Origin of the sequence: Rhodosalinus sp. (assembly GCF_046542825.1) — a bacterium.
Lineage (GTDB): Bacteria > Pseudomonadota > Alphaproteobacteria > Rhodobacterales > Rhodobacteraceae > Rhodosalinus.
The window spans coordinates 1-46,248 of the sequence record NZ_JBKHAQ010000006.1; the positions used below are offsets into that span (position 1 = coordinate 1).

Annotated in this window: 45 protein-coding genes and 1 pseudogene; 14 read left to right on the top strand and 32 right to left on the bottom strand. The window is 69.1% G+C overall.

The window, feature by feature from the left end:
- Window positions 1-152: 152 nt before the first annotated feature.
- The 4 genes from ACLFOB_RS01640 to hpt all read right to left on the bottom strand — a co-directional run bounded on the left by ACLFOB_RS01640 (window position 153) and on the right by hpt (window position 2,353).
- Window positions 153-1,034 carry a c-type cytochrome gene (locus ACLFOB_RS01640; protein WP_410924520.1) on the bottom strand — a complete coding sequence of 294 codons (882 nt, stop codon included), beginning with the start codon at window positions 1,032-1,034 and terminating at the stop codon, window positions 153-155.
- Window positions 1,035-1,043: 9 nt separating this feature from the next.
- A complete protein-coding gene (locus ACLFOB_RS01645; RefSeq protein ID WP_410917198.1) occupies window positions 1,044-1,511 on the bottom strand; it encodes a c-type cytochrome in 468 nt (155 codons plus the stop codon).
- A 117-nt stretch (window positions 1,512-1,628) separates the two neighbouring features.
- A complete protein-coding gene (locus ACLFOB_RS01650; protein ID WP_410924521.1) occupies window positions 1,629-1,808 on the bottom strand; it encodes a hypothetical protein in 180 nt (59 codons plus the stop codon).
- A gap of 8 nt (window positions 1,809-1,816) precedes the next feature.
- The gene (gene hpt, locus ACLFOB_RS01655; protein WP_410924522.1) at window positions 1,817-2,353 is read right to left on the bottom strand and encodes a hypoxanthine phosphoribosyltransferase; all 537 of its coding nucleotides are present in this window, start codon (window positions 2,351-2,353) and stop codon (window positions 1,817-1,819) included.
- Between the two features lie 74 nt (window positions 2,354-2,427).
- On the opposite strand from hpt, the gene ACLFOB_RS01660 reads away from it, so the two are divergent.
- Window positions 2,428-2,925: a type II toxin-antitoxin system RatA family toxin gene (locus tag ACLFOB_RS01660; RefSeq protein WP_410924523.1), complete on the top strand. Its 498-nt coding sequence runs from the start codon at window positions 2,428-2,430 to the stop codon at window positions 2,923-2,925.
- Here ACLFOB_RS01660 and ACLFOB_RS01665 read toward each other — a convergent pair.
- From ACLFOB_RS01665 to ACLFOB_RS01675, 3 genes are read right to left on the bottom strand one after another with little or no spacing between them, the layout of a single operon-like run.
- Entirely contained in the window at window positions 2,877-3,359 is a 483-nt protein-coding gene (locus ACLFOB_RS01665; protein ID WP_410924524.1) for a CinA family protein, read from the bottom strand. The genes ACLFOB_RS01660 and ACLFOB_RS01665 overlap by 49 nt on opposite strands.
- A 12-nt stretch (window positions 3,360-3,371) precedes the next feature.
- Window positions 3,372-3,869, bottom strand: a complete 498-nt coding sequence (locus ACLFOB_RS01670) for a phosphatidylglycerophosphatase A (protein WP_410918522.1) — start codon at window positions 3,867-3,869, stop codon at window positions 3,372-3,374.
- A complete protein-coding gene (locus tag ACLFOB_RS01675) occupies window positions 3,866-4,990 on the bottom strand; it encodes a bifunctional 2-C-methyl-D-erythritol 4-phosphate cytidylyltransferase/2-C-methyl-D-erythritol 2,4-cyclodiphosphate synthase (protein WP_410924525.1) in 1,125 nt (374 codons plus the stop codon). Before ACLFOB_RS01675 ends, ACLFOB_RS01670 begins: the two co-directional genes overlap by 4 nt.
- 175 nt (window positions 4,991-5,165) lie before the next feature.
- On the opposite strand from ACLFOB_RS01675, the gene dusB reads away from it, so the two are divergent.
- From dusB to ACLFOB_RS01700, 5 genes are all read left to right on the top strand, one after another.
- Window positions 5,166-6,146 (top strand): tRNA dihydrouridine synthase DusB, encoded by a 981-nt coding sequence (dusB, locus tag ACLFOB_RS01680; protein ID WP_410924527.1) that lies wholly within the window; start codon window positions 5,166-5,168, stop codon window positions 6,144-6,146.
- Window positions 6,143-7,219 (top strand): two-component system sensor histidine kinase NtrB, encoded by a 1,077-nt coding sequence (locus ACLFOB_RS01685; protein WP_410924529.1) that lies wholly within the window; start codon window positions 6,143-6,145, stop codon window positions 7,217-7,219. The genes dusB and ACLFOB_RS01685 overlap by 4 nt, the downstream gene beginning before the upstream one ends.
- On the top strand, window positions 7,219-8,592 hold the full coding sequence (locus ACLFOB_RS01690) for a response regulator (protein WP_410924531.1): 1,374 nt from the start codon (window positions 7,219-7,221) through the stop codon (window positions 8,590-8,592). The genes ACLFOB_RS01685 and ACLFOB_RS01690 overlap by 1 nt, the downstream gene beginning before the upstream one ends.
- A 72-nt stretch (window positions 8,593-8,664) precedes the next feature.
- A complete protein-coding gene (locus ACLFOB_RS01695; protein ID WP_410924532.1) occupies window positions 8,665-10,974 on the top strand; it encodes an ATP-binding protein in 2,310 nt (769 codons plus the stop codon).
- Window positions 10,971-12,389 (top strand): sigma-54-dependent transcriptional regulator, encoded by a 1,419-nt coding sequence (locus ACLFOB_RS01700; RefSeq protein ID WP_410915527.1) that lies wholly within the window; start codon window positions 10,971-10,973, stop codon window positions 12,387-12,389. The genes ACLFOB_RS01695 and ACLFOB_RS01700 overlap by 4 nt, the downstream gene beginning before the upstream one ends.
- 201 nt (window positions 12,390-12,590) lie before the next feature.
- On the opposite strand, the gene speE is transcribed toward ACLFOB_RS01700, so the two are convergent.
- Both speE and speD read right to left on the bottom strand, forming a co-directional pair.
- Window positions 12,591-13,436 (bottom strand): polyamine aminopropyltransferase, encoded by an 846-nt coding sequence (gene speE / locus ACLFOB_RS01705; protein WP_410924534.1) that lies wholly within the window; start codon window positions 13,434-13,436, stop codon window positions 12,591-12,593.
- On the bottom strand, window positions 13,433-13,957 hold the full coding sequence (gene speD, locus ACLFOB_RS01710; protein WP_410915529.1) for an adenosylmethionine decarboxylase: 525 nt from the start codon (window positions 13,955-13,957) through the stop codon (window positions 13,433-13,435). Before speD ends, speE begins: the two co-directional genes overlap by 4 nt.
- Before the next feature lie 242 nt (window positions 13,958-14,199).
- Between speD and ACLFOB_RS01715 the strand changes: the two genes are divergently transcribed.
- The 3 genes from ACLFOB_RS01715 (at window position 14,200) to rpsI (ending at window position 16,307) form a co-directional block, all read left to right on the top strand.
- The gene (locus ACLFOB_RS01715; RefSeq protein WP_410915530.1) at window positions 14,200-15,177 is read left to right on the top strand and encodes an SLAC1 anion channel family protein; all 978 of its coding nucleotides are present in this window, start codon (window positions 14,200-14,202) and stop codon (window positions 15,175-15,177) included.
- 180 nt (window positions 15,178-15,357) lie between these two features.
- Window positions 15,358-15,822: a 50S ribosomal protein L13 gene (gene rplM, locus ACLFOB_RS01720; RefSeq protein WP_410915531.1), complete on the top strand. Its 465-nt coding sequence runs from the start codon at window positions 15,358-15,360 to the stop codon at window positions 15,820-15,822.
- The gene (rpsI, locus tag ACLFOB_RS01725; RefSeq protein WP_410915532.1) at window positions 15,822-16,307 is read left to right on the top strand and encodes a 30S ribosomal protein S9; all 486 of its coding nucleotides are present in this window, start codon (window positions 15,822-15,824) and stop codon (window positions 16,305-16,307) included. Before rplM ends, rpsI begins: the two co-directional genes overlap by 1 nt.
- A gap of 366 nt (window positions 16,308-16,673) precedes the next feature.
- Here the strand turns inward: rpsI and ACLFOB_RS01730 are convergent, their stop codons facing one another.
- The 10 genes from ACLFOB_RS01730 to ACLFOB_RS01775 all read right to left on the bottom strand — a co-directional run bounded on the left by ACLFOB_RS01730 (window position 16,674) and on the right by ACLFOB_RS01775 (window position 26,197).
- Window positions 16,674-17,291, bottom strand: coding sequence for a TetR/AcrR family transcriptional regulator (locus tag ACLFOB_RS01730; RefSeq protein ID WP_410915533.1), 618 nt, complete (start codon window positions 17,289-17,291; stop codon window positions 16,674-16,676).
- On the bottom strand, window positions 17,284-18,156 hold the full coding sequence (gene ppk2 / locus ACLFOB_RS01735; protein WP_410924536.1) for a polyphosphate kinase 2: 873 nt from the start codon (window positions 18,154-18,156) through the stop codon (window positions 17,284-17,286). Before ppk2 ends, ACLFOB_RS01730 begins: the two co-directional genes overlap by 8 nt.
- Before the next feature lie 40 nt (window positions 18,157-18,196).
- Entirely contained in the window at window positions 18,197-19,138 is a 942-nt protein-coding gene (locus ACLFOB_RS01740) for an alpha/beta fold hydrolase (RefSeq protein ID WP_410924538.1), read from the bottom strand.
- Between the two features lies 1 nt (window position 19,139).
- Window positions 19,140-20,063 (bottom strand): homoserine O-succinyltransferase, encoded by a 924-nt coding sequence (metA, locus tag ACLFOB_RS01745; RefSeq protein WP_410915536.1) that lies wholly within the window; start codon window positions 20,061-20,063, stop codon window positions 19,140-19,142.
- A gap of 40 nt (window positions 20,064-20,103) precedes the next feature.
- The gene (locus ACLFOB_RS01750; protein ID WP_410924556.1) at window positions 20,104-20,967 is read right to left on the bottom strand and encodes an ATPase; all 864 of its coding nucleotides are present in this window, start codon (window positions 20,965-20,967) and stop codon (window positions 20,104-20,106) included.
- A 224-nt stretch (window positions 20,968-21,191) separates the two neighbouring features.
- Window positions 21,192-22,031, bottom strand: a complete 840-nt coding sequence (locus ACLFOB_RS01755) for a sugar phosphate isomerase/epimerase family protein (protein WP_410915537.1) — start codon at window positions 22,029-22,031, stop codon at window positions 21,192-21,194.
- A 12-nt stretch (window positions 22,032-22,043) separates the two neighbouring features.
- Window positions 22,044-22,880: a carbohydrate ABC transporter permease gene (locus tag ACLFOB_RS01760; RefSeq protein ID WP_410924540.1), complete on the bottom strand. Its 837-nt coding sequence runs from the start codon at window positions 22,878-22,880 to the stop codon at window positions 22,044-22,046.
- A complete protein-coding gene (locus tag ACLFOB_RS01765) occupies window positions 22,877-23,749 on the bottom strand; it encodes a carbohydrate ABC transporter permease (protein WP_410915539.1) in 873 nt (290 codons plus the stop codon). Before ACLFOB_RS01765 ends, ACLFOB_RS01760 begins: the two co-directional genes overlap by 4 nt.
- 71 nt (window positions 23,750-23,820) lie before the next feature.
- Window positions 23,821-25,104 carry an ABC transporter substrate-binding protein gene (locus ACLFOB_RS01770; protein WP_410924542.1) on the bottom strand — a complete coding sequence of 428 codons (1,284 nt, stop codon included), beginning with the start codon at window positions 25,102-25,104 and terminating at the stop codon, window positions 23,821-23,823.
- On the bottom strand, window positions 25,088-26,197 hold the full coding sequence (locus ACLFOB_RS01775) for an ABC transporter ATP-binding protein (RefSeq protein WP_410924544.1): 1,110 nt from the start codon (window positions 26,195-26,197) through the stop codon (window positions 25,088-25,090). Before ACLFOB_RS01775 ends, ACLFOB_RS01770 begins: the two co-directional genes overlap by 17 nt.
- 317 nt (window positions 26,198-26,514) lie before the next feature.
- On the opposite strand from ACLFOB_RS01775, the pseudogene ACLFOB_RS01780 reads away from it, so the two are divergent.
- Window positions 26,515-26,670, top strand: a pseudogene (locus ACLFOB_RS01780) (IS110 family transposase); the annotation flags it as partial.
- A 105-nt stretch (window positions 26,671-26,775) separates the two neighbouring features.
- Here the strand turns inward: ACLFOB_RS01780 and ACLFOB_RS01785 are convergent.
- The 6 genes from ACLFOB_RS01785 to ACLFOB_RS01810 all read right to left on the bottom strand — a co-directional run bounded on the left by ACLFOB_RS01785 (window position 26,776) and on the right by ACLFOB_RS01810 (window position 31,529).
- On the bottom strand, window positions 26,776-27,381 hold the full coding sequence (locus tag ACLFOB_RS01785) for a DedA family protein (RefSeq protein ID WP_410915542.1): 606 nt from the start codon (window positions 27,379-27,381) through the stop codon (window positions 26,776-26,778).
- The gene (locus ACLFOB_RS01790) at window positions 27,378-27,725 is read right to left on the bottom strand and encodes a hypothetical protein (protein ID WP_410915543.1); all 348 of its coding nucleotides are present in this window, start codon (window positions 27,723-27,725) and stop codon (window positions 27,378-27,380) included. Before ACLFOB_RS01790 ends, ACLFOB_RS01785 begins: the two co-directional genes overlap by 4 nt.
- Before the next feature lie 28 nt (window positions 27,726-27,753).
- Window positions 27,754-28,938 (bottom strand): vWA domain-containing protein, encoded by a 1,185-nt coding sequence (locus tag ACLFOB_RS01795; RefSeq protein ID WP_410915544.1) that lies wholly within the window; start codon window positions 28,936-28,938, stop codon window positions 27,754-27,756.
- A gap of 4 nt (window positions 28,939-28,942) precedes the next feature.
- Window positions 28,943-29,110, bottom strand: coding sequence for an apolipoprotein acyltransferase (locus ACLFOB_RS01800; protein WP_410915545.1), 168 nt, complete (start codon window positions 29,108-29,110; stop codon window positions 28,943-28,945).
- A 6-nt stretch (window positions 29,111-29,116) separates the two neighbouring features.
- Window positions 29,117-30,508, bottom strand: coding sequence for a DUF2927 domain-containing protein (locus ACLFOB_RS01805; protein ID WP_410924546.1), 1,392 nt, complete (start codon window positions 30,506-30,508; stop codon window positions 29,117-29,119).
- 181 nt (window positions 30,509-30,689) lie between these two features.
- Window positions 30,690-31,529, bottom strand: a complete 840-nt coding sequence (locus ACLFOB_RS01810) for an AAA family ATPase (protein ID WP_410915547.1) — start codon at window positions 31,527-31,529, stop codon at window positions 30,690-30,692.
- 266 nt (window positions 31,530-31,795) lie between these two features.
- On the opposite strand from ACLFOB_RS01810, the gene dksA reads away from it, so the two are divergent.
- Both dksA and ACLFOB_RS01820 read left to right on the top strand, forming a co-directional pair.
- Window positions 31,796-32,218 (top strand): RNA polymerase-binding protein DksA, encoded by a 423-nt coding sequence (gene dksA, locus ACLFOB_RS01815; RefSeq protein WP_410915548.1) that lies wholly within the window; start codon window positions 31,796-31,798, stop codon window positions 32,216-32,218.
- A 73-nt stretch (window positions 32,219-32,291) separates the two neighbouring features.
- Window positions 32,292-33,467, top strand: a complete 1,176-nt coding sequence (locus ACLFOB_RS01820; protein ID WP_410915549.1) for an FAD-dependent monooxygenase — start codon at window positions 32,292-32,294, stop codon at window positions 33,465-33,467.
- A 107-nt stretch (window positions 33,468-33,574) separates the two neighbouring features.
- Here the strand turns inward: ACLFOB_RS01820 and xth are convergent, their stop codons facing one another.
- Window positions 33,575-34,357, bottom strand: coding sequence for an exodeoxyribonuclease III (xth, locus tag ACLFOB_RS01825; protein ID WP_410915551.1), 783 nt, complete (start codon window positions 34,355-34,357; stop codon window positions 33,575-33,577).
- Window positions 34,358-34,366: 9 nt separating this feature from the next.
- Window positions 34,367-36,043 (bottom strand): NAD+ synthase, encoded by a 1,677-nt coding sequence (locus ACLFOB_RS01830; protein WP_410924548.1) that lies wholly within the window; start codon window positions 36,041-36,043, stop codon window positions 34,367-34,369.
- Window positions 36,044-36,195: 152 nt separating this feature from the next.
- Here ACLFOB_RS01830 and ACLFOB_RS01835 point away from each other — a divergent pair, with 152 nt between their 5' ends.
- Window positions 36,196-37,671 carry an MORN repeat-containing protein gene (locus ACLFOB_RS01835; RefSeq protein ID WP_410916194.1) on the top strand — a complete coding sequence of 492 codons (1,476 nt, stop codon included), beginning with the start codon at window positions 36,196-36,198 and terminating at the stop codon, window positions 37,669-37,671.
- Window positions 37,672-37,749: 78 nt separating this feature from the next.
- On the opposite strand, the gene ACLFOB_RS01840 is transcribed toward ACLFOB_RS01835, so the two are convergent.
- Together ACLFOB_RS01840 and ACLFOB_RS01845 are read right to left on the bottom strand one after the other, a co-directional pair.
- Entirely contained in the window at window positions 37,750-39,276 is a 1,527-nt protein-coding gene (locus ACLFOB_RS01840) for a cryptochrome/photolyase family protein (protein ID WP_410924550.1), read from the bottom strand.
- The gene (locus ACLFOB_RS01845; RefSeq protein ID WP_410916192.1) at window positions 39,273-39,938 is read right to left on the bottom strand and encodes an SDR family NAD(P)-dependent oxidoreductase; all 666 of its coding nucleotides are present in this window, start codon (window positions 39,936-39,938) and stop codon (window positions 39,273-39,275) included. Before ACLFOB_RS01845 ends, ACLFOB_RS01840 begins: the two co-directional genes overlap by 4 nt.
- A gap of 279 nt (window positions 39,939-40,217) precedes the next feature.
- On the opposite strand from ACLFOB_RS01845, the gene ACLFOB_RS01850 reads away from it, so the two are divergent.
- A complete protein-coding gene (locus ACLFOB_RS01850) occupies window positions 40,218-41,786 on the top strand; it encodes a 2-isopropylmalate synthase (protein ID WP_410924552.1) in 1,569 nt (522 codons plus the stop codon).
- Window positions 41,787-41,868: 82 nt separating this feature from the next.
- Here the strand turns inward: ACLFOB_RS01850 and ACLFOB_RS01855 are convergent, their stop codons facing one another.
- The 3 genes from ACLFOB_RS01855 to ACLFOB_RS01865 all read right to left on the bottom strand — a co-directional run bounded on the left by ACLFOB_RS01855 (window position 41,869) and on the right by ACLFOB_RS01865 (window position 46,051).
- Window positions 41,869-42,966: a class I SAM-dependent RNA methyltransferase gene (locus ACLFOB_RS01855; RefSeq protein ID WP_410924553.1), complete on the bottom strand. Its 1,098-nt coding sequence runs from the start codon at window positions 42,964-42,966 to the stop codon at window positions 41,869-41,871.
- Between the two features lie 144 nt (window positions 42,967-43,110).
- Window positions 43,111-44,904 (bottom strand): gamma-glutamyltransferase, encoded by a 1,794-nt coding sequence (gene ggt, locus ACLFOB_RS01860; protein WP_410924555.1) that lies wholly within the window; start codon window positions 44,902-44,904, stop codon window positions 43,111-43,113.
- Window positions 44,905-45,064: 160 nt separating this feature from the next.
- Entirely contained in the window at window positions 45,065-46,051 is a 987-nt protein-coding gene (locus ACLFOB_RS01865) for a 2-hydroxyacid dehydrogenase (protein ID WP_410916186.1), read from the bottom strand.
- Window positions 46,052-46,248: the final 197 nt, after the last annotated feature.

The window sequence follows — 46,248 nt, forward strand, 5'->3', positions numbered from 1 at the left end:
GGTCACGGGGCGGGTGCGCCCGCCCCCGACGACGTTCAGGCCGCAGGCAAGAACACTACCGAGCGGTCAATGGAAGAGCCTGAACGGCGAGACTGGGGGGCCATCGGCCCCCCGTTTTTCTTTCCCGGCGTCAGGGGGTTGCCCGCGGCGCCTCAGTCAAGTGCCAGCAGGTAGGCGGCGATCGCCTCCCGGTCGGCGGCGGGCAGTTGCGCCAGGTTGGTGACGACGTCCGCCATCGTCCCGCCGGCCGAATCGTAATCCGGCGTGAAGCCCGATTCGAGGTACCAGGCGATGTCCGACGCGCTCCAGTCCAGTTCGTCAGGCGTGATCGCCGGAATCCGGCCGCGGCCGGAGGGGTTGGGCGCGCCTTCCATCCAGCGCGCCGGGTCGAGCCCGCCGAAGCGGTCGCGCGGCGTGTGGCACTCGGCGCAATGCGCCAGCGCCTCGACAAGGTAGCGCCCGCGCTCCAGCTCATCGGTGCCGGCATGCGACATCACGAACTCCTCTTCGAGATAGAGCCGCTTCCACAGCCCGATCCCGCGCCGCAGGGTATAGGGAAATTCCACCTCCTGCGCCGCGCTCTGCACGTCCGAGGGCGGCAGCGTCTGCAGGAAGGCCCAGAGGTCGGCCACGTCCTGCGTCTGCATCTTCGCGTAGGCCGTGTAGGGGAAGGCGGGGTAATAGTGCTGCCCGTCGGGCGAAACGCCGCGCATCATCGCGTCGGCGAACTGCGCAAGCGTCCAGTCCCCGATCCCGGCCTCGGGGTCGGGCGAGATATTGGGCGCCACGAAGGTGCCGAAATCGGACTCCAGCCGGACCCCGCCGGCCAGCACGCGCCGATCCTCGTCCTCGGCATCCTCCGCCGCGTGGCAGGAGGCGCAGCCGCCGGCGAGAAAGACCGCCTCGCCCCGGTCGGCGTCGCCCTCCAGCCCTTCGGTCGCCGAAGCCGGCAGGCGGGCGGGCGCGCTCAGGAACCAGCCCGCCGCCGCAAGGACGACGGCGAGCCCGATCAGGATGGTGAACAGCCGGCGCATGCTGCCGGATCAGTCTTCCGGGGTGCGGTGCGCATCGTGGCAGGCCTTGCAGGTGCCGCCCACCTGCTGCAGCGCCGGTCCGATCGCCTCGACCCCGCCGCCGGCCGCGGCCTGCATCTCCTGCGCGGCCTCGCCGAAATCCGACCATTTCGCCAACAAGTCTGCATTGTCGTCCCAGATCGAGGGTTCGGCGCGCGTGCCGTCCAGCGTCATCGAATCGCTGCCCTCGGGCCAGTGCAGCGACTGGTCGATGTTCGACACCGCCACCAGCGTATCCGCCGCCGCCTGCGCGCGCTCGGCGTCGTAATCGATCTTGCCCTGCGCCATGCCCCCCAGCACGCCCAGATTGAGCGCCATGATGCGGAACTGGCCCTGCCGCGCCTTGAGCTGGGCCTCGAAATCGTCCTGCGCCATGGCGGCGGGCGCGACCAGCGCGACGGTTGTGGCGAGGCTGATAATCCCGGTCTTGAACGTCATTTTGTCGTCTCCCTTTCAGGACGTACATCGGAGCATGCAGGGTGCCGCAAGATCGTAGCAATTGCACGACACAATGCGAAAGAATCTTGTCCGGAACAGGCAGGCCCCGCGCGCACGTCAGCGCAGGGCGGGGATATGGCGCGGCCGCGGGTTCAGCTCCATCCAGTCGGGGGTGCCAAACAGCGCCTCGAGCCCCGTGATGGCGACCGCGGCCAGAACCACGACGCCCACGGTCCAGCGAAAGGCCTTGGACGGCGGATGCCGCACCCAGCGATACATCCGCAGGAACCAGTGCATCGGCAGCATCAGGTGAATCGAACCTTGCCGATATAGGGCAGGTTCCGGTTCCGCTGGGCGTAGTCGATGCCGTAGCCCACGACGAACTCGTCCGGAATCTCGAAGCCGGTCCAGTCCGCGTGCACCTCGACCTCGCGCCGCGCAGGCTTGTCGAGCAGGGCGATGCATTTGAGCCTTCGGGGCCGCCGCGCCCGCAGCAGCGTCAGAACATGCGCCAGCGTGTGCCCGGTATCGACGATGTCCTCGACGACCAGCACGTCGCGCCCCTCGATCTCGCCGCGCAGATCCTTGAGGATGCGCACCTCGCGCGAGCTTTCCATCGCGTTGCCGTAGGACGACGCCTCAAGGAAATCCACCTCGACCGGCAGGTCGAGCTCGCGCACGAGATCCGCGATGAACACGAAGGACCCGCGCAAGAGGCCCACGACCACCAGCTTGTCGGTGCCCTGAAACTCCGCCTCGATCTCGTGCGCCAGCGCCTCGATGCGCGCCGCGATCGACTTGGCCGAGATCATCTCGTCGATGACATAAGGACGCTGCCCCATCCCGCCCCCCTTGAATTCGCGGGCGGAGCATACGACATCGGGCGCCACTGTCACGGAGGAACTGACCCCAGCCGATGCCCGCCCATTCCGAAACCCGGACGCTGCCCTACACGCCGCAGCAGATGTACGATCTGGTCGCGGACGTGGACCGCTATCCGGAGTTCCTGCCATGGACGGCGGCCGCGCGCGTGCGCTCGCGCACGCCGGTGACCGGGCCGGGCGGCGAGCATGGCGAGGTGATGGAGGCCGACCTCGTGATCTCGTTCAAGGTGTTCCGCGAACGCTTCGGCAGCCGGGTCGAGCTTTGGCCCGGCGAGTGGGTGATCAATACCGAATACCTCGAAGGGCCGTTCAGGCACATGCAGTCGCGCTGGCGATTCGAAGAGGCCGATGGCGGCTGCCGGGTGCATTTCTCGGTGGATTTCGAGTTCAGGAACCGGCTGCTTCAAAGCGCCGCGGGCCTCTTCTTCTACGAGGCGATGCAGCGGATCGTGCGGGCCTTCGAAGCGCGCGCGAAGGCGCTTTACGGAGAGGGCTCGCCTACCGCCGCGTCGAGCAGCGACATGGCGTGATCCACGGCCGCGCGGCGCACGTTCTTGCGCCCCAGCGGCCCGAACTCCTGCGTTTCGGTCCGAGTGTCGCCCTCGCGGAGGGCGATTGCGAAACAGACGCGGCCTTCGGGCTTCGCGTCGCTGCCGCCGGGGCCCGCGATCCCGGTGATCGCGGCGGCGACATCCGCTTCCGACCGCGCGAGCATCCCCTCGGCCATCTCGCGCGCGACGGGTTCGGACACCGCGCCATGCGCGTCCAGCGTCTCTGCCGCCACGCCCAGCAGGTCCTGTTTCGAGCGGTTGGTGTAGGTCACGACCCCGCGGTCGAAGATCGTCGACGATCCCGCCACCTCGGTGATCCGCGCTGCGAGCAGACCGGCGGTGCAGCTTTCGGCGGTGGCGATCCGCAGCCCGGCGTCGCGGTAGCGAACGAGCAGCATGTCCGGCGTGGTCATCGCAAACGTCCCTCAGGCCATGAGCCACAGGTGGAACAGGGCGGCGAGCGCGACGGTTCCGGCTGCCGCCATCAGTCCCGCGATCAGGTCGTCCAGCATGACGCCCGTTGCGCCCGGGCGCCGGTCGGCCCAGCCCACCGGACCGGGCTTGAGGATGTCGAAAAGCCGGAACAGCACGAAGCCCGCGACCCAGCCGGGCCAGAGCGCGAGCACCGGCGCCCCGGACACCGCCGCGCCCGCCGAAACGGGCCAGAGCGCCAGCCACTGGCCGGCCAGTTCGTCGATCACGATCTCGGAGGGGTCCTTGTCGTCGGCCTCCGCGGTCGCGCGGGCGACGGCCCACCAGCCGATCGCCGTCACCGCAAGGGTGGCAAGGAAGACCGCCGCAAAGCCGCCCAGGACATGCAGCGCCCATAGCAGGGGCAGTGCGGCGGCGGAGGCCCAGGTGCCGGGGCCGGGCCGCAGATAGCCCAGGCCGAAGAGCGTGGCGACGGCGCGTGTGAAGGTCATGGCGCGAGCAGGGTGACGGTGGCGAGCGCGGCGATGCCTTCCTCGCGCCCGGTGAAGCCCAGCCGTTCGCTGGTGGTGGCCTTGACGCTCATGCGGGACGTCTCGATCTGCAGTTCCCGCGCGAGTTCCGCCTGCATTTCAGTGGCATGCGGCCCGATCTTTGGGCGTTCGCAGATCAGCGTGACGTCGGCGTTGGCGACGGCGAAGCCGCGGGTGCGCACGAGTTCTCCGGCATGGCGCAGGAACACGCGGCTATCCGCGCCCTTCCATTGCGGGTCGGATGGCGGGAAGTGCCGGCCGATGTCGCCCTCTGCCAGCGCGCCGTAGAGCGCGTCGGTCAAGGCATGCATGCCCACGTCGGCATCCGAATGCCCCTCGAGGCCCCGCTCGTGCGGGATGCGCACACCGCAGAGGATCACATGATCGCCCGACCCGAAGGCGTGCACGTCGAAGCCATTGCCGGTCCTTACATCCATTTCGCCTCGCAAGTGTCTTTCCGCACGTTCGAAATCCTCCGGAATGGTGATCTTCAGATTGGCCTCGTCGCCGGCCACGATCGCCACCTCGATCCCCGCGGCGCGACCCACCTCCACGTCGTCGGCCGCACCGCCCGGATGCGCGCGATGGGCCGCAAGAATGGCGTCGAGCCGGAAACCCTGTGGCGTCTGTGCGCGGTAGAGGCCGTCGCGCGCCTGCGTCCCTGTCACCATGCCGCCGGTTCCGCGCCACAGGGCGTCCGTCACGGGCAGGGCGGGCGCCGCGCCGTCGTGCCTGCGGAGGGCCGCCACCACCGAGTCGATCACCGCGCGCGACACACAGGGGCGCGCAACGTCATGGATCAGGACATGCGTCGCGCCGCCGCTTGCCAGGGCTTCCAGTCCTGCGCGCACCGAGGCGTCGCGCGTCTCGCCACCGGGGACCCAGCGCAGTCCCTCGGGCACCTCGGTCGCGTCGTCGGGATGGATGACCAGGACCACCTCGGCGATTGCCGGATGCGTGGCGAAGGCCGCCAGCGTCCAGTCCGCGACCCGCCGCCCGGCCAGCGCGCGCCATTGCTTGGGCCGACCGCCGCCTGCGCGGCGACCGCGGCCCGCGGCAACGATGAGAGCGGCTGTATGCATCGCGATCCCGTTCAGGTCCGCTTCTGTCTACCCTGCCCGAGGCAGGAGGCAAAGCCCGCGCGCACACGCCCAAGAATTGTGCAGCACTCGCGTCTCCGGGTGGCTTTTCGGCCCGCGAACTTGCCGCAAGCGCCGGCATAGCCTAGCTCTGAGCGCGTGCACAAGGATTAGGCAGGTGACGATCACGCTCGGCAACAGACGACTCGACCCCCCCGTGGTCCTGGCCCCGATGGCGGGAATCACCGACCGTCCCTTCCGCGACCTCGTGGCGGGGTTCGGTGCCGGCCTCGTGGTGTCCGAGATGGTGGCGAGTCAGGAAATGGTGCAGGCCAAGCCCGGCGTGCGCGAGCGGGCTGAACTGGGCCTGGGGCGTGCCGACACGGCGGTGCAACTGGCCGGCCGCGACCCGCACTGGATGGCCGAGGCCGCACGCATGGCGGAAGCGAACGGCGCCCCGATCATCGACATCAACATGGGGTGCCCGGCGAAGAAGGTGGTGGGCGGCCTTTCGGGCTCGGCGCTGATGCGCGAACCGGACCATGCCCTGCGGCTGATCGAGGCGGTGGTGGGCGCGGTGTCGGTCCCCGTCACGCTGAAGACACGTCTGGGCTGGGACGAGGACGCGCTCAACGCGCCCGAGATCGCGCGCAAGGCCGAGGCCGCGGGCGTGCGGATGATCACCATTCACGGGCGCACCCGCTGCCAGTTCTACAAGGGGCGGGCCGATTGGCGCGCGATCCGGCGGGTGGTCGATGCGGTCTCGATCCCGGTGATCGCCAATGGCGACATCACCACGCCGGAAGAGGCGCGCACGGCGCTCGCGGCCTCGGGCGCGGCGGGCGTGATGGTGGGCCGCGGCGCGCAGGGCGCGCCCTGGCGGGTGGCCGAGATTGCCGCCGCGCTGGCCGGTGGTCCGGCCCCCGCCGTTCCTGTGGGACGCGCGTTTTCCGACATGATAGCAGGGCATTACGAGGCGGCGCTCACCTTTTACGGAAGTGCGCTGGGCGCGCGGGTCGTGCGCAAGCATCTGGGCTGGTACATGGATCGTGCGGGCACGCCAGCCGATCTGCGCCGCCGCGTGCTGACGGCCGATCCGGGCGAGGTGCTGCGCCTGATACCGCAGGCCTGCGCCGCGCGCCTGACCGCCGCCGCATGATCGACGAGGCGGCGATCTGGGGCGCCCTGCCGGTGCCGGGCCTGGTGCTCGATGCGGAGGATCGCATCGCCAGCGCCAACCCGGCCGCCGAGAATTTCTTCAACGCCTCCGAGCGCGCGCTGCTCGGCGCCCCGGTCTGGGACCGGCTGATGGTTGACGCGCCGATGGAGGAGAGCTTTCGCCGCGCGCGCGAGAACGGCACGCCCCTTTTCGTCAACGACGTGGATGTGGGCACCGGCGACCGCCCGCCGATGCAGTGCAACCTGCAGATCGCGCCGCTGGGCGGACCGGCGGGCGCGATGATCCTTGTCATCTCGCCGCGCGAACTGGCCGGGCGGCTGACCAAGAGTCATTCGGTGAAATCCGCCGCCAAGTCCGCGATCGGCATGGCGGAGATGCTGGCGCACGAGATCAAGAACCCGCTCGCCGGCATCACCGGCGCGGCGCAGCTGTTGTCGATGAACCTGTCGAAGGACGATCTGGAACTGACCGACCTCATCGTGGCCGAGACCCGGCGCATCCTGAAGCTGCTCGAACAGGTCGAGCAGTTCGGCAACACGAGGCCGCCGACGATGCAGCCCGTCAACGTGCACGACGTTCTCGACCGTGCGCGGCGCTCCGCGCTGCTGGGCTTCGGCGCGCACATGAAGATCGTCGAGGATTACGACCCCTCGCTGCCGCTCGCGCAGGGCGATCCGGACCAGCTGTTGCAGGTGATCCTGAACCTCTTGAAGAACGCCTCGGAAGCCTCTGATCCCGCTGGTGGAACCGTTCGGCTGCACACCTACTACGAGCACAGTTTCCGGCTGCGGCGGGCCGACGGCGACGGGCAGTCGCTGCCGCTGCAGATCGAAGTGATCGACGACGGCCCGGGCCTGCCCGCGGATCTCGAGGGCGACATCTTCGATCCCTTCGTCTCGGGGCGCGAGAACGGCACCGGCCTTGGCCTCGCGCTGGTGTCCAAGATCGTGTCGGACCACGGCGGCTGGATCTCCGTGTCCTCCGCGCCGGGCCGCACCGTGTTCCGCATTTCCCTGCCGCGCGCGCCGCGCGAACCGAAGGAGACCCGCTGATGGACGGCACCGTTCTCGTCGCCGACGACGACCGCACGATCCGCACCGTGCTGACCCAGGCGCTCACGCGCGCCGGCTGCAAGGTGCACGCGACCTCGTCGCTGACCACGCTGATGCGCTGGGTGGCCGAGGGCAAGGGCGACGTGGTGATCTCGGACGTGATGATGCCGGACGGCAACGGGCTGGAGATGCTGCCCAAGATCGCGCAGGACCGGCCCGGCCTGCCGGTCATCGTGATCAGCGCGCAGAACACCATCATGACCGCGATCCAGGCGGCCGAGGCAGAGGCCTACGACTACCTGCCCAAGCCCTTCGACCTGCCGGACCTGATGAAGCGCACGGCCAGGGCGCTGGAGAACAGGCGGCGCGCGCCCTCCGTCCCGGTGGACGAGCCCGCGGCCGAGGACGGAGAGTTGCCGCTGGTGGGCCGCACGCCGGCGATGCAGGCGCTCTACCGGCTGATCGCCAAGGTGATGAACGCGGATCTTCCGGTGCTGATCACCGGCGAATCGGGCACCGGCAAGTCGCTGATCGCGCGGGCCATCCACGATTTTTCCGACCGCCGCACGCTGCCCTTCGTGACGGTGACGGGGGCCGATCTGCGCGAGCTGGAGGCGCCGCAGCGCGTGCTGGCGCGGGTGAAGGGGGGCACGCTGCTGATCGACGAGATCGGCGACGTGGAGGACGAGGTGCAGGCCCGCATCGTGCGGATGATCGACTCGCCGGGTGAACATGTGCCGCGATTCATGGCCACCAGCCAGGGCGACCTGTCGCGCGCGATGGAAGAGGGGCGGGTGCGGCGCGACCTCTACTACCGGCTCACCGGGGCCACGCTCCATGTGCCCAGCCTGCGCGAACGGGTCGAGGACATCGCGCTCTTGACCGAGCATTTCCTGGCGCGGGCCGAGCGCGACGGGCTCTCGCGCCGGCGGCTGTCGAAGGACGCCGAGGAGCTTTTCCGCGTCTACAGCTGGCCGGGCAACGTGCGGCAGCTGGAGAATGCCGTGCGGCGGCTGGTGCTGACCTCACGGGCCGACGAGATCACACGCCCGGAAGTCGAGCAGGTGCTGGGCGACCAGCCAGAGACCGAGCCGGTGCTGCGCGGCCGCGGTACCGAGAGCGAAAAGCTCTCCGCCTCCGTGGCGCGGCACCTGCGGCGCTACTTCGACCTGCATGGCGCGACGTTGCCGCCGCCGGGCCTGTATCAGCGCATCCTGCGCGAGGTGGAGGCGCCGCTGATCGAGATCGCGCTCGAGGCCACCGGCGGAAATCAGGCGAAATGTGCCGATCTGCTCGGGATAAACCGCAATACATTGCGCAAGAAGATCACCGACCTCGAGATTAACGTGACACGTCGCCGCAAATTGATGTAAAAGGGCAACAGGCCCGTGGCGAGCGTGCGGTGAACAGGCCGCCGTGCATGAGACAGCCACAACATCTGGCGGATGGGCGCAGGCTGCGCCCAATGGAGGCGAGGGCAGGACGTGGCCTTGGGGGCACAACGTCTTTCGTGGGAACGGCTGAGCCGGCTGCGGCGTCAGCGCCGCATTCAGAATGCGGCGACGCTGGGCCTGGTGCTGCTTGGGCCGGTACTGGCGCTGGCAACCTTTCTCGTGCTGGGGCCGCTGGACCAGGGCGCCGGCGCGCTGACCCTGCGGCTCGTTCTTCTGGCGGACCTCGTCTACGTCCTGGCGGTCGCGGCGCTGGTGTTCCAGCGCATCGCGCGGATGATCGCGGCGCGGCGCGCCCATTCGGCGGGGTCGCGGCTGCATCTGCGGCTTACCTTCGTCTTCGCGGTGATGGCGCTGATCCCCGCCGTGACGGTCGCCGTCTTTGCCGGTCTCACGGTCAACATCGGGCTCGAGGGCTGGTTTTCCGACCGGGTGCGCAGCGTGGTGGGCTCCAGCCTCGCTGCCGCTGAGGCCTACGAGCAAGAGCATCGCGAGGATCTGGCCACCGATGCGGACGCGCTGGCGGACTATCTGGACGCCGGGGCGCGCAACAGTTTCCTGATGAGTGACGGTGAGTTGCGGGTGTTGCTGGGGCAGGGACAGGGACAGATCCAGCGCGGTCTGCGCGAGGCCTACGTGATCGACGGGGCGGGCGAGATCCGCGCGCGCGGCGAACGGTCCTATCTCTTCGATTACGAGCGGCCACCGGCAGAGGCCTTTCCCCGCGCCCGCGAAGAGGGTGTGGCCATCGTCGAGGACTGGGACAACAACGAGTTCCGCGCCCTGGTCCCGCTCGACGCTTTCGCCGACCGCTGGCTCTATGTCAGCCGCGAGGTGGACGGAGACCTGCTCAGCCTGCTGGACGAGACGCAGGAGACCGTGCGCCTCTATCAGCAACTCGAGAACGAGCGCGGGCGCGTGCTCTTCGAGTTCGGGCTGCTCTACCTTGGTTTCGCCGCCATCCTGATCCTTGCCGCCGTCTGGCTGGGGCTGTGGTTCGCCGAGCGGCTGTCGCGACCGGTGGGCCGGCTGACGGCCGCGGCGCAGCGCGTGGGCACCGGCGATCTGGACGTGCAGGTGCCAGAGGAAGAGGGCGACGACGAGATCTCGATGCTGGGCCGCTACTTCAATCAGATGACGCGGCAGCTGAACGCCCAGCGCGAGACGCTGCTGGAGAACACCCGCCAGATCGAGCGCCGGCGCCGGCTCTTCGATTCGGTTCTGTCCTCGGTGACCTCCGGGGTGGTGGGCCTCGATTCCTCGGGGCGCGTGACCTTCGTGAACCGATCCGCCGAGCGTCTGCTGGGCTGGGAGGAAAGCCGCCGCTCGCTGCCCATCGGGCTGGCCGTGCCGGAGTTCGGCCCGCTTTTCGAGCGCGTGCGTTCGGGGCGCGTGGCGGTGGCGCAGGACGAGGTCAAGGTGATCCGCGAAGGACGGATGGAGAACCTGCTGGTGCGGATCGCGCCCCGGCGGCGCGACGACGGCGGCACGGAGGGTTACGTCGTGGCCTTCGAGGACGTCACGGACCTGGTCGCGGCGCAGCGCATGGCCGCCTGGGGCGACGTGGCCCGCCGGATCGCGCATGAGATCAAGAACCCGCTCACGCCGATCCAGCTTTCGGCCGAGCGCATCCGCCGCAAGTTCGGCGGCAGGCTGGACGAGGCCGAGTCCGAGCAGCTTGCGGACATGACCGAGCGCATCGTGCGCCAGACCGGCGACCTGCGCCGCATCGTCGACGAATTCTCGCGCTTCGCACGCATGCCCGAGCCCGTGCGCAAGGCGGAGGATCTGGCGCGGCTGCTGTCGGATGCCGTCGCGATGCAGGAGGCGGGCCAGCCCGACGTCCGCTTCGAGACGGAAATCCCGGAGGGGCCGGTGATGGCCGAGCTCGACGCCACGATGATCGGGCAGGCGCTGACCAACCTGATGAAGAACGCGGGCGAGGCGATCGAGACCCTGCAGGAGCGCGGCGCGCCCGAGGATCATGCGGCCGTGATCCGGGTCACGATGCAGACGGACCCCCGCGAGGCGGTGATCCGCATCGCGGATTCGGGGATCGGCCTGCCGGAGGACCGCGCGCGGCTCTTCGAGCCCTACGTCACGACGCGCGAGAAGGGCACCGGGCTGGGCCTGCCCATCGTGAAGAAGATCGTCGAGGAGCATGGCGGCACCCTCTCGCTTCAGGATGCGCCGGTCTTCGAAGGGCAGAGCCGCGCGGGCGCGATGGCGGTGATCCGCCTGCCGCTGCCCGCGCGGGAGACGACGCAGGATATTGAACAGAAAGAGATAGCGGGGGGCGCATGAGCGACATTCTCATCGTGGACGACGAACGGGACATCCGGGAACTGATCGGCGACATTCTGGAGGACGAGGGGTATTCGGTGCGCCTTGCCGGCACCTCCGACGAGGCGATGGCGGCGATCAACGCCGAGCCGCCTGGCCTCTTGATCCTCGACATCTGGCTCAAGGACAGCCGGATGGACGGCATCGACATCCTCAAGACCACCAAGCGCGACAACCCGGACGTGCCCGTCGTCATCATCTCGGGGCACGGCAACATCGAGATCGCGGTCGCCGCGATCAAGCAGGGCGCCTACGACTTCATCGAGAAGCCCTTCAACATCGACCAGCTTCTGGTGGTGATCCGCCGCGCGATGGAAACCTCGCGGCTGCGGCGCGAGAATCAGGCGCTGAAGCGGCGCGAGACGCGCGCGGCCACCATGATCGGCGAAAGCGCGGCGTTCCGCGCGCTCGTCTCGCAACTCGACAAGGTCACGAAGTCGAACGGGCGCGTCATGCTGACCGGCCCGGCCGGCGCGGGCAAGGAGGTGGCCGCGCGCTACGTCCATGCGCGGTCGAACCGGGCGGGCGCGCCCTTCGTCACCGTGAACTGCGCGGCCATCGCGCCCGAGCGGATGGAAGAGGTGCTCTTCGGCCGCGAGACCTCCGAGCGCGGGATCGAGCCCGGCCTCCTGGAGGAAGCGCATGGTGGCGTGGTCTATTTCGACGAGGTGGCGGACATGCCTCCCGGCACGCAGTCGAAGATCCTGCGCGTGCTGGTCGACCAGACCTTTCAGCGCGTGGGCGGCACGGACAAGGTGCGCGTGGACCTGCGCGTGATCTCGTCGACGAACCGGGATCTGGCGTCCGAGATCGCCGCCGGCCGCTTCCGTCAGGAGTTGTTCCACAGGCTCAACGTGGTGCCGATCCGCGTCCCCTCGCTGGAGGAGCGGCGGGACGACATTCCCGTGCTTGCCCGCCACTTCATCCAGGAGGCCAACGGCGCGCAGGGCCTTCCCCTGCGCGAACTCACCGACGAGGCGGTGGCGCTGATGCAGACGATGCTCTGGCCCGGCAACGTGCGCCAGCTGCGCAACCTCGTCGAACGGGTGCTGATCCTCGGCGACGGGACCGGGCCCATCGAGGCGCGCGAACTGCCGCAGGATCCGCAGCCGCAGCCCGGCGAGGGCCGCGTGGTGCTGTCCGGCGACGTGGCGACGCTGCCGCTGCGCGAGGCGCGCGAGGCCTTCGAGCGCGAATATCTGCTCACGCAGATCAACCGCTTCGGCGGCAACATCTCGCGCACCGCGAACTTCGTCGGCATGGAGCGCAGCGCGCTGCACCGCAAGCTGAAGTCGCTGGGTGTGGTCACGGGAAAGACCGGCCGGAATGGCGCCGACGAGGACGCCCCGACCGCGGCCGTCAGCCGGGCAGGGTAGGGGCGACCGTCGTTTCCGACCATGGGGACCGTTCCGGGAGCGGCCCGGCGTCTGCAGGTCCGGCGGAAACGCCGGGTGCGGGGTCTTCCCGAAACCGCATCGCAGCGTGCGGGAGAACACTTTGCTTGAGATCCGCAGCTTGCCGCACTTGCCGCGCAGGGCATCCGCCTGGCCGGAAGGCCCCGTCGTTCCCCCGCTGTCTCACAGCAGCAGTTTCTGCACATAGCCGGGCAGGGCGAAGGCGCCCGCATGCACCTCTGGCGTGTAGTAGGCGGTCTCGATCCCAGAGGCCTCGAACCGGCCCCGCAGCACCTCCGCGGGCGTCTCGCGCGCCGGGCCGTCGGTGCCCCAGCCGAAGGCCATCGGCCCGCCGGCGTAGCTGGGAACCGTCGCGAGGTAGCAGGAGGCGTCGGCAAAGAGCGTGCGGAAGGCGCGCATCGTGTTCGCCAGTTCCTCGCCCTGCAGGAAGGGAACGCCGTTCTGCGTGACGAGGATGCCGTCGGGCGCCAGCCGGCGCTTCGCCTGTCCATAGAAGGTGTCGGTGAAGAGCACCTCGCCCGGTCCCACGGGGTCGGTGGAGTCCACGATGATGACGTCGTAGGCCGCACCCTCGCGGCGAATGAACTCGGCCCCGTCTGCAATCACCAGCTCGAGGCGCGGGTCGTCGAAGGCGCCGGCCGAGATGGCGGGAAGATATTCTTTCGAGAATTCCACCACGCCGGCGTCGATCTCGACCATGGTGACGCGCTCGACGCTCGCGTGACGCAGCGCCTCGCGCGCCATGCCGCCGTCGCCACCGCCCACGATCAGGACGCGCCGCGCCGCGCCATGCGCCAGGATCGGCACATGGGTCAGCATCTCGTGATAGATGAAGTTGTCGGCTTCCGTCACCTGCACCACGTCATCGAGCGTCATGACACGCCCGAAGGTGGCGTTCTCGAACACCTTCAGGCGCTGATGGTCCGTCTCGCTGTCGTAGAGCATGCGATCGACGCGCAGCGACTGCGCGTAGTCGCGGTGGAGCCGCTCCTGCACCCAGTCTGTCATGCCGCGATGCCCGCTTCAGCCACCACGTCTTCGCCGCGGCGCAACTCCTTGACGCGCACGTCGGCGGTGCCGAAGGCATGCCGCAGCACGTCGACCGCGCGCCAGGGCTGCGCGTCGCCGCACATGAAGACGTCGAAGGCGCCATAGCCGATCTCCGGCCAGGTGTGCACGCTGATGTGACTTTCGGCCAGCACGGCCACGCCGCTCACACCCTGCGGGCTGAACTTGTGCGTGTGGATGTGCAGAAGCGTCGCGCCGCAGCGGTCCACGCAGTCGCGGAACGCCTGCTGGATGCGCGCCTCGTCGTCAAGGCCGTGCCCGTCCACCACCTCGATGATGAGGTGCGTGCCGGCAAAGACGGCCCCGTCGCGGCGGATGAAATGATCGTCGCGCGTCTCGTCGAACACGTCGAGCGGTGCGGAAACGGTGGTGCGCGGCACATCAGTGCCGCGGTCGGTGTCTTCCATTTGGGCGCCTGTCTCCAGACCGATCCCCAGTTGGAAGAGGTTGGCGTCCTTCATGGCGCTCCCCTTCTAGCCAGCAGATTGAATCCGGCCGGTACCTTAGCGCCCCCCCGGAAGACATCCGAAGTTGGGATCGGCCCCGATTTCCGTAACGCGCACTTATGAGGGCGGACCGAGTCGCACAAGGGGCGACGTCGCGCATGAGCCAGGAACTTTCGCATGGGCGGTATTGATTTGCGTCAAGGCAACACCCGGCGCCGCGCGCGAGGGAGGGCACGAGGATCCGAGGAGCGAGCACAATGCAGGACACGGCTGCGGACACCGGAGAGACCGACCGGCTGGAGAACTTCCCCATAAGCTTCTTTGCCATGGTGATGGGTCTGATGGGACTGAGCCTGGCGCTGCACGCGGGCAGCGTGCCGTGGCCTGCGCTCGCGAACGCGTCCGAGGCGGTGCTGTGGATCGCCTTGGCGGCCTTTGCGGGGATCGCCGCGCTCTATGCGCTCAAAGCCCTGCGTCATCCCGGTGCCGTGGCCTGGGAATGGAACCACCCCGTGCGGCTGGCCTTCTTTCCGGCGATCTCGATCTCGCTGCTGCTGATCGCGACGGGGCTCATGGCGTCACAGCCTGCGGCGGCACATGCTGTCTGGTGGGTGGGCGTGATCGGTCAGGCCGTGCTGACAATTGCCGTGGTCTCCGGCTGGATCGGGCACCGCAGCTTTGAGGTGGGGCATCTGACGCCGGCCTGGTTCATCCCGGCGGTGGGCAACGTGATCGTGCCTGTCGCCGGCGTGCCGCTGGGCCACCCGGAGGTGTCGTGGCTGTTCTTCTCCGCCGGTCTCGTCTTCTGGATCATCCTGCTGACGCTGGTGTTCAACCGTCTGGTCTTTCACGATCCGGTGCCCGCGCGGCTCTTTCCCACGCTGGTGATCCTGATCGCGCCGCCGGCGGTGGCCTATCTGGCCTGGGTGCAGCTGGTGGGCGGGCTCGATCCCTTCGCGCGGGTGATGCTGAACGCGGCCTATGTCTTCACCGCGCTGGTCGCGGTGCAGGTGCCGCAGCTTTTCAGGCTGCCCTTCGCGCTGTCCTTCTGGGCGTTGTCCTTCCCGGTGGCGGCGCTGTCGATCGCGTCGTTCCGGCACGGGGAGCTGGCGGGCTCGGCAGCCCATGTCTGGATCGGGACGGCGGCGCTGGCGGTGCTCGGCGCGGTGGTGGTCGGGCTGCTGTGGCGGACGGCCCGCGCAGCCCTGAGCGGCGAGATCTGCCGGCCGGAATGAGGGGGCCCAAATCAGGGCATTTTGGGGTATTCTGATACCTAGATTACAAGTTACTGATTTCAAGCGCATATTGCGGCCCAGCCGCCCTTGACTGTGCGCGTCGCATCCGTATAACCGCGCAATCCCGACGGCAGGGGCCGCACCCCTGCGCGCGCGAGCTACGATGAAGGACACCCCCGGATGAAGACCTATTCAGCGACCCCGGCGGACATCGAGAAGAAGTGGATCGTGATCGACGCCGAAGGCGTCGTGCTCGGCCGCCTCGCCTCGATCGTCGCCACCCGGCTGCGCGGCAAGCACAAGCCGGGCTTCACCCCGCACATGGACTGCGGCGACAACGTGATCGTCGTCAACGCGGACAAGGTGCAGCTGACCGGCCGCAAGCGCGCCGAGAAGCACTACTGGCACACCGGCTATCCCGGCGGGATCAAGTCCCGCACGAAGGAGCAGATCCTGACCGGCGCACACCCCGAGCGCGTGGTCATGCAGGCCGTCAAGCGGATGCTGCCCGGCAACCGGCTGGCGCGCCAGCAGATGACCAACCTGCGCGTCTATGCCGGCGCCGAGCACCCGCACGAGGCGCAGCAGCCCGAAGTGCTGGACGTCAAGGCGATGAACCCCAAGAACACCCGGATGGCGAGCTGATGGCGGAAGAAATCAAATCCCTCGAAGGCCTCGAAGCGGTGGCGGGCACGCCCCCCGTCGAAGAGATTGCCGTGTCCCGCGAGCCGGTGCGCGACGAGCTTGGCCGCGCTTACGCGACCGGCCGGCGCAAGGACGCCACGGCCCGCGTCTGGATCAAGCCGGGCTCCGGCAAGGTGCAGGTGAACGGCAAGCCGATCAAGGAATACTTCGCGCGCCCCGTGCTGCAGATGATCCTGCGCCAGCCCTTCCAGGTGGCCGGCGTCGAGGATCAGTTCGACGTGATGTGCACGGTCAAGGGCGGCGGCCTGTCCGGTCAGGCCGGCGCGGTCAAGCACGGCATCAGCCGCGCGCTGCAGTATTACGACCCGGCCCTGCGCCCGGCGCTCAAGGCCGCGGGCTTCCTCACCCGCGACAGCCGCGTGGTCGAGCGCAAGAAATACGGCAAGCGCAAGGCGCGCCGCAGCTTCCAGTTCTCGAAGCGCTGAGGCGTTCATCCCGGCATCGGCAAGGCCACCCTGCGGGGTGGCCTTTTGCATTTTTGCGCAAGTCAGGGGTGCTGGCCGGTCCGGCGACTGAAAAGCTGCCCCATGCGGGCCTCTGCCGCTCCCTTCAGAGCCCGGGGGGCCGGGAGTGCGCGGGCATGGACGGCGGTGCCATCGCGCTCCGGACCGGCGGCTTCGAGAGGGTCGGGACCGTCTGCGCGCTCGTCCCCCGGTGACCCTGCGCGGCATGCAGGCAACGTGCCAGGACGCCGGCTGTGCCGCCGAGGGCACCCGTGACCCCGGAGCGCGTGGTTCCGATGCGGGCAGGGTGGCATCCGGGCGAAGGCTGGGGCGTGCGGCGACTGACCCTCACTCGTCCGGCGGGATCAGGCCCAGGCCCCGCAGATAGACGCCGATGCCGCTTTCCAGCAGGTCATCCGGCGGAAAGGGCGACTGCGTGCCGGGCGAGTTGCGCGCGAATAGCTCCACCACCCCGTGGCTCATCGCCCAGATATGGGCCGAGAACATCGCCGGCGGGGGGCGTTTGGCGGGCGGGATGTGCTGCGACAGGTCCTCTGCCGCGCGCTGCAACACGCCCCAGGCCCGCGCGGCCGCGGCGGCCAGTTCCGGCGTGCGGTTGATCGAGATGCCGCTTTCGAACATCGCGATGTAGTGGCCGGGATACCTGCGTGCGAAAGCCAGATAGGCGCGCCCCGACGCCTCGAAGGCGGCCAGCGCCGAGGGCTGCCCGGTGTCGTAGGCGTATTGCATCACGTCTGCGAAGATCTCGTAGCCCTGCCGCGCGGCCTCGGCGATCAGATCCTCGCGGCCCTCGAAGTGGCGATAGACGGCGGCCGGTGTCACGCCGGCCTGCTTGGCCGCCTCCGACAGGGTGAAGCCCTGCGGGCCCTGCGCCTCGATCAGCCGCAGCGCCGCCTCGACCAGTTCCTGCCGCAGGTTGCCGTGGTGATAGCCGCGCTTAGCCATCCCGCCAAAGCTCCGGCCCGCCCGCGATGGCCGGGTCGCTCGCGCCGATGGCGCGGTCATCCTTCGGCGCGTAGTCGATCCGCGCCAGAACCGCGCGGATCGCCTCCAGCCGGGCGCGGCGCTTGTCGTCGGACCGGATTACGGTCCAGGGCGCGTGAAGGCTGTGGGTGCGGTTCAGCGTCTCGCGGATTGCGTCGGTATAGGCATCCCAGCGCTTCAGCCCCTCGACGTCGATCCACGACACCTTCCACTGCTTGAGCGGATCGCGCTCGCGCGCGAGGAAGCGGCGCATCTGTTCGGCGCGGTCGACGTTGAACCAGAGCTTGACCAGCACGATGCCCGCGTCGGTCAGCATCCTCTCGAAGTCCGGCGCCTGCCGGAAGAACCGCTCGCGCTGCGCGGGCGTGCAGAAGTCGAAGACATGCTCGACCACGCCGCGGTTGTACCACGACCGGTCGAACATCACGATTTCGCCCGCGGCGGGCAGTTGCTCGACGTAGCGCTGGAAATACCACTCCGTCGCTTCGCGGTCAGAGGGCTTGGGCAGCGCCACCAGCCGGGCCACACGCGGGTTCATGTTGGCGCGGAACCGCTTGATCGTGCCGCCCTTGCCGGCCGCGTCGCGGCCCTCGAACACGACGGCGACGCGTGCGCCCGCATCCGTCGCCCAGCGCTGCAACTTGGCGAGTTCGATCTGCAGCGCCTCCAGGCGGGCCTTGTAGGCCTTCTTTCCCAGCCGTTCGGTATAGGGGAAATGCGCGCCGATCAGGTCGTTCTTCCCGGCACCCTCGATCGCGGCGCGGATCTCCTGCGGCGTTTCGTTCAGGAAATGGGTGGTGATCGCGCCATCGAAGGGCAGGGGCATCGCTGCATCCTTTTCGGCCGATAATGGGGGCCTGTCGTGTTCAGCGCAATCCGGCGCGCGCCGCCGCCCGGTCCACGGCCGCGACGACCGCGCCTTCGCGCGCGTGGTGCGGCATGTGCCCGATCCCCTCCAGCACGGTCAGCCGTGCACCCTCGATCTGCCGCGAGAGCGGCTCGGAATGGATCGAGAGGCCCACCGTGGTGTCGGCGTCGCCGTGCAGGATCTCGGTGGGCACGTCGATCTCGCCGTATCGGCTGTGCAGCGTGCGGATCTCGGCGTTGATCGAGGCGCGCTGCAGCGCGTTCTCCCGCAGCGTCGCGCGCCGCAGGGTCAGGCCCGGGCCGAAGTGGGCGCCGTAGCCGTCCGGCACCGGCTGGGGGGCGAAGACCTCTGCCACCGCGCGCTCGACGACGCGGTCGGGCACCCAGGCGGCGATCAGCGCCACGGCGACAGGCCCGAGCCAGGGATGCGAGGTGAGCCTGTAGTAAAGCGACAGCGGGCTGTCCCAGGGGTTCGAGGCCGCCGCCACCGGCACCAGCGCCGAAAGGCTCTCCGGGTGGTGCACGGCCCAGGCCAGCGCCACCGCGCCGCCGTAGCTGTGGCCCAGCACGATGGGCCGCTCCGCCCCAAGCTGTTCGGCGGCCTGTTGCAACAGCGTGGCCTGCTCCACGATCGAGGCGCCGCCGTTGCCCAGCCGCGGCGTGTAGCCAAGGCCGGGGCGGTCCAGCGCGATCACCCGGTAGTCGCGCGCCAGCCGGCCCATGAGCGAAAAGGTGAAATCGCGCAGGTTGCCGCTTGCGCCGTGGATCAGCACCACGGGCGGTCCCTCTCCGGCCTCGCGCACATGCACCGGGTGCCCCTCGACCGTGACGATCCGGCCCGAGGGCGGCCAGCGCTCCTCGACCCGCGCCTCGTGCGCGCGCGCGCGCCAGAGCGTCACGGCCGCCAGCACGGCGAGCGCAGCGAGCGTCCAGAAGATCACCTTAAGCGCCAATCGCCTGCAGGTCGTAGGGGGTGGACTGATAGATCTCGTTGATCCAGTTGCCGTAGAGCAGATGGGCGTGGCTGCGCCAGCGGTTCGCCGGCTTCTGCGCGGGATCGTCCCCGGGATAGTAGTTGACCGGCACGGCGACCGGCGTGCCCGCCGCCACGTCGCGGTCGTATTCCTGCTTCAGCGTGTCGCTGTCGTATTCGAGGTGGTTGAAGATGTAGAGCGCGCGGTGGTTCGCGTCCTCGACCAGGCAGGGGCCCACTTCGTCCGAACCCAGCAGCGTGACGAGCCCCGGCGCCGCGTCGATCTCTGCCTGACGCATCTCGGTCCAGCGGCTGACCGGGATCAGCAGATCGTCCGAGAAGCCACGCAGGTAGGGCGAGGCCGGCGCCAGGTTGCGATGCCGGAAGCAGCCGAAGGCCTTTTGCGACAGCATGTGCTTCGCGACGCCGTGGAAGTGATGGATCATCGCCATGCCGCCCCAGCAGACCCCGAAGGTCGAATGCACATGGCTCTGCGTCCAGTCGAAGACGCGGCAGATCTCGTCCCAGTAGGTGACGTCCTCGAAGGGCAGATGCTCGATCGGGGCGCCGGTGATGATGAGCCCGTCGAGCTTTTCGCCGGAGGCCTCCACCTCGGCGAAGGGGCGATAGAAGCTTTCCATGTGCTCGGCCGCGGTGTTGCGCGTGCGGTGCTCGGTCATGCGGATCAGCACAAGCTCGATCTGCAGCGGCGTGGCCCCGATCAGGCGGGCGAACTGGTTCTCCGTCTGGATCTTCTTCGGCATCAGGTTCAGCAGACCGATGCGCAGCGGGCGGATGTCCTGCCGCGACGCCGCGTCCTCGGACATCACCATGACCCCTTCGCGCGTGAGCACGTCGAAGGCGGGCAGGTCGGAGGGCAGCTTGATGGGCATGGGGCGGGCAGGGGCTCCGTGAGAGTGGGTGGAGATAGACCTATTGACCCTTCGCCTCAAGGGCGCGGGCGACGAGCGCCTCGAAGCCGGCGGCATCCTCGACCTGCGCGACCTCGTCGGCCTGCACGGTGACGCCGCGGCGCGCCATTTCCGCATAGCGCGGCTGGCGGTGCGCGAGGGCGCGGGCATAGGTCCAGCGCACGAAGGCGTCGGGGTCCACCTGGTCCTCCGCGAGACCGGTTTCTTGCAGATACTCGTTCCAGCGCGTGCGCAGGAAGTCGGGTTGGTAATACATGGGCTTCGGCGCCCGGTCGAAGCGGCGCACCAGCTCCTCGGTATGCGCGTCGCTGCCCTCGATCCAGATCAGCAGGACCGAGTCCTCGAGCAGGCGCAGCAGCGGATCTGCGGGGTCCCAGGGATCGACCACCTCGCAGATCGAGCCCCCGGAATCGCAGACGAAATTGGCATAGCCGTAGATTTCCTCGGCCCGCGCGATGAACTGGGGGGTGTCGGCCAGCGCGGCGATCTCGGCCGCGCGGTGCTGTTCCTGCCGGCGCATGTATTCGTCGAAGGGCAGGCCGCCCTTCGCCGGGTCGCCGGGCTTGCCGAGATAGGTGGAGAGCGGCGCGAGGTTGTGGAAGCGGATCTTCGACTCGATCGAGATCGAATCCGTCATCAGCAGATCGCGCAGGAAGGGGACCTTCATCGCCTCGCGCTTGAAGTGATCGGCGATGTGCTCGCCCATGTAGCGGGTGCCGATGCGGTAATCGATCGAGTAATGGAACCAGTCGCCCTGGTCGCGCAGAAGGCTGGCGAGCCGCGTCTTGCCCAGGCCCGACATGCCGAAGAGCAGTACGCGCTTGCGCGCGGCTGCCTGCCAGTCCGCTGCCGACTTGTAGAGCATCGCCGCCTCCCGCCCTGCCATCGCGCCCTTCCTATCCGCCCGCGTGCCGCCCGGCCAGAGGGCTTGCAAGGGCCTTGGAAGGCCCTTGCAAGCGGTTTCCAAACCGCTTGCAAGGCGCTTTTTTCAAGCGCCTTGGGCCGGGCGCGCTCAGGGCAGCGCGCGCCGCACCCGTGTCTCGGCCCGGACGTCGAGGCCGTTGGCGGCAAGGATCACTCCCCTTGCATTCAGGGGTCATCGGTCAGGCACGGGGCCTGGCGGGCCAGTCGCGCAAGGCGGTCCGCCGTCTCCGGCAGCCGGTGCAGGTTCGCGCGCACCTCGAGGATCAGCCGGGCCGGATGCTCCGGCGCCGCCAGATGCTCCATCACCGGGCGCCAGTTGATGCGCCCGTCGCCGGGGTGCCAGTGCCGATCGGCGTGGCCGTCCACGTCCTGCAGGTGCACATGCGCAAGCGCCGACCCCGCCGCGGCCAGCACGTCGATGACCGGCGGCGCGCCGTAATTGGCATGGGCGAGGTCGGCATGGCCGGTATCGACCGACAGCTTCAGATTTGCGTGACCGATCCGCGCCACGAGGTCGCCGCGATCCGCCGGGTCGGTGTCGTCGATGTTTTCCAGCACCAGCGTGACCCCCTCGGTGGCCGCGCGGTCGAGTACGGGGGCAAGGCAATCGGCGCAGGCCTCCATCAGTCCGGTGCGCAGGAAGCTGTAATTGGTGTAATTCAGCCTGTGCCAGAAGTTGAACGGCGAATGCACCACCATCAGGTCGGCGCCAAGCCGTGCCGCGATCTCGACCCCCTTGCTCAGGCGCGCGCCGATGATGGCGCGGATCTCGCGATCCGGGTTCGAAAGGTCCAGCCCGAAGAAGGGCCCGTGGATGCCGCGCGGGCCGCGGTGCCCCTCGAGCCGCGCGCGCCATGCCGCGACAAGCTCCGAGACATCGCCGGCGATCACATCGGCGCCGACGAAATCCTGTATCTCGATGGGGCGGTCGGCCGCGACGATCCAGTCTTGCAGACCGTCGAAGTCGCCCAACCGGACGGCGGCACCGATCGTGGGAAGGGGCATGGGGGATCCTTGCTACTTGATGCCGGCGCGCATGAAGCTTTGCACGAACTGGCGTTGAAACAGCAGAAAGCCGATCAGCAGCGGGGCGGAGGTGATCAGCGTGGCTGCGGTGATGATCGACCAGTCTATGCCGCTGTCGGTGGTGGCGAAGATCGACAGCCCCACGGTCAGCGGCCGCGTCTCGACCGAGGAGGTGATGATCAGCGGCCAGATGAAGTTGTTCCAGTGGTGGCTGACCGAGACCAGCGCGAAGGCCAGCATCGTGGGCCTGGCCAGGGGCACGTAGACCCGCCACAGCAGTCCGAGCCAGGAACAGCCCTCGACCCGCGCCGCCTCGTCGAGTTCGCGCGGCACCGTCTTGAAGGTCTGGCGCAGGAGGAAGATGGCGAAGCCGCTGGCGAAATAGGGCAGGCCGATGGCAAGGATCGTGTCGATCAGCCCGAGGCTGCCCATGGTGGTGTAATTGCGCACCAGCAGGATGTCGGGCATCACCATCAGTTGCACCAGCACCAGCGCGAAAAGCGTGTTCTTGCCGGGGAAGTCGAACCGCGCGAAGGCGAAGGCGGCCAGCGAGCACAGGATCAACTGCGCGGTCAGGATCATCGTGACCAGAAGGATGGTGTTGACGAAATAGCGCGCGAAAGGCGCCGCGTTCCACGCGCGCACGAAGTTCTCCAGCGTCAGCGGCGCCAGGGGGGCGAATTGCGTCTCGTAGGCGGCGGGGTGGATCGCGGTCCAGACCGCATAGGCCAGCGGCAGCAGCCAGACGAGGGCCAGTGCCCAGGCCCCGGTCACGACCAGCACCCGGTCCAGATCGGCGCGGGCCGCGGGAATTGCCGGGGCGCTCATCGGTAATGCACCTTGCGGTCGAGAAAGAAGAACTGCCCGATGCCGACGATCGCGAGGATGACGACCATCACCACGGTCAGCGCCGAGGCATAGGATGTGTCCCAGAAGCGGAAGCCCTGCTCGTAGATGTAGTAGAGCAGCAGCATGGAGGCATTGTTCGGCCCGCCCTGCGTCATGACGAAGATGTGGTCGACCGTGCGGAAGGCGTTGATCGTGGCGTTGACCGAGATGAACAGCGTCGTCGGCATGATCAGCGGCCATGTCACGCGGCGAAAGAAGGTCCACCGCGAACAGCCCTCGATCGCGGCAGCCTCGCGCAGCGTGGGCGGGATGGTCTGCAGAGCGGCGAGGTAGAAGATCATGAAGAACCCGGCCTGCGACCAGACGGTGACCGCGGTGACGGCGTAAAGCGCGGTGTCGGGGTTGCCGATCCAGTTGCGCGGCGACAGCCCGGCCAGCCCGCGCAGCTGTTCGAACAGGCCGAAGCCCGGCAGGTAGAAGAACAGCCAGATGTTGGCCACCGCGATCAGCGGCAGCACCGTGGGCGTGAAGAAGGCCATGCGCAGGAAGCCGCGCCCGAGGATGCGCCCCTGCACGAAGAGCGCCATGGCCAGCGCCAGCGCGACCGAGGCCGGGATCGTGATCGCGCCGTAGATCGCGTTGTTGATCATCGCGCGCAGAAAGATGGGATCGGCCAGCATCCGCTCGTAATTGGCCAGACCGATGAAGACCGCCGGCCGCCGCCCCCGGGCGGTGGACCAGAAACTGTCGATCACCGTCTGGATCGCGGGGTAATGCGTGAAGGCGAACAGCAGAACCAGCGCCGGGCCGAGGAAGGCGAGCGCGATCAGCCAGTCTCTTCGAAACATGGTGACGGGCCTTGAACGGGGGCACAGCGCCCCCTGGGGGGGCGCTGCGCGGTGTCGCTTCGGTGACGCGGTCAGCGATAGACTGCCAGGATCGCGTCGGCGGCCTCTTGCGCATCGGCCAGGGCCTCGGCCGGGGTCTTGTCCCCGACGATGGCGGCGGCGATGGCATCGTTGATGATCTGCGTCACCCGGGGACCTTCGAAGGTCGAAAGCTCCGGCACCGCGTATTCCAGTTGCTCGCGCGCGACGAGGGCGCCGGGCACCTCCTCTGCATAGGCCTGCATGCGCTCGGTTTCCCATGTGTCGGGACGTGGCGCGACATAGCCCGTGGCGATCGACCAGTCGGCGGCCTGATCGGGCGCGGTGGCCCATTTCACGAAATCGACGGCGGCTTGCAGCTGCTCGTCGCTGGAGCCCTTGAAGAGGTAGAAGTTGCCGCCGCCGGTGGGTGCGCCGCGGCGCTCGTTCTCGGGCAGCATGCCGACGCCGAAGTCGAAGGGCGCGTTGCTGCGGATGTTGGTCAGGTTGCCGGTGGTGGTCCAGACCATGGCGGCGTTGCCATCCATGAAGGCGCGCGGGGTGGCCCCCCAGTCAAGGATGCCCGGCTCCATGACTTCATGCTCGTTGGCCAGCGAGACCAGGTATTCCAGCGCCTCGACCACCTCGGGCGCATCGAAATAGACCTCGGTTCCGGCATCGTTGGCCAGCCCGTCCAGACCGGCCGAGGCGACCAGCCCGGTGAAAAGCCACGACGGGAAGCCGGAGGACGGGATGCGCACGCCCCATTGCGTGACGTTGCCGCTGTCGTCGCGCAGGGTCAGCGCCTCGCCGAATTCCACCATCTCCTCCCAGGTCGCGGGGGGCGTTTCGGGATCGAGACCGGCCTCGGCGAAGGCTTCCTTGTTCCAGTAGAGCACCGGGGTCGAGCGCTGGAACGGGATGCCCCATGTCTGGCCGCCGGTCTGGCTGTTGCGCATGAAGGCCGGGTAGAAGCCGCCGATCCACTCCTCCATCTCCTCCTCGGACAGGAAGTCGTCCCACGGCAGGACGATGTCCTCGTCGATCATGGTGAACATGTCGACCGACAGCAGGATCGCCAGTTGCGGCGGGTTGCCCCCGCGCGAGGCGGTGATGGCGCGGGTGGTGGTGTCGGCATAGCTGCCTGTATAGATCGCCTCGATGTTCACATCGGGGTTCTCGTCCATGTAGGCGTCGGTCAGGCCCTCGATGGTCTCGGCGGCGCTGCCGCCCACGGCGACCGGGAAGTAGAATTCCAGATCGACGGCCCATGCCGCCTGCGACATCGCGGCAACCGCGGCCGTCGAGGCGAGAAAGCCCTTAAGCGAGTGCTTCATGTGGTAGCTCCTGTTGAGGTCTGTGGTAACGATCGGAGGGCGAGGGCAATCGCCGCCCGGCATGGTCGAAGAAGTGCAGCGCGGGCTCCGGCACCCTCAGCGAAAGCGCATCGCCCGGCGGCAGCGCCTGCCCCGACTGGCGAAGAACCAGCCGCGCGCCGCCGACCTCCAGCGTCACGATCTGGTCGGCGCCAAGGTATTCGACGCCGCGCAGGTGGGCGCTGACCGGGTGGCCGGTGCCGGCCTGCACGACCTCCTCGGGCCGGATGCCGATGGTTGCCGCTTCCGTCGGCGCGGGAAGATCCGGCAGCGCCGCACGCGGCAGAAGGTTCATGGGCGGCGTGCCGATGAACCCGGCGACAAAGACGCTCGCGGGATGGGCGTAAAGGTCGCGCGGCGTCGCCACCTGCTCGATGCGGCCCGCGTTCATCACCACGATACGGTCGGCCATGGTCATGGCCTCGACCTGATCGTGGGTGACGTAGACCATGGTCAGGCCCAGACGCTGTTGAAGCGCCCGGATCTCGCTGCGCATTTCGGCGCGCAGCTTGGCGTCGAGGTTGGACAGCGGCTCGTCCATCAGGCAGACGGGCCGTTCGGAGATCACCGCGCGGGCAAGCGCGACGCGCTGCTGCTGACCGCCCGAAAGCTCGCCCGGCTTGCGCGCCAGCAACTCCGACAGCCCCATCATCGCGGCGACACGATTGAGCCGCTCCTGCCGCTCCGGCCTGGGCACCCCGCGCACCGAGAGGCCGAACAGGATGTTCTCGGCCACGTCGAGATGCGGGAAGAGGGCGTAGGACTGGAACACCATCGCGATGTTGCGCCCCTTGGGCGGCAGGTGGTCGATCCGGTCGCGGCCAAGCGCGATCGCGCCCCTGGTCGGGTGATCGAGCCCGGCGATCAGCCGCAGCAGGGTAGACTTTCCGCAGCCCGACGGCCCCAGAAGGACAGAGAATTTGCCGGCGGGCAGCGTCACGTCGATGTCGTGCAGGGCCGTCGCCGTCGCGAAGGCCTTGGTCACGCCGGTAAGGGACAGATCGGGGCGCGCGGCCGCGTCGGCTGGGAATGGATCGGCGGTCGTGTCGGTCATGTCGCCGGGCCTAGAGCGCGCATGCAACAATTAGGTGACGGTTCCCAGGGCGGTCGCGAACCGGTCCTGCCGCTGTCAAGCCCTGGATCATGAGGGCGAGGCGCCGGAGGACCGGGATCGGAAGGTCTCCGGCCTAAGTGTCCCGTTCCGGTTGATCGCGCCATTGAAATGACCGAAGCGCTTGAGCTCCAGCGCAACGAGGGGGGGGGTAGGCGGGTTCGCCGAGCGCGCTCGTCGCGATCCCGACCATCTCGCCCTGCGCCGACAGCCGGTCTCAACAGTGGTTTTGCTGAACCACACTGCTGAGGAGACCGGCCATGACCGCCCCCCATTCTGTCGCGCCGACCTTGCTGGTCGCCATCGACATTTCCAAGCATCGCCATGAGGTGCTGATCGGCATCCCGTGCAAGACGCGCCGCCGGCGCTTGACGATCCTGAACACGCTGGAGGACTTCCAGCGGGTGGTCCTGGCAGGCTTTGACACCCGCCATGATACGCCGTCTTCTCAGGCTCCATCACCTGTTTTCGAGCATAGCTTGCTGGCTGGTGACGGACCGCCGTTGCGGCCGACCTGCGGCTCACTTTCGCCGCCGCTGCTCCCGGCGGAGCGCCGCGCGCAACCAGAGCCCGAGGCCGAGCGCCACGACCGTGCCGGCGAGGATGCCGCTCACGTCCGCCGCGATCTCGGCCACCGCGTCGAGGGATTCGGCGAAGGCCCGGCCAAGCCCGACGTAGACCGCCACCCAGATGATTTCGCCGGCCACCGCCCAGAGGGTGAAGCGCCCGCGGTGCATCTCTGCGGCTCCGGCGGCCAGGTTGACCCAGGGTCCCAGCGGGCTGACGAGCCAGCGGCTGAAGAACACGCCTGCGCCGCCGCGCTCATCGATGATCCCGCGTGCACGGGCGAGGGCTGCGGCACGGCGCGGTTTGGCGGCGATGCGCGGAGCAAGCGCAGTCCCCGCCCGCCAGCCCAGCGAATAGCCCGCCTGATCGCCCAGCACGGCACCGGCCAGCGCGCCCGCCGCCACGGTCCAGAGCGCCAGATCGCCCGTCGCCGTGAAGGCACCGCCGGTCAGCATCACCAGCGAGGCCGGCACCGGCAGGGCAAGGCAACTCAGGAAGGTGGTCAGCGCGATCACCGCCACCCCCCAGTCCGCGACCAGCCCCGGCAGCCAGTCGGTCATCGCGCAGCGCCCTGCGCCGCGATCAGCGCGCGCGCCTCTTCCAGCACGATCTCGACCGGAACGCCGCGCTGACGGGCGATTTCCTTCAGCGTCGGGCGCCTGTCCGGGCGCGCCGTCACGCCCAGCGCCTCCATGACATCCTCGGGCGGGATGTCCCAGGCGTGGGCGATGTAGCGCGGGGTCATCCACGGCGCCACCGGCTGCTGCCGATGGGCCGGATCGGCCCAGTAGATCGAGAAGGCGACGAAACGCACGGTGAAGAAGGCGATCATCGCCAGGGCGATCACGAAGCCCGCGGTGGCGAAGGGGTGGCGCTTCCAGAGATGGCGAAGCTTGGCGCGCATGTCCGGGCTCCCTGTCGTGGACGGGCGACTAGCGCGCGAGCTCCCGCACGCCGCGCTCGATGCCTTCGAGCGTCATGGGCACCATCCGGTCGGCAAAGATCTCTCGGATCATCTGGATCGACTGGGTGTAGTGCCAGTGCTTTTCCGGCACGGGATTGATCCACAGGGTGTGCGGCCACTGTTCGCGCGCCCGTTCCAGCCAGACCTGTCCTGCCTCGGCGTTCCAGTGCTCGTTGGCGCCGCCGGGAAAGGCGATCTCGTAGGGCGACATGCTGGCGTCGCCCACGAAGATGCACTTGTAGTCCGACCCGTAGGTGTGCAGCACCTCCCAGGTGGGCGTGACCTGATCCCACCGCCTGCGGTTGTCGCGCCAGACGCCTTCATACAGGCAGTTGTGGAAATAGTAGTATTCGAGGTGCTTGAACTCGGCCCGCGCGGCGGAAAACAGCTCTTCCACCACCTTCACATGCGGGTCCATGCTGCCGCCCACGTCGAGAAAGAGCAGGATCTTCACCGCGTTGCGCCGCTCCGGCCGGGTCTTGACGTCGAGATAGCCGTGCTCTGCGGTCGAGCGGATCGTGCCGTCGAGGTCCAGCTCCTCGTGCGCGCCGTCGCGCGCCCATTGCCGCAGCCGCTTGAGCGCGACCTTGATGTTGCGCGTGCCGAGTTCCACGCTGTCGTCGAGATTGCGGAACTCGCGCCTGTCCCAGACCTTGACCGCCCGCCGGTGGCGGCTTTCGTCCTGCCCGATGCGCACGCCCTCGGGGTTGTAGCCGTAGGCGCCGAAGGGCGAGGTGCCGGCGGTGCCGATCCACTTCGAGCCGCCCTGGTGGCGCTTTTCCTGTTCGCGCAGGCGCTGCTTGAGCGTCTCCATCAGTTTCTCGAAGCCGCCCAGCGCCTCGATCTCGGCCTTTTCGGCGTCGCTCAGCGTCTTTTCGGCCATCTTCTGCAGCCACTCACGCGGCAGATCGACCCGCTCCAGCATGTCGGCGACAGAGATATCCTCGAGCCCTTCGAAGGCTTTCGCAAAGGCGCGGTCGAACTTGTCGAGGTTGCGCTCGTCCTTCACCATCGCGGCACGGGCGAGATAGTAGAAGCCGTCGATGTCGTAGGTCACGAGATCGGCGCGCATCGCCTCGAGAAAGCCCAGGTACTCGCGCAGCGAGACCGGAACGCCTGCCTGCCTCAGCGCGTCGAAGAACGGCAGGAACATCCGCTCACACCGCCGCCGCGTCGATCACTAGGGTCGCGATCAGACCCAGGAGCGCAAAGGCGATGCCGTAGACCGCCCCGTAATGAAGGACATCCGTGCTGGTCCCCTTGCGACGGCGCGCGGTCAGCACGCCAAGAGTGATGCCCAGCAGGGCGCCGGCAAGGACGATCATGCGCGCTCAGCCTCTCGGGTCCGTCGGGTTCAGGGCGGCGATCTCCTGCAGCTTGGCCAGCACCGCCCATTCGGAGCCGAATCCGTAACGTGCCCACCCGAGGCTGTCCACCCGCACCGCACGGGCATCCGTGCGTTGCCCCTGCATCTCGAGCGCTTCCGCCCGCAGCATCATCAGCGTGGCCATCAGCATCGCGTTCTCGTGGCGGGCGGCCACCGGCAGATGCATCTCGGTCAGCATGCGCACGCGCGCGGCGTCCCCCTCCGCCAGCGCGTAGGCGGCAAGTTGCGCGGCGGCGAAGGCGCGATGCACGTCGCCCTCGGGCACTGCGGCATAGATCCGGTCTGCCCGCTCGAAGGCGCGGCGCGCGCCCGCGGGGTCTTCATGCTGCCAGACCCGGCCGAAGGCGAAATGCGAAAAGGCGAGGCGATGGTCGCGCCAGCCCTGCGCCTGTGCGATGCGCAGCGCCTCGACCGCGGCGGCCTGCTGCCGCGCTGGCGGCGCGCCCGGCCCGAGCGCGGTCTGGATCGCCTTGATCCAGGCACGCGGCGTTGCGGGCAGGGGCCGCGGCGCCACGCGCTCGCCGGCCGGGTTGAGCCGCGCAAGGATCGCCGGCAGCCGCGCCGCCACCTGGTCGCGGGACATGCCGTTCTGCAGAGCCGGGTCGTAATAGGCGCGCAGGATCAGCATGTCGAAGCCGGTCAGAACGGTATGCATGTTGTCGTCGTTGAACACGCTGTCGGGCAGGCGGTAGAGGTCGTTCAAGGGCCCCAGAGCCTGCGCCAGTTCCTCGTGCAGGCAGTCGCGCGCCTCCTGCGGGCTCACGTCCATCGGCAGGAAGATCGCCACCCGGTCGCGCCGGGTGAGTTCCGTCCAGCTGGCAAGTCCGCCGCGCCGCGCGGCGAGATAGTCTGCAAGGCTGGACACCTCGGGCACGACGAAGCAGGCCGCCTGCGGCAGCACGCGGCGGATGCGCGCGCGCGGCACGGCCTCGACCGTGATCGCGGCGGGAGCGGATCTTGCGCGCCGGATGTCGATGCCGGCCTCGGCGCGCAGCCGTGCGAGCAGCCGGTCGAGATCGGCCTCGAGCCCGGGCGAGGGGCGGCCCGACAGCCGGACCGTAACCGGTTCCTCGAAGCGGGTGAAGACCGGCAGGGACCGGCCGCTTTCGAGCCGGAAGGCGAGGTCGAGGAAGTCGCGCGCCATGTCCGAGTTGGCGCGCGAGGGCTGTGAGGCACCACGCCCCGCAAAGCTCCGCACCGGCGGCAGCGACGGGACTTCCACCGCCAGCCGCTGGGCGGGGCCGGGCCAGTCGGCGACAGGCGCGCAGGCGGCGAACACGCCGCACAGCACCGCCACCGCCAGCCAACGGACGCAGCGCCCCAGGGCCTTCGTCACCCCTCTGTCCATTCCAGAGCCTCGTCTTCCTCGCCGTCGCCGCACCCCGTGCTGCGCGATTGTGACCCGGGCTCGACGCCGGAGCAAAGCGTCCGGTCCCCAGGCCACGAAGATTTTTCGATCGAAAAATCTTCGGACACGGTGCGGGGGGTGGCGATTTTTCGATCGAAAAATCGCCGCGCTACCGTTGCCGGCGCGCCATGAAGGCGAGCCGCTCGAAGAGATGCACGTCCTGCTCGTTCTTCAGCAGCGCGCCATGCAGCTTGGGCAGCGCGTTCGCGCCCTCGCGTTTCAGGTCTTCGGGTGTGAGATCCTCGGCCAGCAGCAGCTTGAGCCAGTCCAGCACCTCCGAGGTCGAGGGCTTCTTCTTCAGCCCGGACTGTTCGCGAAGTTCGTAGAACTGGTTCAGCGCGGTTGCGAGCAGGTCCTGCTTGATGCCGGGGAAATGCACCTCGACGATCCGCTTCATCGTCTCGGGATCGGGGAAGCGGATGTAGTGGAAGAAGCAGCGCCGCAGGAAGGCGTCGGGCAACTCCTTCTCGTTGTTCGAGGTGATGATGACGATCGGGCGCTGGCGCGCCCGCACCGTCTCTCCGGTCTCGTAGACGAAGAATTCCATCCGGTCGAGTTCCTGCAGCAGGTCGTTGGGGAACTCGATGTCGGCCTTGTCGATCTCGTCGATCAGCAGGACGGTCCTGGTCTCGGCCTCGAAGGCCTGCCAGAGCTTGCCCTTGCGGATGTAGTTGCGCACGTCGTTGACGCGCTCGTCGCCCAGCTGGCTGTCGCGCAGGCGGCTGACGGCGTCGTATTCGTAAAGCCCCTGCTGCGCGCGGGTCGTGGACTTGATCGTCCACTCGATGATCGGCAGGCCGAGAGCCCCGGCCACCTGGCGGGCGAGTTCCGTCTTGCCCGTGCCCGGCTCGCCCTTCACCAGCAGCGGCCGCTCGAGCGCCACGGCGGCATTCACGGCCACCGTCAGGTCCTCCGTCGCGACATAGCTTTCCGTGCCGGTGAATCGCATCCCTCTGCCTCGTCTTCCGCTCGCTTGACGACGCGCACCCTAGCATCGCCAACGGGGGCGGCAACGGCTTTCGCCCGGCGCGCGCGGCCGGTGGCGCCGGCGAATCGACGCGGTGCGGGAAAACGCGGCGCCGAGCGGCAGGCAAGCGAATTCGTGACGTGACATCAATCCTGTGTTCGGCTAAGCGAACGCACGGGGGTGGCCGGACGGGCACGATGCACGAAAACCAGATCAAGCTCGCACCCGGCCCCGAAAAGGGGAAACAGATGAAAGCCGAGACCTTTCTGCCGGAACACTACCGTCCCGCCGAAGACGAGCCTTTCATGAACGAGCGCCAGCTCGAGTACTTCCGCCGCAAGCTGCTCGCCTGGAAGGCCGAATTGCTCGCGGAAAGCAAGGAAACCATCGAGGGTCTGCAGCACAGCAGCCGCAACATCCCCGACGTGGCCGACCGCGCGAGCGAAGAGACGGACCGCGCGCTGGAACTTCGCACGCGCGACCGGCAGCGCAAGCTGGTGGCCAAGATCGACGCGGCGCTGCGCCGGATCGAAGAGGGCGAATACGGCTACTGCGAAGTCACGGGCGAGCCGATCAGCCTCAAGCGGCTCGATGCGCGCCCGATCGCCACCATGAGCCTCGAGGCGCAGGAGCGACACGAGCGCCGCGAACGCGTTCACCGCGACGACTGAGGCGGCGTCACGAACGGATCGGACGAACGAGCGCCGGTCTTCCGGCGCTCGTCGCGTTTTCGACGGAGGCGCAATGCGGATCGACGGGCTTGAAGTGATCGTTGTGGGAGGTGGCGTGGGCGGGCTTGCCGCCGCGCTGGCGCTGCGCGCTCGGGGCGCCGCGGTCACGGTGCTCGAACAGGCGCCCGAGATCGCGGAGGTGGGCGCCGGCCTCCAGATCAGCCCCAACGGCTTTGCGGTCCTCGACGCGCTGGGACTGGGGGCAGAGGCGCGGGCGCGGGGCCTCGCGGCCGAAGCCGTCAGCCTGCGCCGGCACCAGGACGGCCGCGAGGTCATGCGCATGGACCTTCTGCGGCACGCCCCTGGGCGGCGCTATCTCTTCGTGCACAGGGCCGACCTGATCGACCTTCTGGCCGTGGCGGCGCGCGACAGCGGGGTCCGCATCCGGCTTTTGCAGAGGGTGGCGCGGATCGAGGATGGCCCCCGCCCGGCGGCCGTCACCGCGCAGGACGCGCGTTTCGAGGCGGACCTCGTCGTGGGGGCCGACGGGCTGCGCTCCGCCCTGCGGCCGCTGCTCAACGGATCGCCGCCGCCGCGCTTCACCGGGCAGGTGGCTTGGCGCGCGCTGGTGCCCGGACCGGCGGGGCATCCCACCGAGGCGCGCGTCTTCATGGGACCGGGACGGCATCTCGTCACCTATCCGCTGCGCGGGGGCGCGATGGTCAACCTCGTCGCCGTAGAGGAACGCAGCGCCTGGACCGACGAGGGCTGGCACCACCGCGACGACCCCGAGGCGCTGCGTGCGGCCTTCGCGGGCTTCGGCGGCCCGGTGCCCGCGCTGATCGGCGCGGTGGAAGAGGTGCACCTCTGGGGCCTCTTCCGGCATCCCGTCGCGCGGCGCTGGCACGGCATGGCGACGGCGCTGCTGGGCGATGCGGCCCATCCCACGCTGCCCTTTCTCGCCCAGGGCGCCAATCTCGCGCTCGAGGACGCCTGGGTGCTGGGCGATGCGGTTGCCCGCTCCGGCGCGCTTGCCGACGGGCTGGCGGACTATCAGCGCCGGCGGCGCGACCGGGCGCAGCGGGTGATCGCGGCGGCGGGTCGCAACGCGTGGAAATACCATTTTCGACCCGGCCCTTTGCGGGCGCTGGGGCACGGTGCGCTGGGCCTCGCCGGCAGGCTCGCGCCCGGCGCGGTGGTTTCGAGCTTCGACTGGCTCTATGGCCATGACGTGACGGCCGCGGGCTGAGGGCAGCATCTGCGGGCAACGACCAGGGCGGGGTGGCGCATGGCGGTGCTCGACCGGCGAGTCGCGCCCGAGCCGGCACGGTGCCGCCGCGCTGCAGCGGCACCCGTTCAGGCGTCGAGGTCGATCCAGACCGGCACGTGGTCGGAGGGCTTCTCGCGCCCGCGCAGGGTCTTCTCGATCCCTGCGCCGGTCATCAGGTCCGCAGCCTCTGGCGAGAGCAGCAGGTGGTCGATGCGGATGCCGTTGTTCCGCCCCCAGGCGTTGCCCTGGTAGTCCCAGAAGGAATAGTGCCCGCCACCCTGGACCCGCGCGCGGAACGCCTCCGTATAGCCCAGGTGCAGGATGCGGCGGAAGGCGGCCCGCGTCTCGGGCAGGGCGAGCGCGTCCTTCGTCCAGGCCTCGGGCTTCGCCGCGTCCTCGTCCTGCGGGATCACGTTGTAGTCGCCGCCCAGGACCACGGGCTCTTCAAGCTCCAGAAGCTCGGCCGCGCGCGCCTTCATCCGCTCCATCCAGGCAAGCTTGTAGTCGTATTTCGGCCCCGGCGCGGGATTGCCGTTGGGCAGGTAGAGGCCCGCCACCCGCACCGCCGTGCGCGCGCCGATCACCGTGGCCTCGATCCAGCGCGCCTGATCGTCGCCGTCGTCGCCCGGCAGCCCGCGTGAGACATCTTCGAGCGGCAGGCGCGACAGGATCGCCACGCCGTTGAAGCTCTTCTGCCCGTGCGTCTCGACCCGGTAGCCGCGCTCCTCGAAAAGCTCGCGCGGGAAATTCGCGTCGAGCGACTTGATCTCCTGCAGGAGCACGACCTCGGGCGCCGCCTCGTCCAGCCAGTCGCAGAGCGCCTGATGCCGCGCCTTGATCCCGTTGATGTTGAAGGTGGCGATGCGCATGGGCTGTCCTCAGGGCGTGCCGCGGTTCGTGGCGCCCTCGCGCCAGCGGTTGACGATGGGATAGCGGCGGTCGAGCCAGAAGGCGCGCTTCGACAGCCGGGTGCCGGGTGCGGACTGGAACCGCTTGTATTCGCTGATGTAGATCAGGTGCTCGATGCGGGCGGCCTCGGCCCGGTCGAAGCCGGCCGCGGCGCAGTCCTCGACCGATCCGTCGCGATCCACCAGGATCTCCAGCATCGCGTCGAGCCGGTCGTAATCGGGCAGCGAGTCGGAATCGCGCTGGTCGGCGCGCAACTCGGCGGAGGGCGGCTTGGAGATCACACGCGAGGGGATCACCTCGCCCGCCGGTCCCTTCATCCAGTCGCGGTGGTTGGCGTTGCGCCAGCGCGCGGCGGCGAAGACGCGGGTCTTGTAGAGATCCTTCAGCGGGTTGTAGCCGCCCGACATGTCGCCGTAGATCGTGGCGTAGCCCACGGCGACCTCGGACTTGTTGCCGGTGGTCAGCAGCATCTCGCCGAACTTGTTCGACAGCGCCATCAGAAGCAGGCCGCGCAGGCGCGACTGCACGTTCTCCTCGGTGATGTCGGGCGGCAGATCGCCGAAGATCGGCGCGAGCGCCTCGGTCACCGCTGCGCGCGGGCCCGAGATCGGCAGCTCGTCAAGCCGGGTGCCGAGCCGTTCCGCCACGCCGGCCGCGTCCTCGAGCGAGGCGGGCGCGGTATATTCCGAGGGCAGCATCACGCAGCGCAGGTTTTCTGGCCCGAGCGCGTCCGCGGCCACCGCCGCCACCAGCGCGCTGTCGATGCCCCCCGACAGGCCCAGCAGCGCCCGCTCGAAGCCCGACTTGCGCATGTAGTCGCGCAGGGACAGGACCATCGCGTGGTAATCCTGTTCCAGCGCGTCGGGCACATGCGCGCGCGGACCCGGCACCGCGCGCCAGCCGTCGGCGCCGCGCTCGAAATCGACGTGTTCCAGCGCCTCTTCCATCACCGGCAACTGCACCACCAGCCTGGCGCCGGGGTTCAGCACGAAGCTGCCGCCGTCGAAGACCTGATCGTCCTGCCCGCCCACCATGTTGAGATAGACCAGCGGCAGCCCCGTCTCGACCACCCGCGCGACCATGTGGTTGAAGCGCACCTCGAGCTTCTCGCGGTAGTAGGGCGAGCCGTTGGGCACCAGGAGCACCTCCGCCCCCGTCTCCGCCAGCGTCTCCGCCACGTCCGGATACCAGGCATCCTCGCAGACCGGGCTGCCGAGGCGCATGGGGCCCACCGCGTAAGGCCCCGAGATCGGGCCGGAGGCGAAGGTGCGCAGCTCGTCGAAGACAAGGTAGTTGGGCAGATGGTGCTTGAGCATGGTGGCCGCGATGCGCCCGTCCTTCAGCACGAACCAGGCGTTGTGCAGCTGCGTCCCTTCCAGCCACAATCCGCCCACACCCAGCGCCGGGCCGTCCGCGCAGTCGCGCGCCAGCGTCTCGATCTCGCGCAGGCAGGCGGCCTGGAAGGCCGGGCGCAGGACAAGGTCCTGGGGGTTGTAGCCGGTCAGGAACATCTCCGGCAGCGCGACCATGTCCGCACCCGCGGCCCTGCCCCGCGCCCAGGCCTCGCGCGTGCGTGCCGCGTTCCCGGCAAGATCGCCCATCACGGGGTTGAGTTGCGCGAGCGTCAGGCGGAAACGGTCGGTCATCGCTTGGTGGGAGCTCCTCTGGACGCGGCTCCATCTAGCAGATCGTGGGCCAAGGGAAAGCGCCTTGCGGCAATAGGCGTTGTCTCGCACGGGGCAGTGCATTACGATCCCGGACACAGGGCAGAACCATGCGCGCAGGGCGGAATCCGATCATGACCGAGACGAGCAGGCGCCTGATGGCGCTGGTGGCTGGAACGTTCCTGATGGCCGGGGCGGCTGGTGTCGCCGCGCAGGATGAAACCGACGCGCCCCCCGAGGCCGAGGGCGACGTCCGCACCAAGCAGTACGACGATGGTGGTGTTTACGAAGGCACCTTCCGCGACGGGCTGCAGCACGGGCGCGGCACCTACCGGCTGCCCAACGGCTACGAATACACCGGCGAATGGGTGGACGGCGAGATCCAGGGCGAAGGCGTCGCGCGCTTTCCCAACGGCTCGGTCTACGAGGGCAGCTTCGCCAAGGGCAAGCCCGACGGCGTTGGCAAGATCACCTTCGCCGACGGCTCGACCTACGAGGGCACCTGGGTCGAGGGCAAGATCACCGGACAGGGTGTCGCGGCCTACGCCAACGGCAGCCGCTACGAAGGCGGCTTCCGCAACGCCATGCACCACGGGCGCGGCACGATGACCGCGCAGGACGACTACGTCTACGAAGGCGACTGGGTGAACGGCGTGAAGGAGGGGCAGGGCACCATCACCTATCCCGACGGCGCGGTCTACGAAGGCGCTGTGGTCCGCGGCGCGCGCGAGGGCAAGGGCACGCTCACCATGCCCGACGGGCTGATCTACGACGGACTCTGGAAGGACGGCCAGATCCACGGCGAGGGCAAGCTTACCCAGCCCAACGGCGACGTCTACGAGGGACAGTTCGCCAACGGCCGACGGCAGGGGCAGGGCAGGATCACCTATGCCAACGGCGACGTCTACGAGGGCGAGTTCCAGAACGACCGGCGCGAGGGGCAGGGCACCTTCGTGGGCACCGACGGCTACCGCTACGAGGGCGCCTGGGTCGCCGGCCAGATCGAGGGCGAGGGCGAGGTGACCTATCCCGATGGCTCCGTCTATGCGGGCGAACTGCGCGAGGGGCTCGCCAACGGCCAGGGTCGCATCACCTATCCCGACGATTCCGCCTACGAAGGTGAATGGGTCGATGGCGTGATCCAGGGCGAAGGGCGCGCCACCTATCCCGACGGCCTGGTCTACGAGGGCGAATTCGAGAACGCGCGAAACCACGGGCAGGGCGTGATGACCTACCCCGACGGCTACCGCTACGAGGGCGAATGGCAGGACGGACAGCGCCACGGGCAGGGGACCGCCACCTATCCCGACGGCGCGGTCTATGTCGGCCAGTTCGTGGACGGCCAGCGCCACGGCGAGGGCCGGATCGAGATGCCAGACGGTTTCACCTACGAGGGGGAATGGGCCGAGGGCCGGATCGCGGGGCAGGGCATCGCACGCTATCCGCGCAGCAACGACGCGGGCGAGGTCACCGGCTACGACGTCTACGAGGGCCAGTTCGTGGACGGCCGCCGCCAGGGCGAGGGCACGATGCGCTACGCCACCGGCGAGGAGGAAAGCGGCGACTGGGTGAACGGCGCGCTCACCCGCGAGGAGGCGGCGGCCGAGTAGAAAAATCTTCGACCGAAGATTTTTCGGTGCGGCGGGTGCAGTCCCGGCGAATTTTCGATCGAAAATTCGCCGCTTCCGTCACACGGTTTCTCCCGCGTCCATCCGGTCGAGGAAATCCTGCGCCTCTTTCAGAACCGTGCTGCGCCGATCCTCGTCCATGCGGTCCCAGGTGCGATACGTCTGCGCCATGCGAGGGTTGCGCTCGAACCGCGGCCGGTGGCGGTCGAGGAAGTGCCAGTAGAGCAGGTTGAAGGGGCAGGCGCCGTTGCCGGTCTTCTTCGTCACGGAATAGGCGCAGGCGCGGCAGTGGTCCGACATGCGGCTGATGTAGGCGCCCGAGGAGACGTAGGGTTTCGAGGCGATGATGCCGCCGTCGGCGAACTGGCTCATGCCGATGACGTTGGGCGCCTCGACCCATTCGTAGGCGTCGGCGTAGACGGCGAGATACCATTCATGCACCTCGTGCGGATCGACGCCCGCCAGAAGCGCGAAGTTCCCCGTCACCATCAGCCGCTGGATGTGGTGGGCATAGGCCTCGTCCCGCGTCTGCTCCACCGCTTTCGCCACACAGCGCATCCGCGTCTCCGCCCCCCAGTAAAGGGCGGGCAGGTCGCGGTCCTGCCCGAGCGCGTTGCGCTGCACGTAGTCCGGCCCCTCGCGGAAGTAGATGCCGCGCACATACTCCCGCCAGCCGAGGATCTGGCGGATGAAGCCCTCCACCGCGTTGATCGGCGCGTGGCCCGCGCGCCAGGCGTCCTCCGCCGCCTCGCAGACCTCCCGCGGGGCGAGGAGCCCCGCGTTCAGGTAGAGCGAGATCACCGCGTGATAGAGGAAGCGGTCCCCGTCGAGCATCGCGTCCTGATAGTCGCCGAAGCGGGGCAGGGCCTCTGCCACGAAATGCTCGAGCGCCGCGCGCGCCTGATCCCGGTCGGTGGCGAACCAGAAGGGGCGAAGCTGCCCGAAGTTCGACGGAAACTCACGTGCCACCAGATCGAGCACCGCCTCGACGGTGGCGTCCGGCGCGAAGCGCAGCGGGCCGTCTGTCGTCACCTCCTCCGGCGCGGGCTTGCGGTTCTCGTGGTCGAAGTTCCACTTGCCGCCCGCCGGGTCGCGCCCCTCCATCAGGAGGCCCGTCTCGCGGCGCATCTCGCGGTAGAAATATTCCATCCGCAGCGCGCGGCGCCCCTCGGCCCAGCGGTCGAAGCGGGCGTGGCTGGCGAGGAAGCGGTCGTCTTCCAGCAGATGCACCTTGAGCGGGCAGTGCCGCAGCGCCTCTATCAGCCGCCACTCGCCCGGCTCGGTGGCGACGACCTCCGCCGCGCCCGTCTCCTCTGCGTGGCGGAGAAGCTCGCCGCAAATGCTGCCGGCGTTCTCGGGGTCGTCGAGCGCGGTGTAGCGCACCTCCCAGCCGGCCGCGCGCAGGCGGTCGGCGAACTTGCGCATGGCGGCGAAGACGAAGGCGATCTTCTTGGGGTGGTGGCGGACGTAGGTCGCCTCGTCCCGCACCTCGGCCATGACCACAACGTCGCGGGCCGGATCTCCTTCCTTCAGCGCCGCCACGTTCTCGGAGAGCTGGTCCCCGAGAACGAGGATCAGCCGGCTCACCAGGGAATCTCCCGCCCCGCGTAGTCGGAAAAGCCGCCCGATTGTTCAGGGGTCAGCCGCTCCATGACATCGCAGAGCTTGCGCGCGGTCTCTTCGGGCGCATCCTTGCCGTGCGGCGGGTCGTAGCCTTCGGTGAAGGGCGTGTCCACCGTGCCGGGATGCAGCGCGGCCACGATCGCGTCGCGGTGCGAGCGGCCGAGTTCCACCGCCGCGCCGTGCACGATCTGGTTCAGCGCGGCCTTGGAGGCGCGGTAGGAATACCAGCCCCCCATCCGGTTGTCGCCTATGGAGCCCACGCGCGCCGTCAGCACCCCGGTAACCGAGCGCCCGCGCTTCGGCAGGAGCCGCGGCAGATAGGACAGCACATGCGCGACGCCGATCGTGTTGACGGCGAAGACGCGATGCATCGCCTCGGGGTCGATGGCGGAGAGCTGCTTTTCCGGCGCGGCGCCCTCCGGCGCGAGGATGCCGACCGAGACGAAGACCGTCTGAAACGGCCCTTCGAGCGCGCCCATGACGCGGCGCACAGCCTCCGGATCGGTCACGTCTAGCCCGTCTTCCGCGCGTGACAGCGGCGTGACATTGCCGCCCCGCGCCTTCATTTCCCCAACCACGGCGCGGCCGATGCCGCCCGAGGCCCCGATCACCAGTGCATCGATCATGCAGGGCGAGCTAAGCCGCCGCCTCGCCCGGTCAACGCGACCTCCGCATCACGCCGGGGGTTTTCCCCGGCGTGCGGAACGGGTAAACAGGGACCATGCGTAACGAAGGCCATATCGGGACTCCCGCACGCGCGCCCCTCGCGCCGGCGCTCGGTCTTCTGGCGCTCGGCCTTCTGCTGCTCCTTAGCCGCCTCTGAGCGTGCCCTTCGGCGCGACCGCTCAGAGGACGCAGGATCGCGCCGGACGGAGCCAGGGACCACCACAAGCGAGACCAGAGCAATGACCGACATCACCGGACAGGACCGCGTCCTGATCTTCGACACGACGCTGCGCGACGGCGAACAGAGCCCGGGCGCCACCATGAGCCACGCGGAAAAGCTCGAGATCGCCGAACTGCTCGACGACATGGGCGTGGATATCATCGAGGCGGGCTTTCCCATCGCCTCCGAGGGCGATTTCCGCGCGGTAAAGGAGATCGCCGAACGCTCCAGGGACGCGGTGATCTGCGGCCTGGCGCGCGCCAACCCAACCGACATCGACCGCTGCTGGGAGGCGGTGCGCCACGCCGCGCGGCCGCGCATCCATACCTTCATCGGCACCTCGCCGCTCCATCGCGCCATCCCCAACCTCACGCAGGACGAGATGGCCGAGCGCATCCACGAGACGGTGAGCCACGCCCGCAACCTCTGCGACAACGTGCAGTGGTCGCCGATGGACGCGACGCGGACCGAGTGGGAGTACCTGAAGCGCGTGGTCGAGATCGCGATCAAGGCTGGCGCCACCACGATCAACATCCCCGACACGGTGGGCTACACCGCGCCGGTCGAATCGGCCGACCTGATCCGCCGGCTGATCGCCGAGGTGCCCGGTGCCGACGAGATCGTCTTCGCCACCCACTGCCACAACGACCTCGGCATGGCGACGGCGAACGCACTGGCGGCCGTCGCGGGCGGCGCGCGGCAGATCGAGTGCACCATCAACGGCCTGGGCGAGCGGGCGGGCAACACCGCGCTCGAGGAGGTCGTGATGGCGCTGAAGGTGCGCAACGACATCATGCCCTGGACCACGGGCGTGGACACCACCAAGATCATGAACGTCTCGCGCCGGGTGGCGACGGTTTCGGGCTTTCCGGTGCAGTTCAACAAGGCGATCGTCGGCAAGAACGCCTTCGCGCATGAATCGGGCATCCACCAGGACGGGATGCTCAAGAACGCCGAGACCTTCGAGATCATGCGCCCCGAGGACATCGGCCTCGCCTCCACCAGCCTCGTGCTGGGCAAGCACTCGGGTCGGGCCGCGCTGCGCGCCAAGCTGCAGGATCTGGGCTACAAGCTGGGCGAGAACCAGCTCAAGGACGTCTTCGTGCGGTTCAAGGAGCTCGCCGATCGCAAGAAGGAGGTCTACGACGAGGACATCATCGCGCTGATGCGCGCAGGCGAGGACGCGGCCAACGACCACCTCGTGATCCAGTCCCTGCGGGTGGTCTGTGGCACCGGCGGCCCGGCCGAGGCGGAGCTTGCGATGACCGTCGGCGGCGCCGAAAAGCAGGCGACCGCGCGCGGCGACGGCCCGGTGGACGCGACCTTCCGGGCGGTGCGCGAGATCTGGCCCAACGAGGCGCACCTCGAACTCTACCAGGTGCATGCCGTGACCGAGGGCACCGACGCGCAGGCCACCGTGAGCGTGCGGTTGGAGGAGGAGGGCAACATCGCCACCGGTCAGTCGGCGGATACCGACACGGTGGTCGCCTCCGCCAGGGCCTACGTCAACGCGCTGAACCGGCTGATCGTCCGGCGCGGACGGCTGGGAGAGGACCAGAAGGAAATCAGCTACAAGGACGCGGGTTGAGCGAAGGGGCAAGCGGCTTGGAAAGCCGCTTGCAAGCCGCTTCCAAGCGGCTTGCCCAAGGGCCTTCCAAGGCCCGTGGGACTCAGAGCACTCCGGTGCGATAGAGCCTGACCTTCAGGCCGCCGTGCGGCACCGGCGGTCCCTCGTGGAGCGCAAGCCCGGTTGCGCGCGCGAGCGCGGGCTCCGATGTCACGATCCCCGCACGCCAGCCAGCGAAGCGTTCGCGCAGCACCGCGCCGAAAGCACCGTAAAGCGCATAGAGCGCGCGCGTGTCGCCCACCCGCCCGCCGTAGGGCGGGTTCGCAATCAGCAGCCCCGGTGGCCCGTCCGGTGGTATCAGGTCGCTGATCGTCTGTCTCTTGAAGCCGCAGATCTCGGCCACCCCCGCCCGTGTGGCATTTTCCGTCGCCAGCCGCACGGCGCCCGCATCCCGGTCGAAGCCGTGAAACCGGAGGTCGGTGGCGCATGGTCGGCGCGCCGCCGTCATTGCCGCCCAGGCCTCCGCGTCGAAACTGGCCAGCCGCTCGAAGGCGAAAGACCGCGAACGCCCGGGTGCAAGGCCCATCGCAATCTCTGCCGCCTCGATCACGAAGGTGCCGGAACCGCACATCGGGTCCACCACCGGCTCGGTCCCCGTGTAGCCGGAGGAGCGCAGGAAGAGCGCCGCCATCGTCTCGCGCAGCGGTGCCTTGCCCACGGCCTGCTTGTGCCCGCGCTGGTGCAGCGGCGCGCCCGAGGTGTCCACGCTGAGCGTGCAGTAGTTGTCCTCGATCCGCGCCGAAAGGCGCAGCCCGCCTTCGCCCAGGGGCACGCCCGCCGCCCCCAGCGCCCCCGCGATTCGTTCGGCCGCCGCGCGGTCGTGCCAGACCTTCGAGCGGCGGCAGGTGGCCTCGACCTTTACCGGCACGTCGGCGCGGAACACGGCGCGCCAGTCGATCTTGCGCGCGCGCTTGTCGAGTTGCGCGATGTGGAAGACGGGAAAGCCGCCGATGCGAGCCAGCACCCGGCTGGCGCCGCGCAGGTCGAGATTTGCGCGCCAGACCTCGGGCCAGCCGCCGCGGATGGTCACGCCGCCCGGCTGCACCTCCGGCAGCGGGAAGCCGGTCTCGCGCGCCTCTGCGGCAAGCTCCGCCTCCAGGCCGGGGAGCGTGGCGAGGAATATCTCGAAATCGCCTTGCATCGCCCGTCTCTAGACGGAACAGGGCGCCGATGCGAGGACGGCGGCGCGCGATTCATCGCCTCGCACGGCAGTGCCCCGGGGGCCGCTCATCCCGCCCTTGCGGGCGCTTTTCGCAAGACGGGACCGAAGAGCCCGCGCGCCGCCTCACTCGCCCAGAGCGATCCCCTCGCGGCGCGGGTCGGCGCCGCCGCGCAGACCGTCCCCACCCGCGGAGATCGCGTGCAGGCCGGAATTCAGATCGCGGGTGTCGACCTCGTAGCCCAGCGCCTCCAGTTCGCCTGCCAGACCGTCGAGTCCCGCATCCGCCTCCAGGACATAGGTCCCGAAGCTGTTGACCAGATGGGGCAGGGCAACGGCCTGCTGCACATCGAGGCCCCAGTCGAGATGCGCGATCACGGTCTTTGCGACATAGCCGATGATCGCGATGCCGCCCGGGCTGCCCACCACCAGCACCGGCGCGCCGTCGCGCAGGACGATTGTAGGGGCCATGGACGAGCGCGGCCGCTTGCCCGGCGCCACGGCATTGGCGATGGGCCGCCCCTCGGCCTGGCTGCGAAAGGAGAAGTCCGTGAGTTCGTTGTTGAGCAGGAAGCCGCGCACCATGAGCCGGGAGCCGAAGGCGTTCTCGATCGTCGTGGTCATCGAGAGCGCGTTGCCGTAGCGGTCGATGATCGAGACATGCGAGGTCGAGGGCCGCTCGGGCGACCAGCCCTCGCCCCAGTCGAGCGCGTGGTCGTATTCCGGGTCGCCCGGCGCCACGCGGTCGTCCGGCAGCGCCGGCGGCGTGTCGAAGAGCTGCGCCCGCGCGCGCAGGTAGTCGGGGTCGAGCAGCCCCTCGACCGGGACGGGAACGAAATCGCTGTCGGCCATGTAGCGGCCGCGGTCCGCGAAGGCGAGGCGCGAGGCATCGCCGATCAGCCGCCAGGCCTCGGCGCTTTCCGGTCCCATGTCCGCAAGGTCGAAGCCCTCGAGCATCCCCAGGATCTGGCCCACCGTCAGCCCGCCGGACGACGGCGGGCCCATCCCGCAGACCTCGTGTCCGCGGTAGGGCACGCAGACGGCGGGCCGTTCGCGCACCTCGTAGAGCGCCAGATCGGTCTCGGACAGCAGGCCGGGATTGCCCGGCGCGGTCTGCACCGTCTCCGCGATGTCGGCCGCGACGGGGCCGGTATAGATCGCGTCGGCACCCTCGGCCTGCATCCGGCGCAGCGTGTCGGCGTAGGCGGGATTGCGCAGGATATCGCCTTCGGCGAGCGGCGTGTCGTCGGGCAGGAAATACTCGCGTGTGGGCGCGAAGCGGCCCAGCCGCTCGGCATCCTTCGCGACCAGTTCGGCCATCCGCGCAGAGACGGCGAATCCATCGTCGGCCAGCCGGATCGCCGGGTCGAGGAGCGGCGCCCAGGCCAGCCGCCCCCAGCGCCGGTGCGCGGCCTCCATCAGCGCGGGCGTGCCCGGCGTGCCCACGGACCGGCCGCCCACCACCGCATCGAAGAAGCCCAGCGGGTCGCCCGCTTCGTCCAGGAACAGGGTGGGCGTGGCGTCGAGCGGCGCGGTCTCGCGCCCGTCGAGCGTGGTGACCTCGCCCGTCGCGCCGTCGTGCCAGACAAGGAAGGCGCCGCCGCCCAGGCCCGAACTTTGCGGCTCGACGAGCCCCAGGACCGCCTGCACCGCCACCATCGCATCGGCCGCCGTGCCGCCCATGCGGAGCACTTCGGCGCCCGCCGAGACGGCCAGCGGATTGGCGGCCGCCACCATCCAGTCGGTGGCCTCGACCGGGCGGCCGGCCTCCTTGGCGGCCAGCGCGGCGGAGACCTCCGGCGACAGGGCGGCAAAGCCCGTGTCGGTCGCTGCTTCCGGCGCGACGGCATCGGCGGCTTGCTGCGCGGGCGCGGCGGCTGCCCAGAGTGCGAGCAAGGCCGCGGTCAGTATGCGTGTCATGACATCCTCCTCGATGCTTTGCCGGAAGCCTAGCAGCCTCGCCCGCCGCTGTCGCCCGCCGCGCCGCCGGTCGGGGATGCGCGTCACGGTCCCCGGTCGAGGTGCGTGCGGAGCACGCACCCTACGGCCCGGACGACAGGTGACGGGTCGGGTCGACCGGTCACAGCATCGCCGGCACCACCTGATCGGGCGGGCGGTGGCCGTCGGCGAAGGTCTTGACGTTGAGGATCACCTTCTCGCCCATCTCGATCCGCCCCTCGCGGGTGGCCGAGCCCATGTGCGGCAGCAGCACCACGTTCTTCAGCTCGCGCAGGCGCGGGTTCACGCCGGTGCCGTGCTCGTAGACGTCGAGGCCCGCGCCCGCGATCTCGCCCGCGCGCAGCATCCGGGTCAGCGCGTTCTCGTCGATCACCTCGCCGCGCGAGGTGTTCACGATCACCGCGTCGGACTTCATCAGCTTCAGCCGCCGCGCGTTCATCAGGTGGAAGGTCGAGGGCGTGTGCGGGCAGTTGATCGACAGGATGTCGACCCGCGCCACCATCTGGTCGAGGCTTTCCCAGTAGCGCGCGCCCAGCTCCTGTTCGATCTCGGGCCGCAGCTGCCGGCGGTTGTGATAATGCAGCTGGCAGCCGAAGGCGCGCGCGCGGCGCGCCACCGCCTGCCCGATGCGTCCCATGCCCAGGATGCCCAGGCGCCGCCCCGCGAGCCGCCCGCCAAGAAAGGCGGTGGGCGCCCAGCCCTGCCAGTCGCCCGACTGCATCGCCGCCAGCCCCTCGGGGATGCGGCGCGTGACGGCGAGGATCAGCGCCATCGCCATGTCGGCGGTGTCGTCGGTGATCACGCCGGGGGTGTTGGACACGAGAATCCCCCGCTGGCGCGCTGTCTCGACGTCGATGTGATCGACCCCGGCGCCGTAATTCGCGATCAGCCGCAGCCGCGGGCCGGCCTGGGCGATCAGGCCGGCGTCGATCCGGTCGGTGATCGTGGGCACCAGCACGTCCGCCTCGCGCATCGCCTTTGCCAGCGCCTCGCGGGGCAGGGGCGTGTCATCGTCACGCAGCCGCACATCGAAGAGCTCGCCCATGCGGGCCTCCACCTGCGCGGGCAGGCGTCGCGTCACGACCACAGTGGGGCGCTCCGGTGCCATCTCGTCCCTCCTCCTGCTTCCCTCTTCGCGGGGCCGATGGCACAGTGCCCCGCAAGAGGCCGGGGCACAAGAACCCCGCCGCGTGAAAGGCGACCCGAGGCTGACGAGACAGTGACTTCCATGCGCCGCATCCTGTGCCGGGCCGGGCTTGTGCTTGGCCTTCTGCTCGCTCTTCCCGCCGCGGCGGAAGAACGCGG

Excerpts from the sequence above, each read along its gene's own strand:
- ACLFOB_RS01640 (WP_410924520.1), bottom strand. The coding sequence starts at position 1,034 with ATGCGCCGGCTGTTCACCATCCTGATCGGGCTCGCCGTCGTCCTTGCG.
- ACLFOB_RS01645 (WP_410917198.1), bottom strand. The coding sequence starts at position 1,511 with ATGACGTTCAAGACCGGGATTATCAGCCTCGCCACAACCGTCGCGCTG.
- ACLFOB_RS01650 (WP_410924521.1), bottom strand. The coding sequence starts at position 1,808 with ATGCACTGGTTCCTGCGGATGTATCGCTGGGTGCGGCATCCGCCGTCC.
- hpt (WP_410924522.1), bottom strand. The coding sequence starts at position 2,353 with ATGGGGCAGCGTCCTTATGTCATCGACGAGATGATCTCGGCCAAGTCG.
- ACLFOB_RS01660 (WP_410924523.1), top strand. The coding sequence starts at position 2,428 with ATGCCCGCCCATTCCGAAACCCGGACGCTGCCCTACACGCCGCAGCAG.
- ACLFOB_RS01665 (WP_410924524.1), bottom strand. The coding sequence starts at position 3,359 with ATGACCACGCCGGACATGCTGCTCGTTCGCTACCGCGACGCCGGGCTG.
- ACLFOB_RS01670 (WP_410918522.1), bottom strand. The coding sequence starts at position 3,869 with ATGACCTTCACACGCGCCGTCGCCACGCTCTTCGGCCTGGGCTATCTG.
- ACLFOB_RS01675 (WP_410924525.1), bottom strand. The coding sequence starts at position 4,990 with ATGCATACAGCCGCTCTCATCGTTGCCGCGGGCCGCGGTCGCCGCGCA.
- ACLFOB_RS01685 (WP_410924529.1), top strand. The coding sequence starts at position 6,143 with ATGATCGACGAGGCGGCGATCTGGGGCGCCCTGCCGGTGCCGGGCCTG.
- ACLFOB_RS01690 (WP_410924531.1), top strand. The coding sequence starts at position 7,219 with ATGGACGGCACCGTTCTCGTCGCCGACGACGACCGCACGATCCGCACC.
- ACLFOB_RS01695 (WP_410924532.1), top strand. The coding sequence starts at position 8,665 with ATGGGCGCAGGCTGCGCCCAATGGAGGCGAGGGCAGGACGTGGCCTTG.
- ACLFOB_RS01700 (WP_410915527.1), top strand. The coding sequence starts at position 10,971 with ATGAGCGACATTCTCATCGTGGACGACGAACGGGACATCCGGGAACTG.
- speE (WP_410924534.1), bottom strand. The coding sequence starts at position 13,436 with ATGACAGACTGGGTGCAGGAGCGGCTCCACCGCGACTACGCGCAGTCG.
- speD (WP_410915529.1), bottom strand. The coding sequence starts at position 13,957 with ATGAAGGACGCCAACCTCTTCCAACTGGGGATCGGTCTGGAGACAGGC.
- ACLFOB_RS01715 (WP_410915530.1), top strand. The coding sequence starts at position 14,200 with ATGCAGGACACGGCTGCGGACACCGGAGAGACCGACCGGCTGGAGAAC.
- rplM (WP_410915531.1), top strand. The coding sequence starts at position 15,358 with ATGAAGACCTATTCAGCGACCCCGGCGGACATCGAGAAGAAGTGGATC.
- rpsI (WP_410915532.1), top strand. The coding sequence starts at position 15,822 with ATGGCGGAAGAAATCAAATCCCTCGAAGGCCTCGAAGCGGTGGCGGGC.
- ACLFOB_RS01730 (WP_410915533.1), bottom strand. The coding sequence starts at position 17,291 with ATGGCTAAGCGCGGCTATCACCACGGCAACCTGCGGCAGGAACTGGTC.
- ppk2 (WP_410924536.1), bottom strand. The coding sequence starts at position 18,156 with ATGCCCCTGCCCTTCGATGGCGCGATCACCACCCATTTCCTGAACGAA.
- metA (WP_410915536.1), bottom strand. The coding sequence starts at position 20,063 with ATGCCCATCAAGCTGCCCTCCGACCTGCCCGCCTTCGACGTGCTCACG.
- ACLFOB_RS01750 (WP_410924556.1), bottom strand. The coding sequence starts at position 20,967 with ATGCTCTACAAGTCGGCAGCGGACTGGCAGGCAGCCGCGCGCAAGCGC.
- ACLFOB_RS01755 (WP_410915537.1), bottom strand. The coding sequence starts at position 22,031 with ATGCCCCTTCCCACGATCGGTGCCGCCGTCCGGTTGGGCGACTTCGAC.
- ACLFOB_RS01760 (WP_410924540.1), bottom strand. The coding sequence starts at position 22,880 with ATGAGCGCCCCGGCAATTCCCGCGGCCCGCGCCGATCTGGACCGGGTG.
- ACLFOB_RS01765 (WP_410915539.1), bottom strand. The coding sequence starts at position 23,749 with ATGTTTCGAAGAGACTGGCTGATCGCGCTCGCCTTCCTCGGCCCGGCG.
- ACLFOB_RS01770 (WP_410924542.1), bottom strand. The coding sequence starts at position 25,104 with ATGAAGCACTCGCTTAAGGGCTTTCTCGCCTCGACGGCCGCGGTTGCC.
- ACLFOB_RS01775 (WP_410924544.1), bottom strand. The coding sequence starts at position 26,197 with ATGACCGACACGACCGCCGATCCATTCCCAGCCGACGCGGCCGCGCGC.
- ACLFOB_RS01785 (WP_410915542.1), bottom strand. The coding sequence starts at position 27,381 with ATGACCGACTGGCTGCCGGGGCTGGTCGCGGACTGGGGGGTGGCGGTG.
- ACLFOB_RS01790 (WP_410915543.1), bottom strand. The coding sequence starts at position 27,725 with ATGCGCGCCAAGCTTCGCCATCTCTGGAAGCGCCACCCCTTCGCCACC.
- ACLFOB_RS01795 (WP_410915544.1), bottom strand. The coding sequence starts at position 28,938 with ATGTTCCTGCCGTTCTTCGACGCGCTGAGGCAGGCAGGCGTTCCGGTC.
- ACLFOB_RS01800 (WP_410915545.1), bottom strand. The coding sequence starts at position 29,110 with ATGATCGTCCTTGCCGGCGCCCTGCTGGGCATCACTCTTGGCGTGCTG.
- ACLFOB_RS01810 (WP_410915547.1), bottom strand. The coding sequence starts at position 31,529 with ATGCGATTCACCGGCACGGAAAGCTATGTCGCGACGGAGGACCTGACG.
- dksA (WP_410915548.1), top strand. The coding sequence starts at position 31,796 with ATGAAAGCCGAGACCTTTCTGCCGGAACACTACCGTCCCGCCGAAGAC.
- ACLFOB_RS01820 (WP_410915549.1), top strand. The coding sequence starts at position 32,292 with ATGCGGATCGACGGGCTTGAAGTGATCGTTGTGGGAGGTGGCGTGGGC.
- xth (WP_410915551.1), bottom strand. The coding sequence starts at position 34,357 with ATGCGCATCGCCACCTTCAACATCAACGGGATCAAGGCGCGGCATCAG.
- ACLFOB_RS01830 (WP_410924548.1), bottom strand. The coding sequence starts at position 36,043 with ATGACCGACCGTTTCCGCCTGACGCTCGCGCAACTCAACCCCGTGATG.
- ACLFOB_RS01835 (WP_410916194.1), top strand. The coding sequence starts at position 36,196 with ATGACCGAGACGAGCAGGCGCCTGATGGCGCTGGTGGCTGGAACGTTC.
- ACLFOB_RS01845 (WP_410916192.1), bottom strand. The coding sequence starts at position 39,938 with ATGATCGATGCACTGGTGATCGGGGCCTCGGGCGGCATCGGCCGCGCC.
- ACLFOB_RS01850 (WP_410924552.1), top strand. The coding sequence starts at position 40,218 with ATGACCGACATCACCGGACAGGACCGCGTCCTGATCTTCGACACGACG.
- ACLFOB_RS01855 (WP_410924553.1), bottom strand. The coding sequence starts at position 42,966 with ATGCAAGGCGATTTCGAGATATTCCTCGCCACGCTCCCCGGCCTGGAG.
- ggt (WP_410924555.1), bottom strand. The coding sequence starts at position 44,904 with ATGACACGCATACTGACCGCGGCCTTGCTCGCACTCTGGGCAGCCGCC.
- ACLFOB_RS01865 (WP_410916186.1), bottom strand. The coding sequence starts at position 46,051 with ATGGCACCGGAGCGCCCCACTGTGGTCGTGACGCGACGCCTGCCCGCG.